The 56061-nt window shown below is 64.8% G+C and carries 48 protein-coding genes; 22 read left to right on the top strand and 26 right to left on the bottom strand.

All coding sequences use genetic code 11. The features are described from left to right. Positions 1 to 190: 190 nt before the first annotated feature. The 3 genes from ACVOLO_RS13625 to ACVOLO_RS13615 all read left to right on the top strand — a co-directional run bounded on the left by ACVOLO_RS13625 (position 191) and on the right by ACVOLO_RS13615 (position 3832). Positions 191 to 955, top strand: a complete 765-nt coding sequence (locus tag ACVOLO_RS13625) for an NAD kinase (RefSeq protein WP_481570849.1) — start codon at positions 191 to 193, stop codon at positions 953 to 955. 76 nt (positions 956 to 1031) lie between these two features. Beyond that, positions 1032 to 1976, top strand: coding sequence for a 5'-nucleotidase (locus ACVOLO_RS13620; protein WP_481570848.1), 945 nt, complete (start codon positions 1032 to 1034; stop codon positions 1974 to 1976). Positions 1977 to 2455: 479 nt separating this feature from the next. Then, positions 2456 to 3832 carry an NAD(P)-binding domain-containing protein gene (locus ACVOLO_RS13615; protein WP_481570847.1) on the top strand — a complete coding sequence of 459 codons (1377 nt, stop codon included), beginning with the start codon at positions 2456 to 2458 and terminating at the stop codon, positions 3830 to 3832. Between the two features lie 177 nt (positions 3833 to 4009). On the opposite strand, the gene ACVOLO_RS13610 is transcribed toward ACVOLO_RS13615, so the two are convergent. From ACVOLO_RS13610 to asnS, 12 genes are all read right to left on the bottom strand, one after another. After that, entirely contained in the window at positions 4010 to 4549 is a 540-nt protein-coding gene (locus ACVOLO_RS13610) for a DUF2939 domain-containing protein (RefSeq protein ID WP_481570846.1), read from the bottom strand. Between the two features lie 17 nt (positions 4550 to 4566). Further along, the gene (locus ACVOLO_RS13605) at positions 4567 to 5211 is read right to left on the bottom strand and encodes an SRPBCC family protein (protein ID WP_481570845.1); all 645 of its coding nucleotides are present in this window, start codon (positions 5209 to 5211) and stop codon (positions 4567 to 4569) included. 25 nt (positions 5212 to 5236) lie between these two features. Continuing rightward, on the bottom strand, positions 5237 to 5923 hold the full coding sequence (locus ACVOLO_RS13600) for a DUF2461 domain-containing protein (RefSeq protein ID WP_481570844.1): 687 nt from the start codon (positions 5921 to 5923) through the stop codon (positions 5237 to 5239). Continuing rightward, on the bottom strand, positions 5920 to 7362 hold the full coding sequence (sbcB, locus tag ACVOLO_RS13595) for an exodeoxyribonuclease I (RefSeq protein WP_481570843.1): 1443 nt from the start codon (positions 7360 to 7362) through the stop codon (positions 5920 to 5922). Before sbcB ends, ACVOLO_RS13600 begins: the two co-directional genes overlap by 4 nt. Continuing rightward, on the bottom strand, positions 7362 to 8732 hold the full coding sequence (locus ACVOLO_RS13590) for an FAD-dependent oxidoreductase (protein WP_481570842.1): 1371 nt from the start codon (positions 8730 to 8732) through the stop codon (positions 7362 to 7364). The genes sbcB and ACVOLO_RS13590 overlap by 1 nt, the downstream gene beginning before the upstream one ends. A gap of 18 nt (positions 8733 to 8750) precedes the next feature. Beyond that, a complete protein-coding gene (gene kynU, locus ACVOLO_RS13585) occupies positions 8751 to 10028 on the bottom strand; it encodes a kynureninase (RefSeq protein ID WP_481570841.1) in 1278 nt (425 codons plus the stop codon). 64 nt (positions 10029 to 10092) lie between these two features. Next, entirely contained in the window at positions 10093 to 10620 is a 528-nt protein-coding gene (locus ACVOLO_RS13580) for a 3-hydroxyanthranilate 3,4-dioxygenase (RefSeq protein ID WP_481570840.1), read from the bottom strand. 225 nt (positions 10621 to 10845) lie between these two features. Beyond that, positions 10846 to 11508: a carbonate dehydratase gene (gene can, locus ACVOLO_RS13575; RefSeq protein WP_481570839.1), complete on the bottom strand. Its 663-nt coding sequence runs from the start codon at positions 11506 to 11508 to the stop codon at positions 10846 to 10848. 75 nt (positions 11509 to 11583) lie between these two features. Further along, entirely contained in the window at positions 11584 to 12222 is a 639-nt protein-coding gene (locus ACVOLO_RS13570; RefSeq protein ID WP_481570838.1) for an FMN-binding negative transcriptional regulator, read from the bottom strand. Between the two features lie 9 nt (positions 12223 to 12231). Continuing rightward, positions 12232 to 12546, bottom strand: a complete 315-nt coding sequence (locus ACVOLO_RS13565) for a hypothetical protein (protein WP_481570837.1) — start codon at positions 12544 to 12546, stop codon at positions 12232 to 12234. Next, entirely contained in the window at positions 12543 to 12848 is a 306-nt protein-coding gene (locus ACVOLO_RS13560) for a hypothetical protein (protein ID WP_481570836.1), read from the bottom strand. Before ACVOLO_RS13560 ends, ACVOLO_RS13565 begins: the two co-directional genes overlap by 4 nt. Positions 12849 to 12961: 113 nt before the next feature. Continuing rightward, the gene (gene asnS, locus ACVOLO_RS13555) at positions 12962 to 14356 is read right to left on the bottom strand and encodes an asparagine--tRNA ligase (protein WP_481570835.1); all 1395 of its coding nucleotides are present in this window, start codon (positions 14354 to 14356) and stop codon (positions 12962 to 12964) included. Positions 14357 to 14507: 151 nt separating this feature from the next. Between asnS and ACVOLO_RS13550 the strand changes: the two genes are divergently transcribed. Beyond that, positions 14508 to 14846, top strand: coding sequence for a HesB/IscA family protein (locus ACVOLO_RS13550; RefSeq protein ID WP_481570834.1), 339 nt, complete (start codon positions 14508 to 14510; stop codon positions 14844 to 14846). Between the two features lie 236 nt (positions 14847 to 15082). Here ACVOLO_RS13550 and ACVOLO_RS13545 read toward each other — a convergent pair whose 3' ends face one another. Then, positions 15083 to 16186: an MFS transporter gene (locus ACVOLO_RS13545; RefSeq protein ID WP_481570852.1), complete on the bottom strand. Its 1104-nt coding sequence runs from the start codon at positions 16184 to 16186 to the stop codon at positions 15083 to 15085. A gap of 359 nt (positions 16187 to 16545) precedes the next feature. On the opposite strand from ACVOLO_RS13545, the gene rpsF reads away from it, so the two are divergent. The 12 genes from rpsF to ACVOLO_RS13485 all read left to right on the top strand — a co-directional run bounded on the left by rpsF (position 16546) and on the right by ACVOLO_RS13485 (position 33539). After that, complete coding sequence (gene rpsF / locus ACVOLO_RS13540) at positions 16546 to 16977, top strand: 30S ribosomal protein S6 (protein WP_481570833.1); 432 nt, start codon at positions 16546 to 16548, stop codon at positions 16975 to 16977. A gap of 11 nt (positions 16978 to 16988) precedes the next feature. Continuing rightward, positions 16989 to 17219, top strand: coding sequence for a 30S ribosomal protein S18 (gene rpsR, locus ACVOLO_RS13535; protein WP_002804494.1), 231 nt, complete (start codon positions 16989 to 16991; stop codon positions 17217 to 17219). 121 nt (positions 17220 to 17340) lie between these two features. Then, the gene (rplI, locus tag ACVOLO_RS13530) at positions 17341 to 17790 is read left to right on the top strand and encodes a 50S ribosomal protein L9 (protein WP_481570832.1); all 450 of its coding nucleotides are present in this window, start codon (positions 17341 to 17343) and stop codon (positions 17788 to 17790) included. 228 nt (positions 17791 to 18018) lie between these two features. Then, positions 18019 to 21522 (top strand): chromosome segregation protein SMC, encoded by a 3504-nt coding sequence (gene smc / locus ACVOLO_RS13525; RefSeq protein ID WP_481570831.1) that lies wholly within the window; start codon positions 18019 to 18021, stop codon positions 21520 to 21522. A gap of 47 nt (positions 21523 to 21569) precedes the next feature. Then, on the top strand, positions 21570 to 22319 hold the full coding sequence (gene zipA, locus ACVOLO_RS13520) for a cell division protein ZipA (RefSeq protein WP_481570830.1): 750 nt from the start codon (positions 21570 to 21572) through the stop codon (positions 22317 to 22319). 253 nt (positions 22320 to 22572) lie between these two features. Continuing rightward, positions 22573 to 25050, top strand: coding sequence for an NAD-dependent DNA ligase LigA (gene ligA, locus ACVOLO_RS13515; RefSeq protein WP_481570829.1), 2478 nt, complete (start codon positions 22573 to 22575; stop codon positions 25048 to 25050). Beyond that, positions 25047 to 25529 carry an N-acetyltransferase family protein gene (locus tag ACVOLO_RS13510; RefSeq protein ID WP_481570828.1) on the top strand — a complete coding sequence of 161 codons (483 nt, stop codon included), beginning with the start codon at positions 25047 to 25049 and terminating at the stop codon, positions 25527 to 25529. Before ligA ends, ACVOLO_RS13510 begins: the two co-directional genes overlap by 4 nt. Continuing rightward, positions 25529 to 26470, top strand: a complete 942-nt coding sequence (epmA, locus tag ACVOLO_RS13505; protein ID WP_481570851.1) for an EF-P lysine aminoacylase EpmA — start codon at positions 25529 to 25531, stop codon at positions 26468 to 26470. Before ACVOLO_RS13510 ends, epmA begins: the two co-directional genes overlap by 1 nt. A 174-nt stretch (positions 26471 to 26644) precedes the next feature. Next, a complete protein-coding gene (locus tag ACVOLO_RS13500; protein WP_481570827.1) occupies positions 26645 to 27346 on the top strand; it encodes a DUF3011 domain-containing protein in 702 nt (233 codons plus the stop codon). 34 nt (positions 27347 to 27380) lie between these two features. Continuing rightward, positions 27381 to 28448 carry an S-methyl-5-thioribose-1-phosphate isomerase gene (mtnA, locus tag ACVOLO_RS13495; RefSeq protein WP_481570826.1) on the top strand — a complete coding sequence of 356 codons (1068 nt, stop codon included), beginning with the start codon at positions 27381 to 27383 and terminating at the stop codon, positions 28446 to 28448. A gap of 286 nt (positions 28449 to 28734) precedes the next feature. Then, positions 28735 to 31443, top strand: coding sequence for a DNA gyrase subunit A (gene gyrA / locus ACVOLO_RS13490; protein WP_481570825.1), 2709 nt, complete (start codon positions 28735 to 28737; stop codon positions 31441 to 31443). A gap of 476 nt (positions 31444 to 31919) precedes the next feature. Then, positions 31920 to 33539: an acyl-CoA synthetase gene (locus ACVOLO_RS13485; RefSeq protein WP_481570824.1), complete on the top strand. Its 1620-nt coding sequence runs from the start codon at positions 31920 to 31922 to the stop codon at positions 33537 to 33539. A 157-nt stretch (positions 33540 to 33696) separates the two neighbouring features. Here ACVOLO_RS13485 and ACVOLO_RS13480 read toward each other — a convergent pair whose 3' ends face one another. From ACVOLO_RS13480 to ACVOLO_RS13465, 4 genes are all read right to left on the bottom strand, one after another. Beyond that, the gene (locus ACVOLO_RS13480) at positions 33697 to 34089 is read right to left on the bottom strand and encodes a DUF3037 domain-containing protein (protein WP_481570823.1); all 393 of its coding nucleotides are present in this window, start codon (positions 34087 to 34089) and stop codon (positions 33697 to 33699) included. After that, complete coding sequence (locus ACVOLO_RS13475) at positions 34067 to 34843, bottom strand: HipA family kinase (protein WP_481570822.1); 777 nt, start codon at positions 34841 to 34843, stop codon at positions 34067 to 34069. The genes ACVOLO_RS13480 and ACVOLO_RS13475 overlap by 23 nt, the downstream gene beginning before the upstream one ends. Positions 34844 to 34910: 67 nt before the next feature. Then, positions 34911 to 35474, bottom strand: a complete 564-nt coding sequence (locus ACVOLO_RS13470; RefSeq protein ID WP_481570821.1) for a GNAT family N-acetyltransferase — start codon at positions 35472 to 35474, stop codon at positions 34911 to 34913. Between the two features lie 83 nt (positions 35475 to 35557). Then, the gene (locus ACVOLO_RS13465; RefSeq protein WP_481570820.1) at positions 35558 to 36709 is read right to left on the bottom strand and encodes a GGDEF domain-containing protein; all 1152 of its coding nucleotides are present in this window, start codon (positions 36707 to 36709) and stop codon (positions 35558 to 35560) included. Positions 36710 to 36755: 46 nt separating this feature from the next. Here ACVOLO_RS13465 and ACVOLO_RS13460 point away from each other — a divergent pair, with 46 nt between their 5' ends. After that, complete coding sequence (locus ACVOLO_RS13460; RefSeq protein ID WP_481570850.1) at positions 36756 to 37880, top strand: DUF1615 domain-containing protein; 1125 nt, start codon at positions 36756 to 36758, stop codon at positions 37878 to 37880. A gap of 25 nt (positions 37881 to 37905) precedes the next feature. Here the strand turns inward: ACVOLO_RS13460 and fabR are convergent, their stop codons facing one another. Further along, on the bottom strand, positions 37906 to 38571 hold the full coding sequence (fabR, locus tag ACVOLO_RS13455) for an HTH-type transcriptional repressor FabR (RefSeq protein WP_481570819.1): 666 nt from the start codon (positions 38569 to 38571) through the stop codon (positions 37906 to 37908). Positions 38572 to 38665: 94 nt separating this feature from the next. On the opposite strand from fabR, the gene ACVOLO_RS13450 reads away from it, so the two are divergent. Next, positions 38666 to 39727, top strand: coding sequence for a ferredoxin reductase (locus tag ACVOLO_RS13450; protein ID WP_481570818.1), 1062 nt, complete (start codon positions 38666 to 38668; stop codon positions 39725 to 39727). Positions 39728 to 39730: 3 nt separating this feature from the next. Beyond that, positions 39731 to 40882 (top strand): fatty acid desaturase family protein, encoded by a 1152-nt coding sequence (locus ACVOLO_RS13445; RefSeq protein ID WP_481570817.1) that lies wholly within the window; start codon positions 39731 to 39733, stop codon positions 40880 to 40882. A gap of 79 nt (positions 40883 to 40961) precedes the next feature. Here the strand turns inward: ACVOLO_RS13445 and ACVOLO_RS13440 are convergent, their stop codons facing one another. Together ACVOLO_RS13440 and ACVOLO_RS13435 are read right to left on the bottom strand one after the other, a co-directional pair. Continuing rightward, positions 40962 to 41441 (bottom strand): VOC family protein, encoded by a 480-nt coding sequence (locus tag ACVOLO_RS13440; protein WP_481570816.1) that lies wholly within the window; start codon positions 41439 to 41441, stop codon positions 40962 to 40964. A gap of 164 nt (positions 41442 to 41605) precedes the next feature. Beyond that, on the bottom strand, positions 41606 to 42874 hold the full coding sequence (locus ACVOLO_RS13435; RefSeq protein ID WP_481570815.1) for an amino acid permease: 1269 nt from the start codon (positions 42872 to 42874) through the stop codon (positions 41606 to 41608). A 218-nt stretch (positions 42875 to 43092) separates the two neighbouring features. Between ACVOLO_RS13435 and ACVOLO_RS13430 the strand changes: the two genes are divergently transcribed. After that, positions 43093 to 44910 (top strand): DUF885 domain-containing protein, encoded by a 1818-nt coding sequence (locus ACVOLO_RS13430; RefSeq protein WP_481570814.1) that lies wholly within the window; start codon positions 43093 to 43095, stop codon positions 44908 to 44910. Positions 44911 to 45320: 410 nt separating this feature from the next. Continuing rightward, positions 45321 to 46487 (top strand): metallophosphoesterase, encoded by a 1167-nt coding sequence (locus ACVOLO_RS13425; RefSeq protein WP_481570813.1) that lies wholly within the window; start codon positions 45321 to 45323, stop codon positions 46485 to 46487. Between the two features lie 87 nt (positions 46488 to 46574). On the opposite strand, the gene mtnC is transcribed toward ACVOLO_RS13425, so the two are convergent. From mtnC to ACVOLO_RS13400, 5 genes are all read right to left on the bottom strand, one after another. Next, entirely contained in the window at positions 46575 to 47273 is a 699-nt protein-coding gene (gene mtnC, locus ACVOLO_RS13420; RefSeq protein WP_481570812.1) for an acireductone synthase, read from the bottom strand. A 135-nt stretch (positions 47274 to 47408) separates the two neighbouring features. After that, positions 47409 to 47963, bottom strand: a complete 555-nt coding sequence (locus ACVOLO_RS13415) for a 1,2-dihydroxy-3-keto-5-methylthiopentene dioxygenase (protein ID WP_481570811.1) — start codon at positions 47961 to 47963, stop codon at positions 47409 to 47411. Positions 47964 to 48034: 71 nt separating this feature from the next. Further along, positions 48035 to 48682: a methylthioribulose 1-phosphate dehydratase gene (locus ACVOLO_RS13410; RefSeq protein ID WP_481570810.1), complete on the bottom strand. Its 648-nt coding sequence runs from the start codon at positions 48680 to 48682 to the stop codon at positions 48035 to 48037. Between the two features lie 253 nt (positions 48683 to 48935). Next, entirely contained in the window at positions 48936 to 50381 is a 1446-nt protein-coding gene (locus ACVOLO_RS13405; RefSeq protein ID WP_481570809.1) for an amino acid permease, read from the bottom strand. Between the two features lie 79 nt (positions 50382 to 50460). After that, a complete protein-coding gene (locus ACVOLO_RS13400; RefSeq protein WP_481570808.1) occupies positions 50461 to 51936 on the bottom strand; it encodes an amino acid permease in 1476 nt (491 codons plus the stop codon). 189 nt (positions 51937 to 52125) lie between these two features. On the opposite strand from ACVOLO_RS13400, the gene ACVOLO_RS13395 reads away from it, so the two are divergent. Beyond that, positions 52126 to 52674, top strand: a complete 549-nt coding sequence (locus ACVOLO_RS13395; RefSeq protein ID WP_481570807.1) for an NUDIX hydrolase — start codon at positions 52126 to 52128, stop codon at positions 52672 to 52674. Between the two features lie 216 nt (positions 52675 to 52890). Here the strand turns inward: ACVOLO_RS13395 and acnA are convergent, their stop codons facing one another. Continuing rightward, positions 52891 to 55653 carry an aconitate hydratase AcnA gene (gene acnA / locus ACVOLO_RS13390; RefSeq protein WP_481570806.1) on the bottom strand — a complete coding sequence of 921 codons (2763 nt, stop codon included), beginning with the start codon at positions 55651 to 55653 and terminating at the stop codon, positions 52891 to 52893. Between the last annotated feature and the right edge of the window lie 408 nt (positions 55654 to 56061).

Below are 56061 nucleotides of genomic sequence, written 5' to 3'. Positions count from 1 at the left end.
CCCCCAACGCCTGTCCGGCTTGGTTTTGGGGTTTTTATGCTTGTTTGCATATATATTTTTAAAGTTGCTTGATCTCGTCCCGCTCTCCTGGGGGGGGTGTGGGGTTGGGGAGAGGGGGAAAGCAGGGGAAAGCTGTTGCTCCAGCACCAGCAGGTTATCCTCGGCATCTGAGCCGAACCCGAAGACTCCCGTGTCCCCCCGAATTGCCTTTTTAGCAAGCACCGTCGAGGCCGCACAGCAGGCCCGCGCGCTGTTGTCCGCGCGTTATGGCAACCATGATCCGGATGATGCCGATGTCATCTGCCCGCTGGGCGGGGACGGCTTCATGCTGCAGACCCTGCACCGCCATGGTGGCAAGGGCAAGCCGGTGTTCGGCATGAAGCTTGGCACCGTGGGCTTTTTGATGAACCACCACCGCGAAGATGACCTGATCGAGCGGTTGGCGCAGGCCGAGCCGGCGCACCTGCGTCCGCTGGAAATGATCGCCCTGACCGAATCGGGCACCACCACCGGCTCACTGGCCTACAACGATGTCTCGATGCTGCGGCAGACACGCCAGGCCGCGCACATCGGCATTGACCTCAATGGCCAGCAGCGGGTTGAGGAGCTGATCTGCGACGGTGTGCTGGTATCCACGCCAGCGGGCAGTACCGCCTACAACTACTCCGCGCATGGCCCGATCCTGCCGCTGGGCTCCAACACCATCGCACTGACGCCGCTCGCGCCCTACCGGCCGCGACGCTGGCGTGGCGCCATACTCCGGGCCGGCACGGAAGTCCGCTTCCGCGTGCTCGACCCGTACAAGCGCCCGGTCAGTGTCACCGCCGATTCGCACGAAACCCGCGACGTGGTGGAAGTCACCATCCGCGAATCGCGCGAGCGCCAGGTCACGCTGTTGTTCGACCCCGAACACAACCTGGAAGAACGCATGCTCAGCGAGCAGTTCATGGTTTGAAGGCCGCATGGCTGGCTGCGTGGCGGCTTCCGGGTAGACTGGGTGCCGTTCCTTGATCGCATTGGGTTCATCGCTCATGGGTGACAACACTCCCCGGCTCCTCACCGTCGCGGTGACTTCGCGCGCCTTGTTCGACCTGGAAGAAGGGCATGCGCTGTTCGAGCGTGAAGGGCTGGAGGCTTATGCGGCCTACCAGCGGGCGCACGAAGACGATGTCCTGAAGCCCGGCGTAGCCTTTCCCGTGGTGCGCAAGCTGCTGGCCCTGAATGAAGGCGGGCCGGTGGAAACGCCGCATGTGGAAGTGATCCTGCTGTCGCGCAACTCGGCTGATACAGGCCTGCGAATCTTCAATTCCATCCAGCACTACAAGCTGGATATCGTGCGCGCCACCTTCACCGCCGGCGAACCGACCTGGCCTTATGTGAAGCCGTTTGGCACGGATCTGTTCCTCTCCGCCAACCCGGATTCGGTACGGCGTGCCCTGGTGAACGGCATTGCCGCGGCCACCATCCTGCCGCAGAGCGCGCAGGACGTGGCAGCTGCTTCGGCGGCGGCCACCGACACCGGGCGCTCCAAGACCCAGCTGCGCATCGCCTTTGACGGTGACGCGGTGATTTTCGGCGACGAAAGCGAACGCATTTCGCGTGAGCAGGGCGTTGAAGCCTTTGGGCGGCACGAACGCGAGCGTGCGCACGAGGCGCTCAGTGGTGGCCCGTTCCGTAATTTCCTGTCGGCGTTGCATGCCTTGCAGGCGGCGTTTCCGGCAGGCGAAGCCGCACCGATCCGCACGGCATTGGTGACCGCGCGTTCGGCACCTGCGCATGAGCGTGTCATCCGTACCCTGCGCGAGTGGGGCGTGCGCCTGGATGAAGCGCTGTTCCTGGGAGGGCGGCACAAAGGCCCATTCCTGGAAGCCTTTGGCGCCGACATCTTCTTCGATGATTCGCAGCACAACATCGACAGTGCCCGCCAGCACGTGGCCGCTGGTCATGTGCCGCACGGTGTCGCAAACCCGGACTGAACACGCGCTTTGGCGCAGGCCTGGCAAGCACGTCGGGGCAGCGGCTTTCAGGGCTGCAAAGGCCCGTGATTGCAGGTGTGTTGCGTCCGGGCGTTGCGTGTTCAGGCTTGCGCGCAGCGTGTGTTCGCCTGTCCGGGCCGGCGCCGGGTTAGGGCCTGTTGCCGGATGCATGCTAGGATCGGGACGCTTTCGCGGGCTCAATTTCCAGCGGCAATCCTGCCATGAGCTTGATCTGCACCTCTGCGGCAGATCCCACCGCCCGCACAGCAACCACCCGGCGAATTAGGGACGGGGCCTTGCCCCGGCCGGTAGCGTTTCAGTCTGCCACTCCTTGCCAGTGCTGCCCGTGGGCGGCTGCCGGGTGTTTCGCGCGCCGCGCGGGACCGGACGCATTGTCTCTCCTGCGCTGCGCATCACGCGCCCTTGCGCAGTGCCGTGGTGTTCATTCGCCCGGCAGCTACACAGGAGAAACAACCCCAATGACCATGCGTATCGCCATTCTTGGTGCCGGCCCCAGCGGCCTGGCGCAACTTCGTGCCTTTGAATCCGCCCGTCGAGGTGGCGCAGAAGTACCGGAGATCGTCTGTTACGAAAAGCAGTCCGATCTTGGGGGAATGTGGAACTACACATGGCGAACGGGGTTGGATGCCTACGGCGAGCCCGTCCACGGCAGCATGTACCGCTACCTCTGGTCCAATGGGCCGAAGGAAGCGCTGGAATTTGCAGACTACAGTTTCGAGGAACATTTCGGCCGCCCGATCGCCTCCTACCCGCCGCGTGCGGTGTTGCGTGACTACATCATGGGCCGCATCGAAAAAAGCGGCGTGCGCGACCAGATCCGCTTCAACATGGCGGTGCAGTGGGTGGATTATTCGGAAGAGACCGGGCGCTTCACCGTCAGCGTGCGTGACCTGAAGAAGGACGAACTGGTCTCGGAAGAATTTGACCGCGTGATCGTGGCGACAGGCCATTTCTCCACGCCCAATGCCCCGTTCTTTGAAGGCCTGGAGCGCTTCCCCGGCCGTGTGCTGCATGCGCATGATTTCCGTGATGCCTGTGAGTTCACCGACAAGGACATCCTGCTGGTGGGCAGCAGCTATTCGGCCGAGGACATCGGCACGCAGTGCCACAAATACGGCGCCAGGTCGGTGACTTTCAGCTACCGCAGCGCCCCCATGGGCTACGACTGGCCGGCAGCATTTGATGAAAAACCGCTGTTGCTGCGCGTGGAAGGCAATACCGCACACTTCGCTGACGGTACGTCCAAGGACGTGGATGCCATCGTGCTATGCACCGGCTATCAGCATCACTTCCCGTTCCTGCCCGATGCGCTGACCCTGCGCACGCGCAACCGCCTGTATCCCGGCGACATCTACAAGGGCGTGTTCTGGATCGACAACCCGAAGCTGATGTACCTGGGCATGCAGGACCAGTACTACACCTTCAACATGTTCGATGCGCAGGCCTGGTACGCGCGTGACGTGATTCTGGGGCGCATCGCGTTGCCGGACGCGGCCAGCATGCGTGCCGACAGCGAAACCTGGGTGGCGCGCGAGGAGGCTACCGAGTCGGTCGATCAGGACATCGACTTCCAGACGGCATATGTGCGTGACCTGCTCAACGCCACCGATTATCCGGAGTTCAACGTTGAAGCAGTGGCGAGCCTGTTCAAACAGTGGAAGCACGACAAGCACGACGACATTCTGGGCTACCGCAACTGCAGCTACCGTTCGGTGCTGACCGGCACGATGGCGCCGCCGCATCACACGCCGTGGATGCAGGCGATGGACGATTCGCTGGAAGCATTCCTGGCGGACAGCACGATCGAAGCAGAGCCCATGCGGCGTATTGCCTGAGTCTCGCGGGCGCCGGTTCGTACCGGCGCCAATCGATCTCGCAGGCGCGCCTTCAGGCGCGAAGCGGGTGCCGTATCCGCGTGAGAAATGTCCGCAGCCCAGCATTGCTGGATCGCAGGCATTCCCTCTGCGGCAGGCTTCGCGGTATCGCGCTTGAAGGCGCTCCTGCGGTAGCGGCTACAGCGGCAGCTTGATGTCAGTCAGCTGCCAGCGCAGCCCATCCCGGCTCAACACGAACTGCACCTGGCGGCCGTCTTCCAGGGTGCTGGTAGCGGTGAAGCGCGACAGGGACTCGTAGCGGCCGCTGGTGTTGGCCAACGGACGGGCTGGCGAGGGCGGGCCCCAGGTGTCGCCGTTGGCGGTATCGCCGACAGCGCGTTTGAGCAGGCTGTCACCCTGCAGCAGTGCGGCCACGCCAATGGGGGTGACCAGGGTGTCGACGCCCGCGCCGGTGAGGTTGCCGGCCACGCCCAGTGCAACCGCGCCGAGAATGCTCGACTGCATCTCCGGGCCAGCCTTGCGCACCAGGTAGTCATTGAGCTGCGCCTTCAGGTTGACGCGCAGCGCAGGGAAGTTGACGTGCCGCGACAGCGCGCGGGTGTCGCGCTGTTCGATGGCGCTGCTGATGCCCTGGATGGCCAGGTACGGGCCGGCCAGCACATAGCCACATACCGACAAAACCACCAGCAAGATGGCGGCGGCAATCCATTTCGTCATGATCGTGCTCCTGTTGCTCAGCGGTGCGGGGGGGATTGGGCCTCGGCCCAACGGCGGAGCAGCACCAGGGTTTCGGCCCAGGCCTGGCTGCAGAAACCGTAGTACTCGCTGGCCGGATCCCAGCCCAGTTGCTGGAATTCCACCACGGTCATCGGCTCGCCTTCATGCGGCAATCCACGCCAGGCGCCGGGGCTGGCGCGGCGTGACAGATCGAAGCGGACTTCGGTGCCGGCCCAGGCCGAGGCAGGGCTTTGCGTGGGATGGTGGCTGATGACCTCCCAGCGCACGCAGTGGGCAGGCAGGGTTTCCAGTACTTTCATCACCACCACGCCATGGCCGGCGCCCGGGTTGTGGCTGATCAAGGTGTCGCCCTCACGCTCCGTTTGCTGATGCGGCACCCACCAGCGACTCAGCCCTGCGGCGCTGGCCAGTGCGTCGTAGACGGTACTCAGCGGAGCGTCGATCCAGATCTGGTGATGGATGGTGGACATGGCGGCGGCTTCCGCGTCGGTGATGCTGCCAAGGTTGCCGCAAACCGTGCGTGGCTGTGTGAAGTCTTCAACATGCCGCCGAGCTGCAGGAGCGGCCTCGGCCGCGAAACCGCCGCATTTTTCCGGTTGCGACGCATCCGGCAACTGCAGCCATACCGGCTTCGCGGCCAAGGCCGCTCCTACCTTGATGTGATCCTCAGAACTCCAGATCCAGTGCGGCGCACAGGTAGTCAACGAAGGGGCCGAGCGCCGCCAGATCCTTGGCCAGGGTCTGGCGCAGGCGCGGGCCGGTCATGGTGGCGTCGTCCAGCGAGCGCCACAGCACCCAGTTGCGGTGTTTGAGGTCATCGATGAACTCGAAATCCACCGGGAACCCGCGCGGCGGCCGCACCAGCTTTTCGCTGCTCTCGAACGCATAACGCTTGCGCGTGGCCGGTGCATGCGCGGCAGCTTTCCAACTGCCGGGGTTGTCGAAGATGAATTGCCGCAGGCGGCGTTGTACGTCCGGTTCCGGGTGCCAGATACCTGCGCCGACGAAGCTCTCGCCCGGCGCCAGATGGATGTAATACGACGGCGCGGGAACCTGCTTGCGGCGCTCGTGGAACAGCCGCGCACCTTGCCAGGTCTTGTAGGGCGTCTTGTCGCTGGAAAAACGCGAGTCGCGGTAGATGCGGAACAGCGAGCCGCCAACGGTACGCGGGTCGGCCTGGAAGTGTTCGCTGACCGCACTCAAGTCCGGCTGCAGGTCGGTGATCAGGCGCAGGAACGGCTGCCGTACATGGTCTTCGTACTGCTGTTTGTGCTCGGCAAACCAGGTCTTGTCGTTGTGCCGGGCCAGCCCGCGCAGGAACTTGAAGCTGGCATCGCTGAAATACTGGCTCATAGCGAACTCTGCAGGTCGTTGCCCCATTGATCCAGTGCATCCAGCAGGGCCAATGAAGTGGGATTGTCGTGGTGTTCTTCGCGCAGCGCGGCGATCTGCGCGGCGTAGTCCGGCAGCAGTTGTTCGCCCAGGCCGGGCGTCTGCAGCAGGCGCCCGCGGCGGTAGGTGTCCCAGCGCGCACGCGCGGTGGCGTCCAGGGTCTGCGGGTGATTGCGGGCGCGATAGCGGAACAGCAGCTCTGGCAGGCGTGGGTCGCGGAAGCGTTGTTCCAGCTCGGCCAGCGCCGCCGGTGGTGCGGTGCGCACCTTGGCCAGCAGCGCCTTGTCGCCTTCGGCCAGGAAACCGTCGTACAGCGACGCATCGACGTCGATCGGCCCTTCGGTCACGCGCTCGCGGGCGAACACCTGGCGGGCTTTTTCGGCAAGCTGCGGGCCAATCGCGCGCAGCTTGTCGGCCTTGGCTTCGACCTCGGCCGGGTTGATGCCCAGGCGTTCAAAGTCCGCCTCGCGCAGATGATTCCATGCCGCCAATGCCGGCACTTTGTTCAAGTGCACCTCTTTCAATGGAACCCGTTGCTGGCCTTCGGGCAGGTCCGCGGCGCGGGTGTAAAGGCGGCTGGCAATCTCTTCCACGGGCAGATCCATCAGGGCCTCGATATCGCCCTCCAGGTCGAACACGATCACCCGGTTGTTGATGTGCGGGTGGCGCGCCAATGGCAGCACCGGCGCTGCACACAGGCGGCTGGCGGGGTAGCGCATCGAGATATGCAGCACCGGCTGCATGGCCACCACATCCAGCAGTGAGCTCACATAGCGTTTGTCGCGCAGGCGCAGCGCGTAGTCCCACATGCGCGGCTGTGCCTGGCGGAAACGCCGGGCCATGCCGATGGTGGCGTTTACGTCGGACAGGGCTTCGTGCGCGTCGCCCTGGCGGACATCATTGGCGATGGCCAGGTGTTCGAGCTTGAACGAGGTGGCGCCGTCGTCGCGCTGCGGCCAGTGGATGCCGTCCGGCCGCAGTGCGTGCACCAGGCGCAACATGTCCAACAGGTCCCAGCGCGAGTTGCCGCCGCGCCATTCCCGTTCGTACGGATCATGGAAGTTGCGGAACAGACCGTAGCGGACGAACTCGTCGTCGAAGCGCAGCGTGTTGTAGCCCAGCGTGCAGGTCTGCGGGCGTGCCATCAGCTCCTGGATGCGCGAGAACGCCTCGGCCTCGCTGACGCCTTCGGCCAGCGCATGCTGTGGTGTGATGCCGGTGATCAACGTGGCGATGGGCGAGGGCAGCAGATCGTCGGCAGGTTTGACGTAGAAGCTCACCGGCTCGTCGATCTGCCGCAACTGTTCATCGGTGCGGATGGCGGCGAACTGCGCGATGCGGGTGCGGCGCGGGTCCTGGCCAAAGGTTTCCAGGTCGTAGAACAGGAAGCTCTCGGCCATCAGTGGGCTCCTTCCAGGACCGGCAGCTGCGCATGCACGATGCGCTCCAGTGCGGCCCAGTCGATATGCTCCAGCGACGCCTGGCCTGCGGTGGCATCGGCAAGAATGCGCTGCTGGATGCGGGTGCGCTCCAGCGCCACCGCATAGGGCGTGTGCAGGAAGGTGACCATCGTGTAGTGCGGCACGAAGCGGGTGGGCCAGCGTGCCTGCAGCGCCTGCTCCAGCTCACGTTGCAGCAGGAAGGTGGGGTCGGCGACGCGGTCGCGCATCTCCAGGTAGTTTTCCAGCGCCATCTGCTGGATCGCCAGGGCGTTGGGCTGGCGCTCGCGCTCGAACGCGGCAAACGCCTGTGCGGTATCGGCGTGCTCGGCCAGCGCGCGGGCCAGCACCACGCAATCCTCGAAAGCGCAGTTCATGCCCTGGCCGTGGAACGGCACCATGGCGTGCGCGGCATCGCCAACCAGCACTGCTTTGCCGCCCTGTTGCCAGCGCTCCAGGTACAAGGTGCCGAGCAGGCCCGGCGGATGCTGTTCCCAATCGTTGCGCAGGTTGGGGATCAGCGGCAGCGCGTCGGGGAACTCACGCTGGAACAGCGCCTCGGCTTCGGCGCCGGTACGCACATTGGCAAAGCTGGGCTCGCCCTGGTTGGGCAGGAACAAGGTCACGGTGAAGGTGCCTTCGTCATTGGGCAATGCGATGCACATGTAGTTGCCACGCGGCCAGATATGCAGCGCGTTGCCTTCGATCAGGAAGTTGCCCTCGGCGCCGGGGGGGATTTCCAGCTCCTTGTACGAATGGTCCAGGAACTCGATGCGCTCGCCCAGCGGCGCCTTGCGGTTCATCGCCGCACGCAGCGCCGAGCCGGCGCCATCAGCACCGATCAGCGGCGTGTCGAAGTGGATGTCGTGCGCCTGGTCGTCGCGGTCGTCGATAAAGCGCGCGTAACCCGCGTCGAAATCCACCGTATGCAGGCGCCGGTGGAAGTGGAAGCGGGCACCGGCTTCTTCGGCAAGCTGCAGCAAGGTGGTGTTGAGATCCTTGCGGTGCACGGACCAGATCACTTCGCTGTCATCGCGACCATAGCGCTGCAGCTCCGGCTCCCCGCCACGCGGGTGCACCATGCGCCCGCGCATCATCACCGTGCGGGCCATGACGGCCTCTTCCACGCCGGCCTGGCGCAGCGCATTGCGGCCGCGTTCGGCCAGGGCCAGGTTGATGGAGCGGCCGGACTCGTAATCTGCGATGCGTGGATCACCGCGTCGCTCATAAAGCGTGATCTGCCAGCCCTGGCGCGAGAGCAGGATGGCCAACAGTGAGCCGGCCAGGCCGGCGCCGATGATGGTGAGGCTGCGTGGGGGGGAAGTGGTCAACTCAAGGATTCCGTTGGATCAGCTGCGGTTGGCCCAGTTCTCCACTTCTTCGGCGAAGCGGTGGATGTCCTGGTAGCGGTTGTACATGGGCGTCGGCGAGATGCGGATCACGTCGGGTTCGCGCCAGTCGCCCAGCACGCCGGCTGCCTGCAGGTACTCGAACAGCGAGCGCCCCTGCGGCCTGCCGCCGTTGACGCGCAGTGACAACTGGCAGCCACGGCGTTCGGGTTCGGTGGGGGTGATGATCTGCAGTACATGCGACAGGCGCGTGCGCACCATCGTTTCCAGGTACCCGGTCAGTTGCAGCGACTTGGCGCGCAGCGCCTCACCGCCGGCTTCATCGAACAGGGCAAGCGAGGCGCGCAGCGGCGCCAGCCCCAGCACCGGCGGGTTGCTCAGCTGCCAACCTTCGGCGCCGAGTTCGGGTACGAATTCCGGCGCCATCTGGAAGCGGGTGGCCTGCTCGTGGCCCCACCAACCGGCGAAGCGGGGCAGGGTGGTATCGCGTGCATGGCGCTCGTGCACGAAACAACCTGCCACCGCGCCGGGGCCGGCATTGAGGTACTTGTAGTGGCACCACACCGCGAAGTCCGGTGCGACGTCGTGCAGTGCAAGGGGCACGTTGCCGACCGAATGGGCCAGGTCAAAGCCGATATTGGCACCCTGCGCGCGGGCCAGGCGGGTGATCGCATCCAGGTCGAACACCTGGCCGGTGCGGTATTGCACGCCCGGCCACAGCACCAGCGCGACACGCTGCCCGTGCGCGTTCAGGGCACGCTCGATGGCGGCCATCGAGATGGTGCCGTTGGGTTCGTCGGGCTGTACCTCGATCAGATCGGTTTCAGGGTTGAAACCGTGGAAGCGGACTTGTGCCTCCACCGCATGACGGTCGGTGGGGAATGCGCCAGCTTCCATCAGGATGGCCGGGCGCTGCGCCGTGGGCCGGTAGAAGCTGACCATCATCAGGTGCAGGTTCACGCTCAGGGTGTTCATCGCCACCACTTCGTGCGGCAGCGCACCTACCACACGGGCCAGTGAATCAGTGACCAGGCGGTGGTAGCTCATCCAGTGCGTGGGGCCGGTGAAGTGGCCCTCGACGGCGATGCTTGCCCACAGGTCCAGTACTTCCTGCACCATTGCCTGCGCGCCCCTGGGCTGCAGGCCCAGCGAGTTGCCGACGAAGTAGACCTGGTCGCTTCCCTGGTGCTGCGGAATCAGGAACTGGTCACGCAGATGCCGCAGTGGATCAGCGGCATCGAGCGCAGCAGCATGGGCAGTGGAAAGTAGCTCGTTCATCGGGACAGGACACGTGACGGATGTAGCCGCAGTGTACCTGTCCGTATGACGCCGGCGCTTGTGCTCAGGCGTCGCTGGCGGCCGGACGCGGCAGCGGGTGCACACTGCCGCATTGCGTGCAGGTGCGGTGCTCCAGCGAGGAGTGGAAGCGGTCGAAGACCTTGGGCAGATCGGTCTCGATGTTCTTCAGTGGGAAGAACTCTTCGTAGAGCTTGTGGTTGCACTGCTGGCAAAACCACATGAAGCCATCCAGTTCGTGCTCCAGGCGCTTGCGCTCCACCACCAGCCCGACCGAGCCAGGCATGCGCTGCGGCGAGTGGGGTACGCGCGGTGGCAGCAGGAAGATCTCACCGGCGCGGATGGGGATGTCGCGTACCGCGCCGTCTTCCTGTACCCGCAGCACCATTTCGCCTTCCAGCTGGTAGAACCACTCCGGGCCTTCATCCCAGTGGAAATCGCTGCGGTTGTTGGGGCCGCCGACGACCATCACGATGAAGTCGCCGTTCTCGATCATCTTGTTGCCGACCGGCGGCTTGAGAAGATGGCGGTGCTCTTCGATCCAGTTTTGGAGATTGAGGGGCATTGCGAGCATGCGGGACGCCTTCGAAGTTGATCTTGACGCTGATTTGCGAAGTTGATCTTGAGACTGATCTTGATCTTGATCCAGCCCTTCTACCGCAAGCGGGAGAAGGTGCCCCAAAGGGGCGGATGAGGGGGCTTTAAAGAACGCCCAAAGGCAGCCCTCACCCCACCCCCTCTGAGGGGCTCAACCGCAAAAGCAGGGCTCGAGCATAGGCCGAAAACAGGCACCCAAAACTCAGTCGCGCCTACCCTTGCGCGGCACGTACGACAGCGCTTTCTCATACGCCGGCAGCAGGTCGTCGGGGCTGCCGACGTCGATGCCCATTTCCCGCACCCGGCCATCGCGCAGGCTGTATACCCAGCCGTGCACCATCAATTTCTGCCCGCGCGCCCAGGCATCCTGCACGATGGTCGAGCGGCAGGCGTTGACCACCTGTTCGATCACGTTCAGTTCGCACAGGCGCGCGTGCTTGAGTTCGGGTTCTTCAATGGCTTCCAGGATGGCCGCATGCTTCTGTGCGACATCGCCGACGTGGCGCAGCCAGTTGTCGGCCAGGCCAACACGGGTGTTGTTGAGGCTGGCGTGCACGCCGCCGCAGCCGTAGTGGCCGACGATCAGGATGTGCTTGACCTTCAACTGGTCCACCGCGTACTGCACCACGCTCAGGCAGTTCAGGTCGGTGTGCACCACCACATTGGCCACGTTGCGGTGCACGAACACCTCGCCCGGGGCCATGCCGATGATCTGGTTGGCCGGCACGCGCGAGTCGGAGCAGCCGATCCACAGATATTCGGGGTGCTGCTGTTGGGCCAGTTGATGGAAGAACTCAGGGTCTTCGCGCTCGATCCGGTCGGCCCAGTCGCGGTTGTTCTGCAGCAGCTTGTGGATGTCTTGCATGGTGGATGTCCCTGACGTCAGGTGGGTGCAAGGCGCGGCCGGGGTGGTCACGTCGTCGCGGGAAAGGGGGAGGCTTCAGTTGCCGGTGGCAACCTCGTCGCGGCGCCAGCGCATCCAGTGCGCCAGCTCCTGCGAAGCAGGTGAAGCCTGTTGTTCCAGCTTGTCGATGACCGACAGCTGGTTGGCCTCGGGGTGGTTCTGGCTGAACTTCAAGGTGATCTGCACCTGCTCGATGGTGAAGCAGAACCCCACGATGCCGCGCAGCTGGCGGCGGTGATCGTCGCGCTCCGGCTCAAAACGCCAGTTCTGCTCAACGCTGGCCTCGAAGTGGTCACTTGTCGCACTGACCAGCTCGGCCAGCGCGTCGGTGTCGTCGAATGGCTGCAGTTGGCCGCGCAGTTCCGCATTGGCGTAGTTCCAGGTCGGTACGCGTGCAGCGGTTTCCTTGTCCGGATACCAACTGGCCGAAACATAGCCGTGCGGGCCGTCGACCAACACCTTTGCCGCGCCGTGGCGCCGTGCCTGCGGATTGGCCCGTGCCCAGTGCCCGATCAGTTCGATGTGCTCCCCTTGCCGGCGGTACAGCACCGGCAGGCGGGTGATCTCGGGCAGGCCATCGTCGCCGGTGGTCAGTACGGTGACAAACGGATCACGTGCCAGCAGGCGATCCAGCCAGTGCAGGTCGTTTTCACTGAAAGCACGTGGGCTGAACAACGGCGTGGCTCAGGCCCGGCCGCCAAGCAGCTGCACCATGCGGCCGTGCAGGGCATCGTCATCGTCGCCTGCAGGTGGCTGCACTTCGTGCAGCGAAAAACCGCGGGCCAGTGCGTCTTCTTCGTCCATGCCGTCGAACGCCACAAACTCGGCGTCGAACAGCTGCGCGCGCGCGGTGTCTTCGCTGTCATAGCTGAGCGTGTTGCCGTCGCTGTCCAGCACTTCGGCGGTGCCGGCCGGGCGCACACGCAGGCGGGCCCAGATCAGGGTGTTGCCGAGTTGCGCCAGCCACCACTGGTCGTTGGGGGTGTCGAAGTCGTTCATTTCAGTACCAGAGAGTAAAGCCAGAGCGCCAAGGCCATTCCAAGCCCCAGCCAGATCACCAGCAGGGAGATACGGGCGGGCGTTGCCAGGCCGCTGAGCGAGCGGTCATTCAACGTGCGGTAGCGGCCGAACACCAACCAGCGCAGCGCCGGGCCATCCAGGAAGGCAAAGGCCCCGAACGCGGCGGCCGTGGCCGGATGCCGGTCGCGGATGTGTACCAGCGTCAGCGGCCAGAAAATCAGGAACGCGCTCAGCCCCGCGATGGCGATACCGACGAAGCACAACGCGAAGAACAGCGTCATAGCGGCAGACGCGAATGGAGGAGGCTGAAAAGCGGAAAACAGCCAACACTGCGCATCGCCGCCGGGTCTGTCGTTCTCTCGCTTCTCATGGGTGACTCCTCAATGGTTGTGCCTTAGAACTCCGCCGAGCCCGGTGCGCGCGGGTAGGGGATGGCATCGCGGATGTTGGACAGGCCGCACACGTATACCACCAGGCGCTCGAAGCCCAGGCCAAAGCCGGCGTGCGGCACCGAGCCGTAGCGACGGAAATCGCGGTACCACTGGTAGTGCTCGCGATCCAGGCCGAACTGCGCCATGCGTGCGTCCAGCACATCCAGACGCTCCTCGCGCTGGCTGCCGCCAATGATCTCGCCGATGCCCGGGGCCAGCACGTCCATCGCCGCAACGGTCTTGCCGTCGTCGTTCAGGCGCATGTAGAAGGCCTTGATGTGCTCGGGGTAGTTGGTGACCACCACCGGGCGGCCGACGTGTTCTTCGGTCAGCCAGCGCTCGTGTTCGGTCTGCAGGTCCAGGCCCCATTCGACCGGGTAGTCGAACTTCTTGCCGGATTTCTGCAGCAGGGTGATCGCATCGGAATACTCGATGCGCTCGAACGGTGCGTTGACGAACGCTTCCAGGCGGGTGATGGCGTCCTTCTGTACGCGCTCGGCGATGAAGGCCATATCGTCGCCGCGCTCATCGAGCACCGCACGGAACAGGTACTTGAGGAACTCCTCGGCCACGCGTGCGTCTTCGGCCAGGTCGGCGAAGGCGATTTCCGGCTCCACCATCCAGAACTCGGCCAGGTGGCGGGTGGTGTGGCTGTTCTCGGCACGGAAGGTCGGGCCGAAGGTGTAGACCTTGCTCAGTGCCAGGCAGTAGGCCTCGACGTTGAGCTGGCCGGACACGGTCAGGAAGGTTTCCTTGCCGAAGAAGTCACGGCTGAAGTCGATCTCGCCACTGCCGGTGCGCGGCAGGTTGGCCATGTCCAGCGTGGAGACGCGGAACATCTGGCCGGCACCTTCGGCGTCGGAGGTGGTGACGATGGGCGTGCTGATCCAGTAGAAGCCGTTCTCGTGGAAGTAACGGTGCACGGCCTTGGACAGGCAGTCGCGGATGCGGGTGACCGCGCCGAACAGGTTGGTGCGCGGGCGCAGGTGCGCCACTTCGCGCAGGAACTCCGGCGACATCGGCTTGGGCTGGATCGGGTAGGTCAGCGGGTCTTCGACCCAGCCGACGATTTCAAGGCTGCGGCCCTGGATTTCGAAGCTCTGGCCCTTGCCCTGCGACTTGACCAGCGTGCCGGTGGCGATGACCGAGCAGCCTGGGGTCAGGCGCTTGATGTCCTCGAAATTGCCCAGCGCCTCGGTAGCTACGACCTGGATCGGGGCGAAGCCCGAACCGTCGCTGACGTTGACGAAGGCCAGCCCCGCCGAGCCGCGCACCGTGCGCACCCATCCGCGAACCGTGACTTCTCCGCCTTCCGGGAACTTCCCGGCAAGGGCGTGTGCAACGCTGACCACCGTCATGACTTGAATCCTCTGTTGATCGACTCGATCTGTGAATGCGGGATTTTAGCGGCTGTAAGCCCGGGCAGGCGAGGCATTTATCAGCGCTTGCGCAAACACGTGGCCGCCCCCACCTATAATTGGCCCGTAATTCTGCCGGAGTCCGTTCATCATGGCTGTTCATCTGACCCCTGTCGCCCATGCCCGTGTGCAGCGTTTTGTTGCTTCCACGCCGGGCGCACTGGGCCTGCGCTTTGGTGTCACCCGCACGGGTTGTTCCGGCTGGGGGCATATCACCGACCTGGCCAAGGACCTGCGCGAAGGCGATGCGGTGTTCGAGCAGGACGGCGTGCGGATCTACGTGGATGCCGACAGCCTGCCGCTGGTGGACGGCACCGAGATCGATTTCGGCAAGCAGGGCCTGAGCGAGACGTTCACCTTCAAGAATCCCAACGCCGCGGCCGAATGCGGCTGTGGTGAGAGCTTCACCACCGAAGATATGCACCGCTGAGCAGGGCGGCTACATGGCTTTTGCAAGAGCGGCGTAAGCCGCGAAGCACGCCAGGTGTCGAGGCCAGCAAGGTCCGGCGCACAGGATGCTTTCCCCTGTAGAGCCGAGCCATGCTCGGCTGGAGCAATTCCGGCGGATTCCTGGAGTGTGCATGAGGCCTCTGCCGAGCATGGCTCGGCACTACAGATGCTGGTCTTGCCGGGAAAGCCCCTGCCGAGCATGGCTCGGCACGACGGTCAGTCGGCGGCCAATTGCGCGGGCGCATGCTGGCGGCGCTGCAACATCACTGCAATACCCCACAGCAACAGGCCCGCTGCTGCCGTCGCGGCACCCACATAGCCCGTGCTGGCATGGCCGAAGCCGGCGTTGATCGCCATGCCGCCCAGCCACGGGCCCAGCGCATTGGCGGTGTTGAACGCGGCGTGGTTGGAGGCGGCAGCCAGGGTCTGGGCCTCGCCGGCCGCATCCATCAAGCGAGTCTGCAGGGCCACGGCCAGCGCGCCCATCGTGCCTACGGCGATGATCGCCGGCACCATTGCCCAGGCCGAATGGGCAGCCAGCGGGAACAGCAGCAGAACCAGGACCGACCACGCCAGCAGCAGGCCGGCGGCACGGAACTGCAGGCGATCGACCAGCTTGCCGCCCGCGATGTTGCCGATGATCGCGCCGACCCCGAACAGGCCCACGGCCACCGGCATCCAGCGCTCATTGATGCCGGTGACGTTGACCAGGGTGGGTGCCAGGTAGGTGAACACACAGAACATGCCGGCAAAGCCAATCGCGCCGATGGCCAGCGCCAGCCACACCTGGGGCGTGTTGAAGGCGCGCAGTTCGCGCATGGGCGAGGTACGCACTTCGTTCGGGTCCGGGCGAAGGTGGCGGGCCACCATCACCACGGTGGCCAGGGCGAGCAGGCTGACCAGGGCAAATGCCGTGCGCCAGGTGAATTGCTGGCCCATCCAGGTGGTCAGCGGATTGCCGACCAGGATGGCAATTGAAAGGCCGAGCAGCACCTTGGAGACCGCAGCGCCGCGTTGCTCGGGCGGGCTGATCGAGGCGGCCACCAGCATTGCAACGCCGAAATAGGCGCCATGCGGCAGGCCGGCGACGAAGCGGGCCAATAGCATCGTGTGGTAGTTCGGTGCCAGTGCGCTGGCCAGGTTGCCGGCGGCATAGAAGCCCATCAGGCACAGCAGCAAGGTGCGCCGGCGCAGGCTGGCGCCGGCAAAGGCCAGTACCGGCGCGCCAACCACGACACCGATGGCATAGGCGCTGATCAGGTGGCCGACCTGGGCTTCACTGATTCCCAGCCCCCGGCTGATCTCCAGCATCAGGCCCATGCTGGCAAATTCGCTGGTGCCAATGGCAAAGCCGCCGAGTGACAGCGCCAACAGAATGAGGGTGCGCTGGCCGGAACTCAGGCTGGCGGCCAGGGAGAGGGGGTTGTTCACGTCGGAACCTGGAGCGGCGTGGAAACGGTTACGGATTGTACTGCTGCGTCGCAACATGAGGATGCCCGGGAGGGTTCCTGTCATCGGACACTGTGTTCAGCCTGCCCTGGTGGGTGACTTGCCTGCAGCCCCTGCGCATTGGATAATGCGCGGCTTCCTTCGCCTCCGGCGTTGGATTCCTTGCTCCACCGCACTCACGGCGGGGGGCTGTCCGGCCCGCAGGGGCCACATCCGAAAGGTATGAAAACATGAGTCGTCATTACGAAGTCGTGTTCCTGGTCCACCCGGACCAGAGCGAACAGGTTCCCGCCATGATCGAGCGCTACAAGGCGCTGGTCGAAGCCGGCAACGGCACCATTCACCGTCTGGAAGACTGGGGCCGCCGTCAGCTGGCTTACCCGATCCAGAACCTGGTCAAGGCCCACTATGTTCTGATGAACATCGAAGCCGACCAGTCGGTTCTGAACGAGCTGACCGAAAGCTTCCGCTTCAACGACGCCGTGCTGCGCAACCTGGTCATGAAGCGTGACGAGGCTGACACCGAGCAGTCGCTGATCATGAAGAGCAAGGACGAGAAGGGTGACAAGCCCGAGCGTGGCGAGCGTCGTCGTCGTGACGACGAAGAAGGTGCCACTTCCAACAATGACGAAGCCGGCGACGACGCCGCTTCTGCTGAATAAGGAGCACTTTCATGTCCAAGTTCTTCCGTCGCCGCAAGTTCTGCAAGTTCACCGCTGAAGGCGTGAAAGAGATCGATTACAAGGATCTCAACACCCTGCGCCAGTACCTGACCGAGAACGGCAAGATCGTTCCGAGCCGCGTCACCGGCACCAAGTCCAAGTACCAGCGCCAGCTGGCAACGGCCGTCAAGCGTGCCCGTTTCCTGGCCCTGATCCCGTACACGGACAACCACGACGTCTAAGTCGCGGTCGCCTTGAAAGCCCGGTTCGCCGGGCTTTCAGCGCAAACCAATCCCGTCCTATTCGGACAGCAAGCGTTGCGGTGCCCATGGGTACTGCTAACGAATAACGGAGCAATACCAAATGAAGCTGATTCTTCTGCAGAAAGTGACCAACCTCGGCGGCCTGGGCGACCTGGTTGATGTGAAGCCGGGCTACGGCCGCAACTTCCTCGTGCCGCAGGGCAAGGCCGTTCCGGCCACCGAGAGCAACATCGCCGAGTTCGAAGCCAAGCGCGCTGAGTACGAAGCCAAGGCCAAGGCCCTGCACGACGGCGCCGAAGGCCGCGCTGCCAAGTTCGAAGGCGCCAGCGTCACCATCGGTGCGCACGCTTCGGCCGAAGGCAAGCTGTACGGCTCGGTTGGCCCGCGTGATATCGCTGAAGCCTTCACCGCTGCCGGCCTGGAGCTGAACAAGAGCGAAGTGATCCTGGGCGAAGGTGCTTTCCGCAACGTGGGCGAGTACGACGTCATCGTCAAGCTGCACGCCGACGTGGAAGCCACCGTCAAGGTCATCGTCGAAGCAGACGCCTGATCCTGCCGTAGTGATGCAATGAACCGGGCGCCGCGAGGCGCCCGTTTCTTTTGGGCTGCCGGCCATGCAGCCGGGGGCGGCGGGTGTCGTTATACTCGTTCCCCAGTGCCGTGCTTCAGGCGTTGAATCTTTACGGATATCAATGGCTTGGGGGCGGGAAAGGAACTTCCGGAATTTCCCCCGGGGTGCCGGCAGGCCAGTGCCGGGCTCCGCCAACAGCCCGAGTCCATGCGTCTATCCACGATCAAGCTTTCCGGTTTCAAGTCCTTCGTCGATCCCACGACGCTGCACCTGCCGACCAACATGACCGGCGTGGTCGGCCCGAACGGTTGTGGCAAGTCCAACATCATCGATGCCGTGCGCTGGGTGATGGGCGAAAGCTCGGCCAGCCGCCTGCGTGGTGACTCGCTGACGGATGTGATCTTCTCCGGCTCGGCCGGGCGCAAGCCGGTGTCGCAGGCCACGGTCGAGCTGATCTTCGACAACACCGACCATGCGATTTCCGGCGAATACGCCGCGTTCAATGAAATCTCGGTCAAGCGCACGGTCAGTCGTGACGGCAGCAGCAACTATTACCTGAACGGCACCAAGTGCCGCCGCCGCGACATCACCGATCTGTTCCTGGGCACCGGGCTTGGCCCGCGCAGCTACTCGATCATCGAGCAGGGCATGATCAGCCAGATCATCGAGGCGCGCCCGGAAGACCTGCGCGTGTACCTGGAAGAAGCCGCCGGCATCTCCAAGTACAAGGAGCGCCGCAAGGAAACCGAAACCCGCATCCGCCACACCCGCGAGAACCTGGACCGGCTCAACGACCTGCGCGAGGAAATCGGCAAGCAGCTGGAACACCTCAAGCGCCAGGCGCGGCAGGCCGAGCAGTACCAGGCCTTGCAGGAAGAGCGCCGGGTCAAGGATGCGGAGTGGAAGGCGCTGGAGTATCGCGGCCTGGACGGGCGCCTGAGCGGCCTGCGCGAAGCGCTTTCACGCGAAGAAACCAAGTTGCAGCAGTTCATCGCCGAACAGCGCGAAGCCGAAAGCCGCATTGAAGCCGGCCGCGTGCGCCGCGAGGAAGCGGCCGAAGCATTGAACCGCGCGCAGGCGGATGTCTACCAGGTCGGCAGTACGCTGGCGCGGCTGGAACAGCAGATCCATCACCAGCGGGAGCTGGCGCAGCGCCTGCACAAGGCGCGTGACGAAACCCGCCAGGCCCTGTCCGAGCTCGGCCAGCACATCAGCGGCGACGAAGCCAAACTGATCGTGCTGCGTGAAGCGGTGGAGGGCGCCGAGCCGCAGCTGGAACAGCTGCAGGAAGAAAACGAACTGCGCCAGGACGCGCTGCGCGAAGCCGAAGCCAAGCTCGGCGATTGGCAGCACCGCTGGGAAGCGCACAACCGCAACGCCTCCGAAGCCACGCGCTCGGGCGAAGTGGAACGCACCCGCGTGGACTACCTGGACAAGCAGGTGCTTGAGGCTGACCGCCGTCGTGAAGCACTGGCCGCCGAGCGTGCCGGGCTGGACATGGATGCGCTGGCCGAGGCGTTCGAGCAACTGCAGTTGCAGCATGAAACGCAGAAGACCACGGTCGATACGCTTACCGAGCAGGTCGAGGCGCGCAAGGAATCGGCAGCGGCCCTGCAGGAGCAGCAGCGCACGCATCAGTCGGAACTTGCGGAGGTGCGCAAGCAGGCGCAATCGGCGCGCGGGCGGCTGTCTTCGCTGGAGGCGCTGCAACAGGCCGCATTGGGCCAGGAGCAGGGCGCAGCGGTGGCGTGGCTGAAAGCGCGCGGGCTGGATTCGGCCGCACGCGTGGGCGAGCGCATCAGTGTGGATGCCGGTTGGGAAAACGCCGTCGAGGGCGCGCTGGGCCAGTTGATCGAGGGTGTGTTGGTTGATGCGCCGGAAGCGCTGGTGGAGGCGCTGGGAGAGTTGGGCGAAGGCCGTATCGCGCTGGTTTCCGGTGCCGAAGGCAACGCCGATTTCGCCGCGACGTCATTGGCTGCCAAGGTGCAGGGGCCGTTGGCCATCCGTCGCCTGTTGATGCATCTGCACGCGGCCGACGATCTGGCCCAGGCGCGGGCATTGCAGGCCAGCCTGCCGGCAGGCGATGCGGTCATCACCCGTGACGGCGAGCGGTTGGGCGATGGTTGGCTGCAGGTGTCGCATTCCGGCGCTGCCAAGCAGGGCGCATTGTTGCGTGAGCGCGAGATCGTCACCCTGCGCGAGCAGATCGAAAGCCTGCAGCAACGCGAGAGTGAACTGGAACAGCAGCTGGCCAGCCTGCGCGAGCAACTGCTGGCAGCCGAGCAGCAGCGCGAAGAGGCGCAGCGGACGCTGTATCAGGCGCATCGCGCCAGCTCGGAACTGGCGGGGCAATTGCAGAGCCAGCAGGGCCGCCTGGAATCGGCGCGTACACGGCTGGAACGCATCGACGGCGAGCTGGCACAGCTGCAGGAAACCCTTGAAGTCAGCCGCGAGCAGGCCAGCGAGGCGCGCGTGCGCCTGGACGACGCGGTCTCCAGCATGGGGGATCTTGAGACATCGCGGCAGGCGCTGGAGGGCGAGCGTCGGCAGTTGACCGATGCGCGTGACCAGGCGCGTGACGCCGCGCGCAACGTGCGCGACAACATGCACGCGCTGGCATTGACGCTGGAATCGCAGCGGACCCAGATCACCTCGCTCAGCCACGCGCTGGAACGCATGAGCAGCCAGCGTGGGCAGCTGGATTCGCGGCTTGGCGAACTGCATTCGCAGCTGGACGAAGGCGACACGCCGGTGCAGACGCTGGAAGCCGATCATCAGAATGCACTGGGCGAGCGCGTGCGCGTGGAGCGTGTGCTGGGCGAAGCGCGTGCACAGCTGGAGGGCATTGACGCGGAGTTGCGCAGTGCCGAGCAGACCCGCCATCAGCGTGACGAGCAGGCGTTGGCACAGCGCGAGCGCATCTCCCAGCGCAAGCTGGACCAGCAGGCGCTGGTGCTCAGTGCCGAGCAGTTGTCCGGTGCGGTGGAAAAGGCCGGCTTCGTGCTGCAGGACGTGATCAATACCCTGGCCGAAGACGCACGTCTGTCGGACTGGGAGCAGACAGTGCATCAGATCGATGCGCGCATGCGCCGGCTGGAGCCGGTCAACCTGGCCGCCATTCAGGAGTACGGTGAGGCATCGCAGCGTTCGGAGTATCTGGATGCGCAGAACACCGACCTGACGACCGCACTGGAAACGCTGGAAGACGCCATCCGCAAGATCGACCGTGAAACCCGCGGTCGCTTCAAGGACACCTTTGACCGGGTGAATGCCGGCGTGCAGGCACTGTACCCACGGTTGTTCGGTGGCGGTCACGCCTATCTCGAACTGACCGGCGAGGACCTGCTCGATACCGGCGTGACCATCATGGCGCGGCCGCCGGGCAAGCGCGTGTCCAGCATCTCGCTGCTGTCCGGTGGCGAAAAGGCAATGACCGCCGTAGCGCTGGTGTTTGCCATCTTCCAGCTCAACCCGGCCCCGTTCTGTCTGTTGGATGAGGTGGACGCGCCGCTGGATGAGGCCAACGTCGGCCGCCTGGCCAACATGGTCAAGGAAATGAGCGAGAAGGTGCAGTTCCTGTTCGTGAGCCACAACAAGGCCACGATGGAGGCGGCGCATCAGTTGTCGGGTGTAACCATGCGCGAACCCGGTGTCAGCCGCTTGGTCAGTGTGGACCTGGAAGAGGCTGCACGATTGGCGGGCGCGGCATGACGTGCCATCCTTTAACCACCTGAACGAACCCCCGGAGATCCCAACGCATGTCCGACATGGCACTGTTGCGCATCGGCATTCTTGTTGCCGGTCTGCTGCTCATCATCGCGATTTTCCTGTTTGGACGTTCGCGCCGGCCTGCGCAGGGCAAGCGCAAGGACGTCCCTGCGGAGGCAGCCGAGCGCGGTGTCCGGCGTGAACCCGTGCTGGGCGCTGCCGATGCGGTGTCGGCGGATGAGTCAGCCACGGAGGCAGCCGAAGGCGAGGGCGTCACCCAGGCCGAGCTGGGGCTGCCCGAGATGGAGCCGAGCAGCACCAGCGAGCTTGGCAAACGGCCCAGCCAGGATTTCGACAAGATCGTTTCGTTGTATGTGGCTGCGCGCGCCGGCGAAGTGCTGCGCGGGGAAGACATCGTGGTCGCCGCCGAAAAAACCGGCCTGGTGTTCGGCTACATGAATGTGTTCCACCGCCTGGTGGAAGGCCACCCGGAGCGCGGCCCGATCTTCTCGATGGCCAGCATCATGAAGCCGGGCAGTTTTGACATGGCCAGCATCCGCGAGATGGAAACGCCGGCCATTGCGTTCTTCCTGACCTTGCCAGCGCCGATGACCGCGCTCGATGCCTGGGAAAAAATGCTGCCGACCGTGCAGCGCATGGGCGAGCTGCTGGATGGCGTGGTGCTGGATGACAGCCGCAACGCACTGGGCCGCCAGCGTATCGCGCATATCCGCGATGACCTGCGCGCCTACGACCGCCAGCACCAGGCGCCGCCGCTGACCAAGTCACCGCGCTGGTAAGTTCGACGAGAGCTTCTTTCGGCCGGGTTTTCGCTGCAAAAGTACCCCTCCGTAATCCTCCCCTTGGCTTTGCCGAAGGGAGGGGGGCTCAGCCTTCGATCAATTTGCCGAGACCCGCTTTTGCTCCCTCCCTTTGGCAAAGCCAAGGGGAGGGCCGGGGAGGGGTAAGCACTTCGCTGCGGTCCGCGTAACATCCCAAAAATCCAAAGCGAACACCCCAGCGTCTGCACACGCACGCGGGTAAAATCGCCGCATGACTTCCAATACCCAAGCTGCCCAGCGGATTGCCGCGCTGCGGGCACAACTGGCCGCCGCTTCGCGCGCCTACCATGAGCTCGACGAGCAGATCATTCCCGATGCCGACTACGACCGGCTGATGCGGGAGCTGGAAGCGCTGGAAGCAGCGAATCCAGAGCTGGACAGCGCCGATTCGCCCAGTCACCAGGTCGGTGGCAAGGCATCCTCACGCTTTCCCGAGGTGACGCATGCGGTGCCGATGCTGTCCCTGGGAAATGCGTTCAGCGACGAGGAAGTGCGGGATTTCGTCCGGCGCATCGATGAGCGCCTGCGGCGCCCGAAGCTGTTGTTCTCGGCCGAACCCAAGCTGGATGGGCTGGCGATCAACCTGCGCTATGAGCATGGCCGTTTTGTGCAAGGCGCTACGCGTGGCGACGGTGCCACCGGCGAGGATGTGTCGGCCAACCTGCGCCAGATCAAGGTGATTCCGCAGGTGCTGGACGGGCAGGGCTGGCCGGATGTGCTGGAAGTCCGTGGCGAGGTGTACATGCCGCGCGCCGATTTTGAACGCTACAACGAGCAGGCGCGTCTGCATGGCGGCAAGGTGCTGGCCAATCCGCGCAATGGCGCGGCCGGCTCCCTGCGGCAGCTTGATCCAAAAATCAGTGCGCAGCGCCCCTTGAGTTTTTTTGCCTATGGCCTGGGCGAAGTATCGGGCGGCGAATTGCCAGCGACGCATTCGGCGACACTGGCGCAGTTGGCGCAGTGGGGTTTCCCGGTCAGCGACCTGTGCCAGGTGGTCGAAGGTGCCGACGGCTTGTTGGCCTATTACCGCGATATCGGCGAGCGCCGCGATGCCCTGGCGTTCGACATCGATGGCGTGGTCTACAAACTGGATGACCGGCAGGGTCAGCAGGAAATGGGCTTTGTCGCGCGTGCGCCGCGCTGGGCCATTGCCCATAAATTCCCGGCGCAGGAGCAGACCACCACGGTCGAGGCCATCGAAATCCAGATTGGCCGCACCGGCGCGGCAACGCCGGTTGCACGGCTCAAGCCGGTGCATGTGGCCGGCGTGGTGGTGACCAATGCCACGCTGCACAACGCCGACCAGATCGCGCGCCTGGATGTGCGCGTGGGCGACACGGTCATCGTGCGCCGCGCCGGTGATGTGATCCCGGAAGTGGTCAGTGTCATCGCTGACAAGCGCCCGGAGGGAACCTCGCCGTGGCAGATGCCGCGCGTGTGCCCGGTCTGCGGTTCGGAAATCGTACGTGAGGAAGGCGAGGCCGCGTGGCGTTGCTCCGGTGAATTGAGTTGCCCGGCGCAGCGCAAGGAAGCCATCGCGCACTTTGCCTCGCGCAAGGCGATGGATATTGATGGGCTCGGTGACAAGTACATCGAAACCCTGGTCGACGCCGGCATCGTGCGCGGCGTGGCCGATCTGTACGCGTTGAACCGCGATCAGCTGCTGCTGTTGAAGCTGGCGCTGGACGCGGATGCGCCTGAGACGTTGGCTTCGCAACTGAGCCTACACCTTGTGCCGGAAGGTAGCGGCGACACGCTCAAGCAGATTCTGGCGTTGCGCAGCGACGACGCCAGCTGGCGCGCGCAGGTGCTGGCCGTGCCGGCGCAGTTCCAATGGAATACCAGGAAGATCGCCACCAAGTGGGCCGACAATCTCATCGCTGCCATTGCCAACAGTCGCAACACGACGCTGGAACGGCTGCTGTTCGCGCTGGGCATCGAGCATGTCGGTGAGAGCACTGCCAAGGCGCTGTCGATGTGGTTTGGTGATCTGGAATTGATCCGCCACCTGCCGTGGCCGCTGTTCAAGCGTGTGCCGGATATCGGTGGCGAAGTGGCGCGGTCCATCGGCCACTTCATGGCGCAGCCGGGCAACCAGCAGGCCATCGATGAATTGTTGGCGCGCGGCGTACAGATCACCGACAGCCATCCGCCCAGCGCGAAGTTGCGTGGCGAGCTTACGCTGGGCAACCTGCTGCAGGACATGGAGATCCCCAGGGTCACGCCGGTGCGCGCCAAACAATTGGCCGAAGCGTTCCCGTCGGTGGATGCCATTCGCGATGAAAGCGCGCACAACTTCGTGACCGCGGGCCTGCCCGCGGAAACCGCCAATGCGCTGGTGGCCTGGTTGGATGATGATGCCAATGCCGCATTGTTCTCCGCGGCCGGTGTGCAGATGCAGGTGCTGCTGCAGCGCACGCCGGAAGCCTCGCAGCAGGTCGCTGGCCCCTTGGACGGCAAGACTGCGGTATTGACCGGCACGCTGGCGCAGATGAGCCGCGACGAGGCCAAGGCCCGCCTGGAAGCGTTGGGCGCGAAGGTGTCCGGCAGCGTGTCGAAGAAGACCAGCTTTGTGGTCGCCGGCAGCGAAGCCGGCTCCAAACTGGACAAGGCCAACGAACTGGGCGTGGAGGTGTGGGATGAAGCACGTCTGCTGAGTTTCCTCGCCGACAACGGAGTGGACGCATGAGCAACAGCATCTCCGCCCGTGTCGCCGGGCCTGAGGATTTTGAGCGGCTGATCGCGATGGTGCGTGATTTCTACGTGGAAGATTGCATCCCGTATCAGGCCGAGCTGGTTGAGCCGGGCCTGCAGTCGGTGTTGGACAATCCATCGCTGGGCGCGGTGCTGATGCTGTCCAGTGATGATGTGGCCGAAGTGGGTTACGTCACGCTGGGCTGGTGCTTCAGCGTCGAGCAGGGCGGGCGGTTTGTGCTGCTGGATGAGTTGTATCTGACGCCGGCCGCGCGTGGTCGTGGCTGGGGCCGGCAGGCGCTTTCGCTTGCCCGCGACTGGGCCGCAGGGCAGGGCGCGGCGGTTATCCGTTTGGAGGTCAATCATCACAATGACAAGGCCAAACGGCTGTATCTCTCGGCGGGGTACCGCGACGATGCACGCGACATCCTGACGCTGTCCTTGAACGGGCAGGCCGGGAGGTTGCACTCGTGATGGAAGCATTGCGCCAGCGCGCGCGCTTGAACGCACTGATCCGGGAGTTTTTCGCACAGCGGCAGGTGCTGGAGGTGGAGACGCCGATCCTGTCCGCCGCCGGCAACACCGAGCCGAACATCGAGAGCTTCTGCACGCGCTTCACCGGGCATGCCGATGCGGGCGCACCGCTGCGCTGGTTGCGCACCTCGCCGGAGTATCCGCTCAAACGTCTGCTCGCCGCCGGTGTGGGCGACTGCTACGAGCTGGGGCGCGTATTCCGCAACGGTGAGGCCGGCGGGCGCCACAACCCCGAATTCACCATGCTCGAGTGGTACCGCGTGGGCTGGGATCATCATCGTCTGATCGATGAAACCGTCGCGCTGGTGCAGCAGGCCTTGGCGATGGTGGGGCGCCAGGCCACGCTGCGGGTGCTGACCTACCGCGAGCTGTTCATCCAGGCGGTTGGGCTGGATCCATTCCTGGCGGAGGTCGCGGAACTGCGCGCCGGCCTTGGCGAGGTGCAGATTCAGCCGGAAGGGCTTACCCGTGATGACTGGCTGGATCTGTTGATGACCCACCGCATCCAGCCGCAGTTCGCGCCCGATTGCATCACCGTCATCCACGACTGGCCGGCCACCCAGGCCGCGCTGGCGCGCATCCGCCCCGGCGAGCCGCCGGTGGCCGAGCGTTTCGAGCTTTACCTGGGTGCAGTGGAGCTTGCCAATGGCTATCACGAGTTGAACGACGCCGATGAACAGCGGCAACGTTTCGAGCGCGACCTTGTTGTCCGTGCCGCGCGTGGAATCGAGCTGCCGCCGCTGGATGAACGCCTGCTCGCAACGCTGGCCGCCATGCCGGCCTGTGCGGGTGTGGCCGTGGGCGTGGACCGCCTGTTGATGGCCCTGGGGGAAACGCCACGTATCGCCGATGTGCTGGCATTTGATTTCAGCAATGCCTGAGGGATGCTTTCATGGAGGAGACGGCAAGGGGAGCGTCTCCGGCGTGCTGCATGAACGCGTTTGCAGCGTGGATGGCCAATTCATGTCATGGATTGGCCTTGCCGGTTTGGCGATGATGATGCTTTGATCACAGGCGCGCGTGCAGGCTGTGCGTAACCGGAGTCCATCGAGACCATGAGCGGAAATCTGGGGATGAAGGCAGTTTGTGGGATTGTCCTGTTGATGGCACCTGCGTTCTTCGCCGCCAAGGCCGGTGAAACCGTGGCTGCGCCCGCTCCGGTTGTGCGCTGCGAGTCCCGCGACATGCTGCGCGTGTTCTGCGCGATGGACGTCGGCAAGGGGGTGGAGCTGGTGCGGCAATTGTCCGAGCAGCACTGCATCCGCGAGACCAGTTGGGGTGTGGAGGGCGATGCGGTGTGGGTCAGCAACAACTGCCGCGCGGAATTTGCCCGGCGTCAGCCAAGCTCGGGCAAGAGCCGGCGCGTGGTGCGTTGTGAATCGCGCGGCCGGGTTGAATCCTGTCCGGTAGTGTTGCGCGGCGCGCCGGTCAGGCTGCTGCGCCAGCAGTCGGTGTTGCCATGCCGGGAAGGGCGCAGCTGGGGCTACGACCGCAATGAAATCTGGGTAAGCCGGGGCTGCCAGGGGGTGTTCGAGGTGGCCGCCGAGGATGGCTCGGGCTTTGTCCAGACGCCACGCAAGGTGGTCTGCGAATCCAAGCGCAACCTCCGCCGGGAGTGCGGCGTGGGAGTGGAGCGCCGGGTCACGCTGGTCGAGCAACTCTCCAGTGCGCCCTGCCGCGAAGGCGAAACCTGGGGTTGGGATCGCCAGGGCGTCTGGGTGGACAAGGGCTGCCGCGGCGAATTTTCCGCCGATTGACCGGCGCGTCGGCGGGGCCGATTACAATGGCGCGATGAACGCTACCTCCACCATCGATTACGCCCGTTACGACCATATCCGCCCGATCCGCTGGACCGGCGATGCCCTCGAACTGCTGGACCAGCGCAAGCTCCCGTTCGTGGTCGAGCATGTGTTGTGCCATGACAGCGACGCCGTCGCCGAAGCCATTCATGCATTGACCGTGCGCGGTGCGCCGGCCATCGGCATCGCCGCCGCGTGGGGTGTGGTGCTCGCCGCCAACGAGATGCAGGCCGAGAACGGCGCCGCCGCGCTGGAATTGCTGGAGCCGGCGCTGGCCCGGCTGAACGCCTCGCGCCCGACCGCCGTGAACCTGGCATGGGCGCTGGCGCGCATGCGCCGGGTGTTGGCCGCCGCCGGCGCCGACTGGAAGCAGGTGCTGGCGCTGGAAGCACAGGCCATCGCCGATGAAGACCTGGCCGCCAACCGCCACATGGGCACGTTGGGCGCGGGCTTGATTGCCGCCGGCAGCGGCGTGCTGACCCACTGCAATACCGGCTCGCTGGCAACGGCGGGCTTTGGCACCGCGCTGGGCGTGATCCGCGCCGGCAAGGCGCAGGGCAGCATCGCGCGCGTATTTGCCGGCGAGACCCGGCCATGGTTGCAGGGCGCACGCCTGACCGTGTGGGAACTGCAGCAGGACGGCATCGACGCCACCCTGATTGCCGACTCGGCCGCGTCGCACCTGATGAAGACCGGGGCGGTGCAGTGGGTGATCGTTGGTGCCGACCGCATCTGTGCCAATGGCGACACTGCCAACAAGATCGGCACCTACCAGCTGGCGATTGCCGCCCGCCATCACGGCGTCAAGTTCATGGTGGTGGCGCCGTCCTCCACGGTGGACATGAACACCGCCCATGGTGACGAGATCGAGATCGAGCAGCGCGACCCCGGCGAGCTGTATGGCGTGGGCGGCGTGCGTACCGTGGCGGAAGGCATTGCGGCCTGGAACCCGGTGTTCGACGTCACTCCGGGTGAGTTGATTGATGCGATCGTGACCGAGCGCGGGGTGATCCTGAAGCCCGACCTGGCGGCGATGACGGCAGCGTTCGGCACCGCCTGAGCCCTGTGGCCGGGCCAGGTGCCTCGCGCGCCTGGCCGGCATCTCCCCGGCTGGGCAAGGGCCATGTTCAGCGATGCCCGGCGGCACCTTGTGGATACCGGGAGTGAACCCGGCTCCAGCACCGGGCCAAGGCCCTAAGTTCCTGATTTGTTCCGGTAAAAGCCCCGCAAAATGCGGCGAAAAATGCCTGTTTGTGATAGACTCCGTCGGTTGATTCTCGATCCCGGTGGGGGCGCCTGACAGGCACCTTCGTCGGGCTGGATCGCTACCAGACAACGGAACCCGAATGGCAGAAAACGCCAAGGAAATCATCCAGGTCAACCTGGAAGACGAGATGCGCAAGAGTTACCTCGATTACGCCATGAGCGTGATCGTGGGGCGCGCACTTCCCGATGCTCGCGATGGCCTCAAGCCGGTCCATCGCCGTGTCCTGTTCGCCATGAGCGAGCTGGGCGCGCACAGCAACAAGCCGTACTACAAGTCAGCACGTATCGTCGGTGACGTCATCGGTAAGTACCACCCGCATGGCGATCAGTCGGTATACGACACGCTGGTGCGTCTGGCGCAGCCGTTCTCGCTGCGTTACATGCTGGTGGACGGCCAGGGTAACTTCGGCTCGGTCGATGGCGACTCCGCGGCGGCAATGCGTTACACCGAGGCACGCATGTCGCGCCTTGCGCATGAGCTGATGGCCGACCTGGACAAGGAAACAGTCGATTTCCAGCCCAACTACGACGAAAAGGAACTGGAGCCGACGGTCATGCCGACCCGGTTCCCGAACCTGCTGGTCAACGGTTCGGCCGGTATCGCGGTGGGCATGGCGACCAACATCCCGCCGCACAACCTCACCGAATCCCTCAATGCCTGCATTGCATTGATCGACGATCCGACGATTGATGTCGATGGCCTGATGGAGTTCATCCCGGGCCCGGATTTCCCCACCGCCGGCATCATCAATGGCACCGCCGGCATCATCGCCGGCTACCGCACCGGCCGTGGCCGCGTGCGCATCCGTGCCAAGGCCGATATCGAAGTGGCCGACAACGGCCGCGAGTCGATCATCGTCACCGAGATCCCGTACCAGGTGAACAAGGCGCGGTTGATCGAGAAGATCGCCGAGCTGGTCAAGGAAAAGAAGCTCGAAGGCATCAGCGAGCTGCGCGATGAGTCCGACAAGGACGGCATGCGCATCTACATCGAGATCAAGCGCGGTGAATCTGCCGAGGTTGTGCTTAACAACCTGTACCAGCAGACGCAGATGGAGTCGGTGTTCGGCATCAACATGGTGGCGCTGGTCGATGGCCGCCCGAAGTTGATGAACCTCAAGGAGATGCTGGAGGCGTTCCTCCGCCATCGCCGTGAGGTTGTCACCCGCCGCACCATCTATGAGCTGCGCAAGGCGCGCGCCCGTGCGCACGTGCTGGAAGGCCTGACGGTTGCATTGGCCAACATCGACGAGATGATCGAGTTGATCAAGACGTCGGCCAACCCGGGCGAAGCCAAGGAGCGCATGCTCGCCAAGGTCTGGGAACCGGGCCTGGTGGGGTCGCTGCTGGCGGCCTCCGGCGCGGAAGCCTCGCGTCCGGAAGACCTGCCCAAGGGCATTGGCCTGGTCAACGGCAACTACCAGCTCAGTGATGTACAGGCCACGCAGATTCTGGAAATGCGCCTGCACCGCCTCACCGGGCTGGAGCAGGACAGGCTGACCGAGGAATACCGCCAGCTGCTGGAAGTCATCGCCGGCCTGATCGAAATCCTGGAAGACCCCGAGCGCCTGCGCCAGGTCATCCGCGAAGAACTGGTCAGCGTCAAGGCCGAGTACGGCGATGTGCGCCGCACCGAAATCCGTCACAGCGAAGAAGACCTGGACATCCTGGATCTGATCGCGCCGGAAGACGTGGTGGTGACGCTCTCGCGCGCCGGTTACGTCAAGCGCCAGCCGGTCAGTGCCTACCGCGCACAGCGCCGTGGTGGCCGTGGCCGCAGTGCGGCGGCGACCAAGGACGAGGATTCGATTGAACAGCTGTGGCTGGTCAACACGCACGACACGCTGTTGACCTTCACCAGCTCCGGCAAGGTGTTCTGGCTGCCGGTGCATCAGTTGCCGGAAGCCGGTTCCAACGCCCGTGGCCGCCCGATCATCAACTGGATCGCGCTGGAAAATGGCGAGCGCGTGCAGGCCGTGTTGCCGGTGCGTGAGTATGACGAAAGCCATTTCGTGTTCTTCGCCACCCGCAACGGTACGGTCAAGAAGACGCCGCTGAGCGAGTTTGCGTTCCGTCTGGCGCGCGGCAAGATCGCCATCAACCTGGATGAAGGCGACGCGCTGGTGGGCGTTGGCCTGACCGACGGCGAGCGCGATGTGCTGCTGTTCGCGTCCAATGGCAAGACCGTGCGCTTCGGCGAAGACAAGGTCCGCTCGATGGGCCGCACCGCGACAGGTGTGCGCGGCATCAAGATGGCCAAGGGCGAGGAAGTGGTCAGCCTGATCGTGGCCGAAAGCGCCGGTGGCGCCGAGGACGAGAACGAGGACGAGAACAGCGTTGTCGAGGAGGTGGCAGCGGAAGGCAGCGAGATTGTCGACAGCGGTGCCGACGATGCCGGCGTGCAGTACATCCTCACCGCGACCGAGAACGGCTACGGCAAGCGCACGCCGCTGGCCGACTACCCGCGCAAGGGTCGCGGTACGCAGGGCGTGATCGGCATCCAGACCAGCGAGCGCAACGGCAAGCTGGTCAGTGCGGTGCTGGTGGGCAACGGCGATGAAGTGTTGTTGATCTCCGATGGCGGCACGCTGGTGCGTACCCGTGGTTCGGAAATCTCCCGCGTCGGCCGCAACACCCAGGGTGTCACCCTGATCCGCCTGTCCAAGGGTGAGAAGCTGCAGGCGGTTGAACGCCTGGATGCCTCACTGGAGTCGGGCGACGATCTGGATGACGACGCTGGCACGGTTGCCGAAGATGCAAGCCAGACACCGGCAGCGCCCGAAGCCTGATTGCTGCTGCGGTAGAAACGAGAAAACGCCGGCCATGCCGGCGTTTTTTTTTTGGAGAGCGCCCTCACCCCAACCCCTCTCCCGCGGACGGGAGAGGGGCTCAGTGCAATGCGATCTGCCGCATTACGAATCACCGCGCGACTAACCCCTCTCCCGCGTGCGGGAGAGGGGCTCGGTGCAATGCGATCTGCCGCATTACGACGAATCACCGCGCGACCAACCCCTCTCCCGCGTGCGGGAGAGGGGCTCGGTGCATTGCGATCTGCCGCATTACAACTCACCGCGCGACTAGCCCCTCTCCCGCCCGCGGGAGAGGGGTTGGGGTGAGGGCGCTTCTGCTTCGTCCTGTAGTGGCATTCAATTCCAGACAATTCCCAACGCGGCACTTTGTCCTGCGACTAAGGTCGCAGCGACAGAACCACTCGGTGTGGCTGACCCTCTGTCCGGAAAATTTCCGATCGCGAGAGGGCCGCACCATGTACCAGCAACTGGGCCGGAACCTGGCCAACTACACACCGCTGTCGCCGTTAAGCCTGCTGCGCAAGGCGGCGGTCGTGCACCCGCAGCGACTGGCGGTGATCCATGGTGAGCGGCGCCTGAGTTGGGCGCAGGTGTTCGAGCGTTGCCGGCGCTTGGCATCGGCGCTGCATGCGATGGGGGTAGTGGAAGGCGACACGGTTGCTGCGATGTTGCCCAACACGCCTGCAATGATTGAACTGCACTACGGCCCGGCCATGCTCGGGGCGGTGCTCAATGCGCTCAACACCCGGCTGGATGCGGAAACGCTGGCTTTCATGCTCGATCACGGCCAAGCCAAGGTCGTGTTCACTGATCGGGAATTCTCCGCGGTGATGCAGCGCGCCCTTGCGCTGTGCAAGAACCCGCCGCGGGTGATCGACGTGGATGACGCGGCCATCACGCAGGGTGATCTGCTGGGCGAGATCGAGTACGAAGCCCTGCTGGAAACAGGCGATCCCGCGTTCGAGTTCGCACTGCCCGGCGATGAGTGGAATGCCATTGCACTGAACTACACGTCCGGCACCACGGGCGACCCCAAGGGCGTGGTTTATCACCATCGCGGCGCTTATTTGAATGCGGTGGCAAACATCATCGACTGGGGCATGCCGCAACACCCGGTGTATCTGTGGACGCTGCCAATGTTCCACTGCAACGGTTGGTGCTTCCCGTGGACGATGGCCGCGGTGGCCGGTACCCAGGTGTGCCTGCGTCGGTTTGAAGCGAAGGACGTGCTGGAGCTGATGCGCGAGCACGGGGTCACTCACTACTGCGCCGCGCCGGTGGTACACGCAGCACTGGCGGCCGCGCCGGAAGCCTGCAAGCAGGGGCTTGTCGGCCTGAAGGGCCAGGTCGCCGGCGCCGCGCCGACCGCCGCGGTGCTGGAAGCGATGGAGCGCATGGGCGTGGAGATCACCCACGTCTACGGACTTACCGAGGTCTATGGGCCGGCCTCCATCTGCCAACCGAAGGCCGAATGGGCGGAACTGCCAATTGATGCACGGGCCGAGTTGAACAGCCGCCAGGGTGTTGCCTGCCTGCTGCAGGAGGACATGCAGGTGCTGGACCCGGAGACGTTGGCGCCTGTGCCATGGGACGGCATGGCCATTGGGGAAATCATGTTCCGCGGCAACATCACCATGAAGGGCTACCTGAAAAATCCGCGCGCCACGGAGGAGGCATTTGCTGGCGGCTGGTTCCGTACCGGCGACCTGGCGGTGGTTTATGCCGACGGCAATGTGAAGATTCGTGACCGCTCCAAGGACGTCATCATTTCCGGCGGCGAGAACATTTCATCACTTGAAGTTGAAGACGTGCTCTGCCGCCATCCGGCCGTCATGGCAGCAGCGGTGGTCGCAAGGCCCGATCCAAAATGGGGTGAAACACCCTGTGCCTTCGTGGAGCTGAAGGAACATGGCGAACTGAGCGATGAAGCGGCGCTGGCACATTGCCGGCAACACATGGCCGGTTACAAAGTGCCGCGCAGTTTTGTTTTTGGCCCGTTGCCACGTACCGCGACCGGCAAGGTACAAAAATTCAACTTGCGCGACCGTGCCAGGGAGCTGGCCGGTGGCGAGTGACTTGAAGCGGGGGCGCTCAAGGAATCTGCAGGTCATCCGTAGGCGGGGATGAAGCGCAGCGCAATCCCCGCGCAGTGTGCAGAAGCGCGTCCACAGGTGGAGGCGTGCAGTGCTGATCCGGCGGGGTGCTGGGATTCCATCCCCGCCTGCATCTTGTTCAACGCGGGGCACGCACCATGCGTTCGAGCAGGTGCTCGACGATACCTGCCGGGTTGGCCGTGCGGCCCACATGGGTGACCGAGGTTTGCACCACCGAGCTGCGCTTGGCGGTCAGGAAGTGGAAACGGGCGCGCGGCGGCAATTGTGCGATGGGCCCGGCGCCGGGCTGGCCTTCGCAGATGGCGACGATGGCATCCAGCCACGGCATCACCGATGCGATGTCCAGTTGCGGCGCGAACGCCTGCAGGCGCGTGGTGTCGATCTCGATGGCTGCCTGCAGATGGCCGGCAGTGGGGCACGAGACGATCACGCCGACATTGATGAACTCCTCGCGCTCCACCCGCGGCACCACGCGGATGACCGCATAGTCATAGGTGTGCAGCGTGGGCATGGATGGCCTCCTGTACGAATGCTTCGCGCAGTTGCAGGCGGCGCTTGAGGTAACTGGAATAGGCCTGCCGATACTCGGCCGGGCTGGAGAATGCCGGCTCGTTCTGCAGCCAGCTTTCGGGAATGTCGGCCACGGCGGCGTCGATGACGGCGTCGCTCAGGCGCGGTACCAGCGCCGCATCGGCTTGGGCGATCGCGCTGGCGAAGGGCAGCAGCACATGGTCGCGGATCAGTTTGAACGGCTTGCCGCAGGCTTCGCCGGCGTTTTCCCAGTCGTGATGGAAGTACAGCGCCGCGCCGTGGTCGATGAGGTAGAGCTTGCGGTGCCAGACCATCAGGTTGGGGTTGCGCGCGGTGCGGTCCACGTTGCTGGTGAAGGCATCGAACCAGACGATGCGCGATGCCAGCTCGGCATCCGGCTGCATTGCGACGGGGTCGTAGTTGATGGCGCCGGGCAGATAGTCGACGCCCAGGTTGGTGCCTTCACTGGCGCGGATCAGGTCCTGGATTTCCGGGTCCGGCTCGGTGCGGGCGAACTCGCGGTCTAGCTCCACCAGCGCCATGTCCGGCATGGGGAGTTCAAGTGCCTGTGCCAGTTTGCCCACCACCAGTTCGGCGATCAGCGCCTTGGGCCCTTGGCCGGCGCCGCGGAATTTGAGCACATACATGCCGTCGTCATCGGCTTCGATGACAGCCGGCAGCGAGCCGCCTTCGCGCAGCGGCGTGATGTATCGGGTTGCGTGTACGGTCTTCACGATTGGCAGGCCGCTACGGGAAAGGTGACAAGCCTAGCGTAAAGCGGTGAGCGCGGGCGGCTCATGCTCAGGCTGTCGCGTTGAACGCCTCGTGGTACTGCACGCGTGCAACAGGTGGCTCGCCACGGAAGCAAAGCGCCTGGAAATACTCGGCCGGTACGCCGGGCAGCTCCAGTGCCGGGCTGGCCTGGAAGCCGAACCGCGCGTAGTACGCAGGCTCGCCCAACAGCACGCAGCCTGCGCTTCCCAGTGACTGCAGGCGGGCGATGGCGGCCTGCATCAATGCCGAGCCGATGCCCTGTTGTTGATGTGCGGGGGCTACCGAAATTGGCCCGAGCCCGTGCCAACCGGCATCGCCGGAAGAAAGCGTCACGGGTGATACGGCCACGTGGCCAAGTATCTCGCCGTCTTTCACGGCGACCAGCGAGAGGGTCAGTTGGCCGGCGCGGCGTAGTGCGGCGACGATGAACTGCTCGGTATGGCTGGAATGGGGCTGTGTGGCAAAGGCTGATTGCGTGAGCCGGCTGATGGCGTCGATATCGCCGGGGTGTTCATCGCGGATCTGCAGCACGCTGCCATCGCGCAGGCGGACGTCGCCGGCTGCGGTGCTTGTGGTGGAAAACTGGGGCATGGCAGCGGCTTCCTGTGCAGTGTGGGAATGATGCAGGCAATCCGTGCATGAAGGGGAGGGACGGGCAGGTCTGGCGCGCGGTGTCACCCGGCCGCGGCCAGTACGACGCGGTTCCGCCCCTCATGCTTGGCCTGGTATACGGCGATGTCGGCACGTTGGAGCGCATCGGAGAGATCATCGGCCCCATTGACCATGGCGACGCCGAAGCTGGCAGTAACCGCGCCCTTGATCGGGGAGCAGGGCGTCTGCGCCAGGGTCGTGCGGATGCGCTCGGTGATCTCCAGGGCGATGGCTGCGTTCTGGCAGCGCAGCAGGAACACGAATTCCTCGCCACCGAAACGCGCCACCACGTCATTCTGGCGGACCATGCGTGCGAGCAGCGCGCCCACTTCGCGCAGGACGTGATCGCCAGCGGCATGGCCCCAGGTATCGTTGATGCGTTTGAAGTGATCCACATCGCAGCCGACCAATGCCCAGTGGGCACGCGGTTCGTTCTTCAGCCGCTTGTTGGCGATCTCGAAGAATGCGCGGCGATTGAGCAGGGATGTCAGCGGGTCGTGATTCCGCTCGTGGCGGAGGTGGCTCATCAGGCCCTGGATGACGCTGCCAAGCAGCAGGAAGGCAAACCACAGGTTGAGCATCAGGTTGATGGCCAGCATCCACAGCCACAAGCCGGAGCGCGACAGTTCGGCACTGCTGACGTGGAAGGCGGCGGTGAAGGCCGTCCAGGGACGAAGCACTGAGTACACCAGCAGCAACAGATAGGAATACAGCAGCAACCGCTCGAATGTCCGTGCCGGGCGCCCATTCCGCAGCAGGTGTGGCAAAGGCAGGGCCAACAGCAGCGCCATGCCGGAGTTGAGTATCAGCACGCGCGCGCCGAGCAGATCATCCACCTGCGAAAAATACAACAGGCCGGCGAGTGTGGCCGCGCTGATGAGCAGTGCCGGCACAACGGGCACCCGCCCGCCGTTGCGCATGGCAAACCCCTGCGCGGTGGAGAACGTTCCCATGCAGTACAGGGCGCCGGTTGCCACGGACCAGGTGGCCATCTGCGTGTTGCTCATCAGGCTTTGCACGGCCAGTGGTAAACCGACCAGGAGGTAGCCGGCGCCCAGCCACAACAGGTACCGTTGGTCGCGCAGCGAATTCCAGCCCGCCATCAAGGACAGGCCGAGCAGGAGCGAGGTGACGGGAACAACGAGGGCGAAATACTGGTCTGCAGTGGCGCTCAAGGCAATCAAGCCACGTCAGGTGGTTCAGGAGTGAGGCGTGAAGTATATGGGCAGTACCGCTGGCGCGGACCAGACACAGAGCAATGCGAGCCGGTTGTGCAGGGTGCTGGCTGCTGTGTCGGTGCTGTGGATCGCAGGCTGTAGTTCAGTACCGCAGGCACCGCCCGGCCCGGCGCAGGATGTGCGCGCTGAGATCGAGCGGCGCATCCCGGTCAAGACGCCCGATCGCCCCGGCTGGGCGGCAGATGTGCAAGGTGCGTTCGCGGCACAGCGTATCGAGCCGAATCCGGAGAACATCTGTGCCGTATTGGCGATCATCGAGCAGGAATCCGGCTACCAGGCAGACCCGGTGGTTGCGGACTTGCCGCAGATCGCGCGCCGGGAGATCCGCCGCCGTGCGGCGGAAAAGCGCATCCCGGCAATGCTGGTGGATGCCGGGTTGAGGGTCCAGGCCGCCGATGGCAGAAGTTACGGCGACAAGCTCGCACGTGTGCGCACCGAGCGCGACCTGAGCCGTCTGTATGAAGAAATCATCGACCGCGTACCGCTGGGCAAGCGCCTGTTTGCCGGCAGCAACCCGGTGCAGACCGGCGGCGCGATGCAGGTGGGCATTCCCTTCGCGCAGGAGCATGCCGACGGCTATCCGTACCCGCTGGAGGGTGGCATTCGCGACGAAGTGTTCAGCCGCCGCGGCGGTGTCTACTTTGGCACGATGCACCTGCTGGGTTACCAGACGCCGTACACGCGCAAGGTGCATCGCTTCGCCGATTACAACGCCGGCTGGTATGCCAGCCGCAATGCGGCGTTCCAGAACGCGGTGGCCGTGGCAACGGGCACCACGCTGGAGCTGGACGGCGATGTGTTGCTGCCCGGCGCTGCGCTGGACAAGCCGGGGCAGACCGAACGCGCGGTGCGGCAGTTGGCGGCAGCACTGGAGATGGACGAGCGCGCCATCCGCCGCAGCCTGGAGCAGGCCGATACGCTGGCTTTCAGTGAAAGCGCGCTGCACGAAAAAGTGTTTGCTCTGGCCGAGGCCCGCGCCGGCCATGCGTTACCGCGGGCAATGATTCCGGGTATCCGCCTGGACAGCCCCAAGATCAGCCGCGAACTGACTACCGAATGGTTTGCCAACCGGGTGAACGAGCGTTACCGGCAGTGCCTGGCGCGGTGATGGCGGTGCGGTGCCGTGGCGCCGTTCAGAGGCCGCGCTGCGGATGCCGGGCCAGCGCGCGTGAGCCGGTGATGATCATGCGGATCATCTGCGACATCTGCTCGATCAGCTCCGGGTCTTTCTCCTCCGGCAGATCCATCGCCATGCCGCCCATGGCGAAGATCAGCCGGGTGATGGCCTTGGCGGCCAGCGCGGGCTCATGCAGCTTGGCGCCATCGAGCGCGGCCAGGCGCACCAGGTCGACCTTGAGTTCATCCTCGAAATAACCAAGCTCGCGGTCCACCGCTTCCTTGAACGCGTCGGAACCGGCCGTGCCTTCGCGCAGCAGCACGTGCATCAGGCGGTCGTCGGCGCGCAACTGCTCCATGAAGGTTTCAACGGACAGACGGATCACACCGCGATTGCTGTCGGCTGCACGCAGCCGTGCCTGGCCGATGATGGTGCGTAGCGAGCGCCCGGACAGATCAATCAGCGCGACGGTCAATTCATCCATGTCGCGGAACTGGCGATAGAACGAATTGGGCGCGATGCCGGCTTCGCGTGCCACCTCACGCAGGCTCAGCGTGGACACGCTGCGGTGGGGGCCGATGAGGGCAAGCGCAGCGGCCAGCAGGTCGTCACGCGAGATCGAGGCCTTGCGCGCGGGGTGCAGGTCGTCTGGTGCGGCAGTGGACGTGTCGTGGGTGCTCATCGCGGCTTTGGCGGTCGGGACGCTGAATCATAGCCTGTGTTGCGTATATACGACTGTATACACACTCGTATGCTCGCCCGTATAGTGCGTCCCCATGAGTGCCGTCTACCGCAATGCCACGCCGCCGGTGATTCCCTGGGTGAGCGAAGGCTTCTTCGATTTCTGGTCGTCCCGGGTGCATCCGCTGTGGACGTTGCGGCGGCCACTGGCACGCCTGGTCGCGCGCAGCGCCGCCAGCGCGGACGCGGTGACGCTGGAATTGCAGCCCAATCGCCACTTCAAAGGGCTGTTGGCCGGCCAGCACGTCAACCTGGGCGTGGAGGTGGACGGGCGCCTGACAAGCCGCAGTTACAGCCCGACGCTGTTGCCGAATGGCCGGCTGGCGCTCACCGTCAAGGCGATAGCGGGCGGCAAGGTCAGCAACCATCTGGCGCGCGATGCGGCCATCGGCGAGGTGTTTGCGCTGGGCCAGGCGTTTGGCGAGATGACGGTGCCGGGCGATGCGCCACAGCGTTTGCTGCTGCTGGCCGCCGGCAGCGGCATCACCCCGATGCGGGCATTGCTGCGTCAGCTGGACGCCCAAGGCATGCCGGCGCCGGTGGCACTGCGGTACTGGGCGCGCTGCCGCGAGGAACTGTGCTTTGTCGATGAGTTGAATGCGTTGGCAGGCCGTCGGCCAAATTTCCACTTGCAGCTGCTGTTGACCCGCGACCCCCATGCGCCCGATGCGCGTGTGGATGCGCATGATTTCTCCAACATCGCCGGCCTGGACGGCACGCGCGTGCTCGCCTGTGGCCCGGGTGGTTTTGTTGAAGCTGCGCGCCAGCGCCTGCAGGGGCAGGTGGCCAGCTTCCAGAGCGAGGCCTTCAGCCAGCCGCCGTTGCCCGCGCAGGAAACCGGCAGCGTGCAGGTTCAGCTGCTGCGCAGTGGCCGCACCTTGAGCGTGCCGCGTGGTACCGCGCTGCTGCCGGCGCTGGAAGCGGCGGGCATCCAGCCGGCCAGCGGCTGCCGGATGGGCATCTGCAATACCTGCGTGTGCGACAAGGTGTCGGGCATCACCCGCAACACGTTGACCGGCGATTACGCCGATGAACCTTCCACTCCGCTGAAACTGTGCGTCAACAGCGCCAGTACCGATCTCGCCCTGGAGCTGTAGCCGATGTCTTCCGTGAACAACCGCACCCTGTCGATCGCCCAGTTGCAGGCTTTCGGTGACGAGCTGGACGCGGTACGCGCGCGTCACCAGGCGACGCTGGGGGCGAGCGATGCGCGTTACATCCGCAGGGTGGTGGCGGCAGTGCGTTGGTGCGGCGTCGCCGGTCGCAGCCTGTTGTTTGTCGGCGCGTTCGTGCACAGCGTGCTGGTGCCGGCATGGATCGCCGGTGTGCTGCTGCTGGCGTTGTCCAAGATCCTGGAGAACATGGAGCTGGCGCACAACGTCATCCATGGCCAGTACGACTGGATGGGCGACCCGGCGCTGCAGGGCAAAACCTACGAATGGGATATCGCCGGTACCTCCGAGAACTGGCGCAAGACCCACAACTTCCGCCACCACACCTACACCAATGTGCGCGGCCTGGACGATGACATCGGCTACGGGTTGCTGCGCATCTTCCCCGAGCAGCGCTGGCAGCGGTTCTACCTGCTGCAGCCGTTTGTGGCGGTGATCTTTGCACTGCTGTTCGAGTGGGGCATTGCCATACAGGATCTGCGCGTGGGCCGGCTGTTGGCCCGCAAGGTCACGTTGCGGCAGTTGTGGAAGCAAGCCAAGCCAGTGCGTCGCAAGGCGCTCAAGCAGGTGTTGAAGGACTACGTGTTGTTTCCCGCGCTGGCCGGCCCGTTCTTCCTGCCGGTGCTGCTGGGTAATGTTGCGGCCAACGTGATCCGCAACGTGTGGACGTACGTGGTGATCTTCTGCGGGCACTTCACCGCCGATGCGGAGACCTTTCCCAAGGATTGCATCCGCAATGAAAGCCGCGGCCACTGGTACCTGCGGCAGTTGCGCGGCTCCTCGAACATCACCGGCGGCAAGTGGATGGACGTGATGACCGGCAATCTCAGCCATCAGATCGAACACCACTTCTACCCGGACATTCCGGCCAACCGCTACGCGGCGATGGCGGTGGAGGTGCGCGGGATCTGCGCCCGCTACGGCCAGCACTACAACACCGGCTCGCTGCCACGGCAGTTCGGCCAGGTGGCCTGGCGCATCGTGCGGCATGCGTTCCCGAGCAAGCCGGCACCGGCGCGTCCGTTGGTGAGCGAAAGCGATGACGGCACCGAATCGATGCAAGGGCAGACGGCAAACTGACCGGCTGTCGCAGGAGCGGCCTTGGTCGCGAAGCCCATGCATCCACAGTTTCGCGACCAAGGTCGCTCCTACCGCCAAGCTAGCCGCGGACGGCGGCCTCGATTGCAGCGACGTCAATCTTGCTCATGGTCATCATGGCTTCAAAGGCGCGCTTGGCGGCGGCCGGGTCCGCGCCGTTGAAGGCTTCGGTCAGCACGCGCGGGGTGATCTGCCATGACAGCCCCCATTTGTCCTTGCACCAGCCGCAGTCGCTGGCCTGTCCACCATTGCCGACGATGGCATTCCACAGGCGGTCGGTTTCGGCCTGATCGTCGGTGGCCACCTGGAACGAGAACGCCTCGGAATGCTTGAACGCCGGGCCGCCGTTCAAGCCCAGGCAGGGGATGCCCATCACCGTGAAATCCACGGTCAATACGTCGCCTTGTTTGCCGTCCGGGTAGTCGCTCGGCGCGCGGTGCTCGGCCAGCACTCTGCTGTCCGGGAAGGTGGCGGCATAGAAGGTGGCCGCTTCAAGTGCGGTGCCATCGAACCACAGGCAGATCGTGTTCTTGTTGACCATGACGTTTCTCCCGAATGGACGGCCTGCATAGCACGCCGGACATTCAGTCACCGTGGTCTGTGCGCCGGACTGTGAGGGGGCGCCTTCACACCTGCAATGCGCTGCCCGGGTTCAGTTGACTGAATTCAAGGCGGCGCATGCTGCCGCCCGGAAACGTCAGCCGTTCAGCTGCGGCGCGACCAGAAGTAGATCGGCAGGCCGGCAATGATCAGGCCCACGCCCCACAGCAGGGCTTCGGCGCCGATGCCGCCGATGGCATACAGGCTGAAAGCCAGGGCGCCGGCCGCGGCAATCCGCGAAGCGGTACCGCTGCCGCGCCACAGCCACGCCGCCGCGCCGGCCACATAGGGCAACAGCGTTGCAGCGGTGGACAGCAGCACCGAGAACTTGAACAGGTCCACCAGCGAGCGGTTGTAGTTGCAGATCACCAGGACGGTGGCCAGCAGGCAGCTGATGATGACGCCGAAGGCCGGAGCGCCGCGGCGGTTCTCGTGGGCGAAGGCGCGCGGCAACACATGGTCGCGTGCGGCGGCCATTGGCAGCTGCGCCGAGAGCAGGGTCCAGCCGTTGAGCGCGCCCACGCAGGAAATGGCCATCACCACGGCAAGCAGCTTGCCGGCGGTCGGTCCCCACAATGCGGCGGCGGCGTCGGCCATCGGTGCACCGGAGTTGGCCAGCACGTCAGCCGGCAACAGGCCCAGCACCGTGGTGCAGGCCAGCACGGTGGCAACGCCGGCAATCGCGGTACCGGCCACGGTGGCGCGTGCAACTGTGCGCGGCGCGTCGTCCACCGATTCGGCCGGCACCGTGGCCGCTTCCAGTCCAATCATGGCCCACAGCGTCAATGCCACCGTGGCCGCAGCAACGCTGCCCAGCGATTCGCCGCTGGGGTTGAACGGCACGTAATGGCTGGTGTCGATGAACCACAGTGCCACCAGCCCGAACAACAGCAACGGCACGACTTTCAGCACCGTAGTCAGCAACTGCAGGCGGCCTGCTTCGCGCACGCCCAGCAGGTTGACGCCGGCACACAGCCACAGCGCGACCAGCCCGCACGCGGCAGCACTGAATGGCGTGGCGGTAAGCGCAGGAAAGATGGCGCCGATGCTGCCGGCGAACGCCACCGCGATGGCGGCGATGGCGCACCACATCGAGATCCAGTAACTCCACGCCACCATGAAGCCGGGCAGTTCGCCAAAGGCATTGCGGGCGAACACGTAGGGGCCGCCGGTCTGCGGCCAGCGCTTGGCCAACTGGGCGAAGGTGACCGCCAGCAGCAGCGCGCCGCACAGGGTGATGCCCCAGCCGATCAGGGTGGCGGCACCATAGGGCGCGAGCGTGGCGGGCAGCAGGAAGGTGCCTGAGCCAATCATGCTGCCCACCACCAGGGCGGTGGCGGACCAGAAGCCCAGCGGGCGGCGTGAATTCGTCATGGTTACAGCAACGGCAAGGGCCATGCAGCGGAGCGGCAGCACCGGGCAGGACAGGAGGAGGGCAGCCGCTTGCCTGAACGGGCAGCGGCGCAACGGCGGGGAATTATGACGGTTTGCCGGCCCGGCCGCGATCCCGGTGGCCGACAATGACCTTTGGCCCTTCCCGAAGGCCCGTCGCGTGGGGACGCTGGCGGCCTTGTATCCCATGGAAAGGCTTCATGAAACTTCGCCCGCTGGCATTTGCCGTTTCGCTGTCCCTGGCTACCGTCCTGGGCGCCTGCACGCCGTCTTCCGACCCGGCCAGCGGCGATGCCGCCAGCCAGGCCGCACAGGCCGACAAGGCCGCGCAGCTGACCCAGCTGTATGCCGACTACTGGGAAGGCGTGCTCAAGCTGAACCCGTTGCAGGCCACCTTCCAGGGTGACAACCGCTACAACGATCAGATGCCGGACTTCGGCTCGGCCGAATACCGCAAGCAGAGCCATGACTTCGCCACCGAGTGGCTGGGCAAGGTGGAAAAGGTCGGTGATGCCGGCCTCAGCGGGCAGGACCTGCTGAGCTACCGCATCTTCGTCGAGGAACAGAAGCAGACGCTGGAAGGCGAGAAGTTCCCGGGCTGGATGATGCCGGTCAACCAGATGGGCTCGACCGTGAGCTACGCGGTGATGCTGGGTTCGGGCCAGGTGGCGCAGCCGTTCAAGACGGTGAAGGACTACGACAATTGGCTGGCCCGCGCCGGGCGCATTCCGGTGCTGCTGGATACCGAAATCAACAACATGCGCGAAGGCATCAAGGCCGGCGTGGTGCAGCCGCGCGTGCTGATGGAAAAGGTGGTGCCGCAGTTTGACGAGATACTGGCCGCCAAGGCCGAGGACAGCCAGTTCTGGGGCCCGATCAAGGCCATGCCGGCCGATTTCCCGCAGGCCGACAAGGACCGCCTGACCGCGGCCTATCGCACCCTGATCGCCGATCAGCTGTTGCCGGCGATCAAGAAGCAGCGCGACTTCATTGCCAACGAATACCTGCCGGCCACGCGCGACAGCGTGGGCCTGGATTCGCTGCCCGACGGCCAGGCCTGGTACGCCTTCAACGCCAAGGAAAGCACCACCACCGCGCAGACGCCGGCGCAGATCCACGAGATCGGCTTGAAGGAAGTGGAGCGCATCCACGGCGAGATGCGCACGGTGATGGAGCAGGTGGGCTTCAAGGGCTCGCTGCAGGACTTCTTCAAGTTCATGCAGAACGACAAGCAGTTCGAGTTCAAGTCCGAGGCGGAGCTGCTGGAGCACTACCGGGGCCTGGAAGCCAAGATCAACACCAGCGTGGCCAAGCTGTTCTCGCTGACCCCGCAGGCTGGTTTCGAGATCCGCCCGGTGGAGGCATTCCGTGCCAAGTCGGCGGCCGGTGGTTCGTACATGACTCCGAGCGAGGACGGCACCCGCCCGGGCATCTTCTACGTCAACACCTACGACCTGCCGACCCGCAAGACCTGGGATGCGGAGGACCTGTTCCTGCACGAGGCCATCCCGGGCCACCACTTCCAGTTGGCCTTGCAGCAGGAGTTGAAGGACGTACCGGCGTTCCGTCGCTTCGGCGGCGAGACGGCCTTCATCGAAGGCTGGGGCCTGTATGCCGAGAGCCTGGGCAAGGACCTGGGCGTCTACACCGATCCGTACAGCTACTTCGGCCGTCTGCAGGGCGAACTGTGGCGCGCGGTGCGTCTGGTGGTGGACACCGGCCTGCACTCCAAGGGCTGGAACCGGCAGCAGGTGCTGGACTACATGTTCGCCAACTCGTCGGTGAGCGAGCCGGATGCCATTGCCGAAGCCGAGCGTTACATCGCCTGGCCGGGCCAGGCACTGGCCTACAAGACCGGCGAATTGAAGATCCAGGAACTGCGCAAGCGCGCGCAGGAAAAGCTGGGCGACAAGTTCGACATCCGCGAGTTCCACGCCGAAGTGCTGAAGGACGGCTCGGTGCCGCTGGATGTGCTGGAAGAGAAGGTGGATGGCTGGATTGCCAGCAAGAGCAAGTAATAAGCAGTAATTGAGTATCGGGAGGCACCGCGGAAGCGGTGCCTCTTTCGTTTGGGGTGTTGGGTGGGTTGGATGCTTGGGTGAAAAGCAGCCCCTCTCCCCAACCCCTCTCCCGCGAGGGGAGAGGGGCTTCACAGCTGCAATTGCAAAAATCGCCTCAACTCGCGGCGCACCTAGCCCCTCTCCCCTCGCGGGAGAGGGGTTGGGGAGAGGGGGCGGCAGGACTAAGCAAACTCAGAGCACGCTCAGGAAAATTCTCGAACTCCCCCACAAAAAAGAACGCACTGATTCAGCCACCAGCACCTTCGCAACAACATGCCTATGTCAAAGTACGTGGCATTTCCCCTGAGAACCTCCCAGCGCATCGACGGCAGCCAATGCCTGCGTCGCATCAACCGCTGTTGCCGAAGATGACCCTACTCGTATCGCTGATCCTGCCGCTGCTCGCCCTATGGCTGTGGTGGCCCGTGCATTCTCTGAGCCGGCGCGAGCGTCGCTGGCATATCGGCGTGACGCTCGCGCTTGCGCTGGTGGGGTTGAGCTTTGCCACGCTGTGGCGGATGAATGTGTTCGAGTACGCGGTGGAGGCCTGGATCCAGCTGGTGTTTGGCTGGGTGCTGGCGATGTTCATCATCCTGCTGGCGTTTCTGGTCCTGCGTACGCTGGGCTGGTTGTTGTCCCGTCCGGCAGCACGCACGTCGTTGCTGGCAACGCTGTGGCACGGCAAGCGCATGAATCAATCAGCCGCTGTGCTGATCGTGCTGCTGGCCACGCTGGGCATCTGGAATGGTCTGCGGCCGCCGCAGGTGCATGAACAAGCGTTGGTGGTGCCGAACCTGCCGCAGGAAATGGACGGGCTGCGCATGGCCGTGCTTGCCGACCTGCATATCAGCCCGGTCAAGCGCAGCTGGCGCACGCAACGCATTGTCGACACCGTCATGGCGGCCAAGCCGGATCTGATCGTGTTGCCCGGCGACATGGTGGATGGTGAGGTCGAAGACACCGCGGGTTTTGTCGCACCGCTTGCGGCGCTGGCGGCGCCGCATGGCGTATGGGTGGCACCGGGCAATCATGAGTACTACCACGGCTACAAACGCTGGATGGCGCACTTCCGCAGCCTGGGCCTGGGCGTGCTGGAGAACCAGACCGCCATGTTGTCGATCAACGGCAGCAAGCTGGCGGTGTCCGGTGTGGGCGACCTGGCGGCCCTGCGGCCCAGCGCCTACATGCGCGGCGGGCTGGCGCCGGACTTGCCGGCGGTGATTGCCGCGGGCAGGGGCGGCGATGCTCACATCCTGCTTGCCCACCAGCCCAAGCAGGCACGCGAGGCAGCGGGGACGGGGGCCTTCAACCTGCAGGTATCCGGGCATACCCATGGCGGCCACATGTGGGGCTTCGACCGCTGGGTAGTGGCGCCGGCCAACCACGGTTATGTGCGGGGCGAGTACATGGTCAGGGACATGAAGTTGTTCGTCAGCAATGGCGCGGGGCAGTGGGATGGCTTTACCGCACGCCTGGGCGTGCCTTCGCGCATCGAGGTGCTGGTGCTCAAGCGCGGTGCCGGCGACGACGGTTGAGATGTTGAGGCCAGAGCGTTGCTCTGCGCGCAGGTAAAACAACAACGGCCCTTTTCAGGGCCGTTGTTGTGATCCGGTCGGGTGGGTTCAGAGCGCGATCTGCTCGAAGTTCTCGACCCGGTTGTGGCCATTGCTCGCCTCGCCGGTGCGCGGCGTCGGGTAGTCGCTGAGGCGGTCCAGCAGCACCGTCTGCAGCCCGGCCTGGCGTGCGGCATCCAGTTCCTCGACGATGTCGGACAGGAACAGGATGTCCTGCGGCGCGATGCCAATGGCTTCGGCAATGCGTGTGTAGCTGCCGGTCTCGCGCTTGCCGCCGATTTCGGTGTCGAAGTTGCCGGAGAACAGGCCGTTGAGATCACCGGCATCACTGAAGCCGAAGAACAGCTTCTGCGCCGGCACCGAGCCGGAGGAATACACATACAGCGGCAGGCCGGCAGCGTGCCAGCCACGCAGTACCGCAGCGACTTCCGGGTACATGTGCGCGGTGTAATCGCCGTTGCGATAGCCCACATCCCAGATCATGCCTTGCAGCGCTTTCAGTGCCGTGTGCTTGCGGTCCTGGTCGATCCAGCCCTGCAGGGTTTCGACGATGACGTCGTCCTGGCAGGCACTGGCGGCGATTTCGGTGGCGACCGCATCCAGCCACTGGCGCACCTGCGGCTCGTTGCCGTGGTCGCGCACAAACGCGGGTAGGGCATTGCGGGCGTAGGGGAACAGCACTTCCTTGACGAAGGAGATGCTGGAGGTGGTGCCCTCGATATCGGTGAGGATGGCTTTGATGGTCATGCGGGGTCTTCCTGCACGGTGCTTCTAGGGGCACGAATGCTTAGTTGGCGAGCGTCGGGGGTGCAGCAGCTGGAAGCTGCTCTCACCCCAACCCCTCTCCCGTGAACGGGAGAGGGGCTCAAGGCAAAAGTTGGCTCAGACTGCGCTGGGTTCGTAGCGCGGGAAACGCTGGGCGATGTCGGTGCCGGTGAAGTGGCCGACCCAGCCGTCCGGCTCGGTGAAGAAGCGGATGGCGGCAAAGCTGGGTTCCTCGCCCATGTCGAACCAGTGGGTGACGCCGTCCGGCACCGAGATCAGGTCGTCCTTGACGCATTCCACCTCGTAGACCTTGTCGGCCACGTGCAGGGTGAACAGGCCCGAGCCGGCGACGAAGAAACGCACTTCGTCTTCCTTGTGGTAGTGCTCGTCGAGGAACTTCTTGCGGATTTCGGCACGGTTGGGGTTGTCCGGGGCAATCGAGGCCACGTCCACACTCTTGAAACCATGCGCGTTGACGAGGCGGTCGATGTCCTCGCGGTAGGCGGCAAACACTTCTTCCTGGCTGGCGCCCGGCGCCACCGGGTGCTTGGCCTGCCAGCGTTCAAAGGTGACGCCAATCTTCTTCAGTTCGGTGGCAATGACGTCGCCGTCGGCGCTGTCCAGCAGCGGGGCGTCCGGGGCGTTGTCGTTGAAAATGCGCAGTCGGCTCATGGCGATGGGCTCCACGGTGGGGGTGGCGAGCGTAGCAGCACGGGCCAGCGCCGGCCCGTGCGGATTCGTAATCAGGAAATGGCGCGCAGTTTGAGCAATTCCAGCTCGCAATGGAGCAGGAATTCAAAGGCTTCCAGATGGCGGCGTGCCTCGGCCATGTCGCGGCCCCAGGCATACAGGCCGTGGCCGTCAATCAGATAGCCCCACATCGGGCCCTTGTCGAGCTCGGCCTCCACCTGCGCGGCCAGCACGTCCATGTCCTGGGTGTTGGGGAATACCTTCAGGTCAACGGCGGTTTCGTGGGTGGCGTTGCCGTGCAGGGCCTTGAGCAGTTCGTAGCCTTCCAGGCGGATGTGACCCTGGCCGCCGAACAGGCGCGAGGCAATGGTCTGCACCGGCGAATGGGTGTGCAGTACGCAGCCCACGTCCGGGAAACGGGCGTAGAGCTGGGTATGCAGCAGGGTTTCGGCGGACGGGCGCAGCGGGCGGCCGACGGCCTTGCCGGCGAAGTCCACCACCATGATGTCGCTCTCGATCAGCCGGCCCTTGTCCTTGCCGGACACGGTGATGGCTGCATGCTGGTCGTCCAGTCGATGCGAGAAATTGCTGCTGGTGGCAGGCGTCCAGCCGGCATGGGCCAGGTCGCGGATGTTGTCGATCAGCAACTGGGCCAACTGGCTCAGCCGCTCGCTGTCATAGGGGACGGAAGGCGCGTTCATGCCAAGCATTCTACTAAGAACGCCCGCCAGTTCCTCGCACCCGGCAACAAGCCCGCGTTTGCTGAAGCCGGGCGCCTGCGGGCCGGGAGGTGTTTCATATGGCGCTGCGGCTTCCGGCCGTCGAAGGCAGCGCAGATCGCGCAGGGTTACCGCTGGCGGGCCGGGCAGGCGGAGCTTTGCGGGGTTTGCCTGAGCCATCAAAAAAAGCCCGGGCGTCAGGCGCCCGGGCTGTGGTCATTCAACCGCTGGAAGCTCAGCTGCGCTTGGCCTTGTTGGCGGCGTTGAGCTTGCTGTGGCGGATGCTGTAGGTGAAATAGATGATGAAGCCGGTGGCCGTCCACAGCCCCATCAGCATCCAGTTGTGCAGGGTCATGGCGGTCAGCAGTGCAATGCAGCTGAGTACGCCGAGGCTGCAGATCAACCAGGCCATGGGGATGCGGAACGGGCGCGGCAGGTCCGGCTGGGTGCGGCGCAGGACCAGCACGCCGGCGCAGACCGCGGCAAAGGCGATCAACGTGCCCATCGAGGTCAGCTCGCCAAGGATGTCCAGCGGGAATAGCGCCGCCAGCAGGGCGATGCCGATGCCGGTGATGATGGTGTTGATGTGCGGGGTGCGGTACTTGGGGTGGATCTTGGTGAACACCGGCGGCAGCAGACCGTCGCGGCCCATGATCATGAAGATGCGCGGCTGGCCGATCACCATCACCAGCACCACCGAGGCCAGGCCGATCAGCGCGCCGATTTCGACAATGATGCGCAGCCAGTCCAACTGCGGGTGCGCAGCCACGGCGGTGACCACCGGCTCGGCCGTGCCCAGCAACTGATACGGCACCAGGCCGGTCATCACCGCGGCCATGCCGATGTACAACACGGTGCAGATGATCAGCGACAGCAGCATGCCGATCGGCAGGTCGCGCTGCGGCCGGTGCGATTCCTGCGCGGCCACCGACACCGCCTCAAAACCGATATAGGCAAAGAACACCATCGCCGCGCCGCGCAGCACGCCGTCGAAGCCGTACTTGCCCGGGCCTTCATTGGCGGGGATGAACGGTGTCCAGTTGCTGGTGTCCACGTACTTCCAGCCGGCAACGATCACCAGCACGATCAAGCCGGTCTTGAGGATGACCATGGCCATGTTCATGGCCGAGGACTTGCTGATGCCGACGTAGCACAGCCAGGTCAGCAGCAGCACCAGTGCGGCGGCTGGCAGATTGGCGATGGCGCCGGTGGGCTTGAGCTGGGCATCCAGCGGTGCACTCACCAGCGCCGCCGGCAGGTGGATGTCGAAATGGTTGAGGAAGCTGAGGAAATAGCCGGTCCAGCTCACCGCCACGGCAGAGGCGGAAACCCCGTATTCCAGCACCAGCATCCAGCCGATGAACCAGGCCGAGAGCTCGCCGAAGGTGGCGTAGGTATAGGTGTAGGCACTGCCGGCCACCGGCACCATCGAAGCGAATTCGGCATAGGCCATGGCGCAGAAGGCGCAGCAGATGGCCGCAAGCACGAAGGACAGCATGATGGCCGGGCCGGCATGGTTGGCCGCAGCCTGGCCGGTGATGACGAAGATGCCGCCGCCGATCACCGCGCCGATGCCCAGGGCCGTCAGGCCCCAGGGGCCGAGGGTGCGGCGAAGGCTCAGGCCATTGGCCTCTTCATGCGCGGCGTGCGGGTGTTTGGTGGCCCAGAGTTGCTTGAACATGTTTCAGGTCTTCGCTCGTCGTAGCGCGATGCAGGCGCAAAAAAAAGCCGGCGCGCGCAGCGCCGGCGATGGGATGGGGTCAGGGGCTCTTGTTGAGCTTGCTGTGGCGGATGCCATAGCCGAAGTAGATGCACAGGCCCAGCAGCGTCCACAGCACGAACACCAGCCAGTGCGCGGCAAACGCCATGGCGAACAGGCCCAGACAGATCAGCGCACCAGCCGGAGCGATCAACCACACGGCGGGTACGCGGAAGGCGCGCGGCAAGTCCGGCTTGGTCCGGCGCAGCACCAGCACGCCGATGCAGACCGTAGCGAAGGCGAGCAGGGTGCCCATGGCGACCAGTTCACCCAGTACCGCCAACGGCACCAGGCCGGCCAGCGCTGCGGCGATGACGCCGACGACAATGGTGCTCAGGTACGGCGTGCGGAACTTCGGGTGGACCTTGCCGAACACCGGCGGCAGCAGGCCGTCGCGGGAGATGGTGTAGGCGATGCGGGTCTGGCCCATCATCATCACCAGCACCACCGAGGACAGGCCGGCGATGGCGCCGATTTCCACCCAGGTCTTCAGCCAGCCAAGCTGGGCATACGGCTCCAATGCGGTGGCCACCGGCTTGTCGGTGCCCAGCAGGTTGTACGGCAGCAGGCCGGTGAGCACGGCACAGACGATGATGTAGATCAGCGTACAAACAGCCAGCGAGCCGAGCAGGCCGACCGGCATGTTCCGCTGCGGATTCTTGGTTTCGCCTGCCGCGGTGGAAACCGCATCGAAGCCGATATAGGCAAAGAACACGATGGAGGCCGCACGCAGCACGCCGCTCCAGCCGAATTCACCAAAGGTGCCGGTGTTGTCGGGAATGAACGGGGTCCAGTTGGCCGGGTCGACATACATCACGCCAAAGCCGACGAACAGGCAGATCACGCCGACCTTGATCGCCACGATGACCGCGTTGACGAAGGTGGACTGGGTGACGCCGACGTAGAGCAGGGCGGAGATGGCGCCAATGATCAGCACGGCCGGCAGGTTGAACAGTTTGCCCGAGGCGACGAACTTGCCGTTCTCCCAGCTGATGGGCGCGGCGGTAAGTGCTTCCGGGAAAGGCAGGTGCAAGGTGGTGGTGAGGAAGCTGATCAAATACGCCGACCAACCCACCGCCACCGACGCGGAGGCGAACAGGTACTCCAGTACCAGGCACCAGCCGATGAACCAGGCCATGCCTTCGCCAAGCGTGGCGTAGGAGTAGGAATACGCGCTGCCGGAGACCGGGATCATCGCAGCGAATTCGGCGTAGCACAGGCCGGCGAACGCGCAGGCCAGGCCGGCCAGTACGAAGGACAGCATGATGGCCGGGCCGGCGTGGTTGGCGGCCGCCTGGCCGGTGACGACGAAGATGCCGGCGCCGATCACCGCGCCCATGCCCAGCAGGATCAGGTGCTTGGCTGTGAGGGTACGCTTGAGCGTGGCTTCGCCCTGCAGGCTGCCTTCAATCGGCTCCCCGGCATCGATGTGCGCGGTGGGTTCGATTGGTTTGACCCTCAACAGTGTTTTGAGCATTCCGCTAATTCCCGAACTTGTGTAATGCACCCGGGCGCATGAGAACGACGGGGCGGATGAGTGGCGCCACAAACTGAACGGCTGGCAACGGTCCTACCTTGCCAAAGGCGGCCGAACTCGACAAGCGCAGGTGCAGCATCGACAGCGATAATGGCCGCTGCCTCAAATCAATGGGATGTGCTGACAGTCATGCTTGAACAGGATCAGAGTCTGCGCCTGGCGCTGGAAGAGTATGCACGGGCGGTTCCCGGGCATGGCGAGGTGGCGCAGGAGTTTCTGGCGTTGCTGGACGCGCCGGGGCCGGATCCCTTCACCCGCGAGCGGCTGGAAGGCCATTTCACCGGCAGCGCATGGTTGGTCAGTGCGGATGGCAAGCGGGCACTGCTGACCCATCACCGCAAGCTGGGGCGCTGGCTACAGCTGGGTGGGCACGCCGATGGCGACCACGACCTGCCGGCAGTGGCGCTGCGCGAGGCGGAAGAGGAATCCGGTCTGCCGGGTCTGGCCTTGGTGTCGCGGGAAATTTTTGATCTGGACCGGCACTGGATTCCGGAACGCCGCGAGGTGCCAGGGCATTGGCATTACGACGTGCGCTATGTGGTGGTCGCCGGAGCGGATGAGCGCTTTGCAGTCAGCGAAGAATCGCTGGACCTGGCCTGGTGCCTGGTGACCGACATCGCCGGGCAGGAAGACGAATCCATGCAGCGGATGGCAACGCGCTGGTTGGCGCGGCGGTGATGGGGTGGGGGAGGTAGAAGCAGAAGCAGAAGCGTTACCCCTCCCCAGCCCTCCCCTTGCCTGCGGCAAAGGGAGGGGGTGGATCACGCGAACTGTCAGGTTGCGGCGAATCGCTTCTGCCCCCTCCCTTTCGCGTAGCGAAGGGGAGGGCTGGGGAGGGGTAAAAAAGAACGCCCCGGGAGGGGCGTTCTTCGCTTCAAACTACGGCACAACAACTCAAGCCGTTGTCTTCGCCGCCAACTGCCGCAGCACATACTGCAGCAGGCCGCCGTTGCGGAAGTATTCCACTTCCTTCGGCGTCAGCAGCAGCACTTTGGCGGTGAGGCGCTTCTGGCTGCCGTCGGCACGGGTTGCCGTGACCGTGGCGGTCTTGGCCTTGCCGTCGTCCAGGCCGGTGACATCGAACACTTCCGAGCCATCCAGGCCCAGGGTCTGTGCGTTCTCGCCGTCGTGGAACTGCAGCGGCAACACGCCCATGCCGACCAGGTTGGAGCGGTGGATGCGCTCGAAGCTTTCGGCGATCACGGCCTTCACGCCCAGCAGGTTGGTGCCCTTGGCAGCCCAGTCACGCGAGGAGCCAGTGCCGTATTCCTTACCGGCCAGCACCACCAGCGGTACGCCATCGGCCTTGTACTTCATTGCCGCGTCGTAGATGGCCAGCTTTTCGCCGGTGTTGCTGCCCGGCGCGTAATACAGCGTGTTGCCGCCTTCCTCGCCACCAAACATCAGGTTCTTGATGCGGATGTTGGCAAAGGTGCCGCGCACCATCACGTCATCGTTGCCGCGGCGGCTGCCGTAGCTGTTGAAGTCCGCGGGCTGCACGCCGCGCGACTGCAGGAAACGGCCAGCCGGCGAATCCTTCTTGATGTTGCCGGCCGGGGAGATGTGGTCGGTGGTGATCGAGTCACCAAACAGCCCCATCACCCGCGCGCCGTGGACATCGCTGATGCTGCCGACCTGCATGGTCATGCCGTCGAAGTAGGGCGGGTTCTTGATGTAGGTCGAATCGCTGTTCCACGCGTAAGCCTGGCCTTCCGGGGATTCGATCTGTGCCCAGCGGGTGTCGCCCTTGAACACGTCGGCGTAGTTCTGCTTGAACATCTCCGGGCCGACGGTGGCGGCGATCATGTCGCCGATTTCCTTGTTGGTCGGCCAGATGTCGCGCAGGTAGACATCCTTGCCGGTGCTGTCCTGGCCGATCGGTTCCTTGGTCAGGTCGATGCGCACGGTGCCGGCGATGGCATAGGCCACCACCAGCGGCGGCGAGGCCAGGTAGTTGGCCTTCACTTCCGGGTGCACGCGGCCTTCAAAGTTGCGGTTGCCCGACAGTACCGAGGCCACGACCAGGTCGCCGGCGGCGATGCCGGCGCTGACTTCGGTCGGCAGCGGGCCGGAGTTGCCGATGCAGGTGGTGCAGCCGTAACCGACCACGAAGAAGCCCAGCTTCTCCAGGTCGGTCAGTACGCCGGCCTTTTCCAGGTAGTCGGTGACCACGCGCGAGCCCGGCCCGAGCGAGGTCTTGACCCACGGCTTGGCCTTCAGCCCCAGGCGGGCGGCATTGCGTGCCAGCAGGCCGGCACCCAGCATCACCGCCGGGTTGGAGGTGTTGGTGCAGGAGGTGATGGCGGCGATGACCACTGCGCCATCCTTCAGGCGTACCGACTTCTCGTTGATGACGACGTCGGCATGGCCCTTGGCCAACTGCTCGTTGCCAACTGCGGCGCCACCGCCTTCATTGATGAAGTCGGACACGTCGCCGTTGCGCTGTTCGCGGTGGGCGGTCAGGCCCTTCAGGGCCTCGCTGAAATTGCTGTGCACGTCGTCCAGCAGCACGCGGTCCTGCGGGCGCTTGGGGCCGGCCATCGAGGGCTTCACATCGCCCATGTCCAGTTCCAGCGTGGCGCTGTACTGCGCATGTGCGCTGCCGGCGTCGTGCCACAGGCCCTGCGCCTTGGCGTAGGCCTCCACCAGGTTGATCTGGTCTTCGCTGCGGCCGGACAGGCGCAGGTAGTTCAGCGATTCGGCATCAATCGGGAAGATGCCGCAGGTGGCGCCGTATTCCGGTGCCATGTTGGCGATGGTGGCGCGGTCGGCCAGCGGCAGGTGTTGCAGGCCGTCGCCGTAAAACTCGACGAACTTGCCGACCACGCCGAGCTTGCGCAGCATCTGGGTGACGGTCAGCACCAGGTCGGTGGCGGTGGTGCCTTCGGGCAGTTTGCCGGTCAGCTTGAAGCCGACCACCTGCGGGATCAGCATCGAGGACGGCTGGCCCAGCATGGCGGCTTCGGCCTCGATACCGCCCACGCCCCAGCCCAGCACGCCGATGCCGTTGATCATGGTGGTGTGCGAGTCGGTGCCGAACACGGTGTCCGGGAAGGCCCAGTTCGTGCCCTCGATGTTGCGTTCCATCACCACGCGGGCGAGGTTTTCCAGGTTGACCTGGTGGACGATGCCGGTGTTGGGCGGCACCACCTTGAAGTTCTCGAACGCTTTCTGGCCCCAGCGCAGGAAGCTGTAGCGCTCGCGGTTGCGCTCGAATTCAATCTTGCCGTTGATGTCCAGCGCGTCGGGGCGGCCGAAGACATCCACCTGCACCGAATGGTCGATGACCAGTTCGGAGGGAATGAGCGGGTTGATCTGCTCGGCGTTGCCGCCGAGTTTGGTGACCGCATCGCGCATGGCGGCCAGGTCAACCACGCAGGGCACGCCGGTGAAATCCTGCAGTACCACGCGGGCCGGCATGAAGGCGATTTCGGTGTCGGGCTCGGCCTTGGGGTTCCAGCGTGCCACCGCCTCGATGTGCTCGGGACCGACGGTCTGGCCGCCGTCCTCATGCCGGAGCAGGTTCTCCAGCAGGATCTTCATCGAGTAGGGCAGGTGGGAGATGTCGTATTTCTGGCTGAGCTTGGGAAGGCTGCAGTAGGTGTACTGCCGGCCGCCAACCTCCAGTTGGCTACGGGTGGAGAACGAATCGCTCATACGGCTTTGCTCCTTTACATACAGATGGCTTGCCGCGGCTGGGGTGCCGCGCGGGCTTTCCGGGGCCTGCGCCCCTTTAATGAATGCCCGTCGAGTATGGACGAAGCACTCGCAGCCGGGGCGCGGCTGCAGCAGACATTTTAGGCAACGGCTTGTTGCGCCGATGTAACGGTGGCGGGGCGCTCAAGTGTGCCCAGGAGATGTTGCTTGGGTAGTGGGGGGGGCGCGGGGCGGCGGGGGGGGGGGGGGGGCCGGGCGGGGGGGGGGGGGGCGGCGGGGCGGGGCGGGGGGGGGAGGGGGGGGGGGGGGGGGGGGGTGGGGCGGGGACTCGACGGCTGTGATAGGTAGGGGACCCACGAGTAAGTGGGCTGCGGCAACAGGAGGGGGCTCGGCGACGGCCGGGGCGAC

It is taken from the genome of Stenotrophomonas sp. STEN056, assembly GCF_056759635.1.
Note: the sequence above shows the minus strand (reverse complement) of the source record. Positions and strands in the feature narration are given on the sequence as shown.

Excerpts from the sequence above, each read along its gene's own strand:
- mtnC (WP_481570812.1), bottom strand. The coding sequence starts at position 47,273 with ATGACCATCAAAGCCATCCTCACCGATATCGAGGGCACCACCTCCAGC.
- ACVOLO_RS13415 (WP_481570811.1), bottom strand. The coding sequence starts at position 47,963 with ATGAGCCGACTGCGCATTTTCAACGACAACGCCCCGGACGCCCCGCTG.
- ACVOLO_RS13450 (WP_481570818.1), top strand. The coding sequence starts at position 38,666 with ATGAGTGCCGTCTACCGCAATGCCACGCCGCCGGTGATTCCCTGGGTG.
- ACVOLO_RS13500 (WP_481570827.1), top strand. The coding sequence starts at position 26,645 with ATGAGCGGAAATCTGGGGATGAAGGCAGTTTGTGGGATTGTCCTGTTG.
- mtnA (WP_481570826.1), top strand. The coding sequence starts at position 27,381 with ATGAACGCTACCTCCACCATCGATTACGCCCGTTACGACCATATCCGC.
- ACVOLO_RS13620 (WP_481570848.1), top strand. The coding sequence starts at position 1,032 with ATGGGTGACAACACTCCCCGGCTCCTCACCGTCGCGGTGACTTCGCGC.
- ACVOLO_RS13565 (WP_481570837.1), bottom strand. The coding sequence starts at position 12,546 with ATGAACGACTTCGACACCCCCAACGACCAGTGGTGGCTGGCGCAACTC.
- ACVOLO_RS13510 (WP_481570828.1), top strand. The coding sequence starts at position 25,047 with ATGAGCAACAGCATCTCCGCCCGTGTCGCCGGGCCTGAGGATTTTGAG.
- ligA (WP_481570829.1), top strand. The coding sequence starts at position 22,573 with ATGACTTCCAATACCCAAGCTGCCCAGCGGATTGCCGCGCTGCGGGCA.
- rpsF (WP_481570833.1), top strand. The coding sequence starts at position 16,546 with ATGAGTCGTCATTACGAAGTCGTGTTCCTGGTCCACCCGGACCAGAGC.
- ACVOLO_RS13430 (WP_481570814.1), top strand. The coding sequence starts at position 43,093 with ATGAAACTTCGCCCGCTGGCATTTGCCGTTTCGCTGTCCCTGGCTACC.
- ACVOLO_RS13545 (WP_481570852.1), bottom strand. The coding sequence starts at position 16,186 with ATGGGCCTGATGCTGGAGATCAGCCGGGGGCTGGGAATCAGTGAAGCC.
- ACVOLO_RS13480 (WP_481570823.1), bottom strand. The coding sequence starts at position 34,089 with ATGCCCACGCTGCACACCTATGACTATGCGGTCATCCGCGTGGTGCCG.
- epmA (WP_481570851.1), top strand. The coding sequence starts at position 25,529 with ATGGAAGCATTGCGCCAGCGCGCGCGCTTGAACGCACTGATCCGGGAG.
- zipA (WP_481570830.1), top strand. The coding sequence starts at position 21,570 with ATGTCCGACATGGCACTGTTGCGCATCGGCATTCTTGTTGCCGGTCTG.
- acnA (WP_481570806.1), bottom strand. The coding sequence starts at position 55,653 with ATGAGCGATTCGTTCTCCACCCGTAGCCAACTGGAGGTTGGCGGCCGG.
- rpsR (WP_002804494.1), top strand. The coding sequence starts at position 16,989 with ATGTCCAAGTTCTTCCGTCGCCGCAAGTTCTGCAAGTTCACCGCTGAA.
- ACVOLO_RS13440 (WP_481570816.1), bottom strand. The coding sequence starts at position 41,441 with ATGGTCAACAAGAACACGATCTGCCTGTGGTTCGATGGCACCGCACTT.
- ACVOLO_RS13485 (WP_481570824.1), top strand. The coding sequence starts at position 31,920 with ATGTACCAGCAACTGGGCCGGAACCTGGCCAACTACACACCGCTGTCG.
- ACVOLO_RS13600 (WP_481570844.1), bottom strand. The coding sequence starts at position 5,923 with ATGAGCCAGTATTTCAGCGATGCCAGCTTCAAGTTCCTGCGCGGGCTG.
- sbcB (WP_481570843.1), bottom strand. The coding sequence starts at position 7,362 with ATGGCCGAGAGCTTCCTGTTCTACGACCTGGAAACCTTTGGCCAGGAC.
- ACVOLO_RS13580 (WP_481570840.1), bottom strand. The coding sequence starts at position 10,620 with ATGCTCGCAATGCCCCTCAATCTCCAAAACTGGATCGAAGAGCACCGC.
- ACVOLO_RS13435 (WP_481570815.1), bottom strand. The coding sequence starts at position 42,874 with ATGACGAATTCACGCCGCCCGCTGGGCTTCTGGTCCGCCACCGCCCTG.
- ACVOLO_RS13400 (WP_481570808.1), bottom strand. The coding sequence starts at position 51,936 with ATGCTCAAAACACTGTTGAGGGTCAAACCAATCGAACCCACCGCGCAC.
- gyrA (WP_481570825.1), top strand. The coding sequence starts at position 28,735 with ATGGCAGAAAACGCCAAGGAAATCATCCAGGTCAACCTGGAAGACGAG.
- rplI (WP_481570832.1), top strand. The coding sequence starts at position 17,341 with ATGAAGCTGATTCTTCTGCAGAAAGTGACCAACCTCGGCGGCCTGGGC.
- ACVOLO_RS13410 (WP_481570810.1), bottom strand. The coding sequence starts at position 48,682 with ATGAACGCGCCTTCCGTCCCCTATGACAGCGAGCGGCTGAGCCAGTTG.
- ACVOLO_RS13395 (WP_481570807.1), top strand. The coding sequence starts at position 52,126 with ATGCTTGAACAGGATCAGAGTCTGCGCCTGGCGCTGGAAGAGTATGCA.
- ACVOLO_RS13550 (WP_481570834.1), top strand. The coding sequence starts at position 14,508 with ATGGCTGTTCATCTGACCCCTGTCGCCCATGCCCGTGTGCAGCGTTTT.
- kynU (WP_481570841.1), bottom strand. The coding sequence starts at position 10,028 with ATGAACGAGCTACTTTCCACTGCCCATGCTGCTGCGCTCGATGCCGCT.
- ACVOLO_RS13610 (WP_481570846.1), bottom strand. The coding sequence starts at position 4,549 with ATGACGAAATGGATTGCCGCCGCCATCTTGCTGGTGGTTTTGTCGGTA.
- ACVOLO_RS13445 (WP_481570817.1), top strand. The coding sequence starts at position 39,731 with ATGTCTTCCGTGAACAACCGCACCCTGTCGATCGCCCAGTTGCAGGCT.
- ACVOLO_RS13460 (WP_481570850.1), top strand. The coding sequence starts at position 36,756 with ATGGGCAGTACCGCTGGCGCGGACCAGACACAGAGCAATGCGAGCCGG.
- ACVOLO_RS13425 (WP_481570813.1), top strand. The coding sequence starts at position 45,321 with ATGACCCTACTCGTATCGCTGATCCTGCCGCTGCTCGCCCTATGGCTG.
- ACVOLO_RS13560 (WP_481570836.1), bottom strand. The coding sequence starts at position 12,848 with ATGACGCTGTTCTTCGCGTTGTGCTTCGTCGGTATCGCCATCGCGGGG.
- ACVOLO_RS13470 (WP_481570821.1), bottom strand. The coding sequence starts at position 35,474 with ATGCCCCAGTTTTCCACCACAAGCACCGCAGCCGGCGACGTCCGCCTG.
- ACVOLO_RS13615 (WP_481570847.1), top strand. The coding sequence starts at position 2,456 with ATGACCATGCGTATCGCCATTCTTGGTGCCGGCCCCAGCGGCCTGGCG.
- ACVOLO_RS13405 (WP_481570809.1), bottom strand. The coding sequence starts at position 50,381 with ATGTTCAAGCAACTCTGGGCCACCAAACACCCGCACGCCGCGCATGAA.
- smc (WP_481570831.1), top strand. The coding sequence starts at position 18,019 with ATGCGTCTATCCACGATCAAGCTTTCCGGTTTCAAGTCCTTCGTCGAT.
- fabR (WP_481570819.1), bottom strand. The coding sequence starts at position 38,571 with ATGAGCACCCACGACACGTCCACTGCCGCACCAGACGACCTGCACCCC.
- asnS (WP_481570835.1), bottom strand. The coding sequence starts at position 14,356 with ATGACGGTGGTCAGCGTTGCACACGCCCTTGCCGGGAAGTTCCCGGAA.
- can (WP_481570839.1), bottom strand. The coding sequence starts at position 11,508 with ATGCAAGACATCCACAAGCTGCTGCAGAACAACCGCGACTGGGCCGAC.